Source organism: Mesorhizobium sp. WSM4845, assembly GCF_055811455.1.
The window spans coordinates 1-55,931 of record NZ_JBVVQA010000030.1; the positions used below are offsets into that span (position 1 = coordinate 1).

54 protein-coding genes, 1 tRNA gene and 3 pseudogenes are annotated in these 55,931 nt (G+C 64.1%); 27 read left to right on the forward strand and 31 right to left on the reverse strand.

The genetic code is table 11. From position 1 onward, the window contains the following. From AC0L2C_RS26750 to AC0L2C_RS26770, 5 genes are all read left to right on the forward strand, one after another. A partial coding sequence (locus AC0L2C_RS26750) for a cobaltochelatase subunit CobN (RefSeq protein ID WP_473524836.1) occupies positions 1–2,091 on the forward strand: 2,091 nt, incomplete at its 5' end. Next, complete coding sequence (cobG, locus tag AC0L2C_RS26755; protein ID WP_128246472.1) at positions 2,088–3,587, forward strand: precorrin-3B synthase; 1,500 nt, start codon at positions 2,088–2,090, stop codon at positions 3,585–3,587. The genes AC0L2C_RS26750 and cobG, both read left to right, overlap by 4 nt. A gap of 2 nt (positions 3,588–3,589) precedes the next feature. Next, positions 3,590–4,225, forward strand: coding sequence for a precorrin-8X methylmutase (locus tag AC0L2C_RS26760; protein ID WP_023798844.1), 636 nt, complete (start codon positions 3,590–3,592; stop codon positions 4,223–4,225). Further along, positions 4,222–4,980 carry a precorrin-2 C(20)-methyltransferase gene (locus AC0L2C_RS26765; RefSeq protein WP_023798843.1) on the forward strand — a complete coding sequence of 253 codons (759 nt, stop codon included), beginning with the start codon at positions 4,222–4,224 and terminating at the stop codon, positions 4,978–4,980. The genes AC0L2C_RS26760 and AC0L2C_RS26765 overlap by 4 nt, the downstream gene beginning before the upstream one ends. Beyond that, the gene (locus AC0L2C_RS26770) at positions 4,977–5,741 is read left to right on the forward strand and encodes a precorrin-3B C(17)-methyltransferase (RefSeq protein ID WP_023798842.1); all 765 of its coding nucleotides are present in this window, start codon (positions 4,977–4,979) and stop codon (positions 5,739–5,741) included. The genes AC0L2C_RS26765 and AC0L2C_RS26770 overlap by 4 nt, the downstream gene beginning before the upstream one ends. On the opposite strand, the gene AC0L2C_RS26775 is transcribed toward AC0L2C_RS26770, so the two are convergent. Then, a complete protein-coding gene (locus AC0L2C_RS26775) occupies positions 5,705–6,469 on the reverse strand; it encodes a cobalt-precorrin-6A reductase (RefSeq protein WP_473524837.1) in 765 nt (254 codons plus the stop codon). The two genes, AC0L2C_RS26770 and AC0L2C_RS26775, sit on opposite strands and share 37 nt — an antisense overlap. Before the next feature lie 154 nt (positions 6,470–6,623). Between AC0L2C_RS26775 and AC0L2C_RS26780 the strand changes: the two genes are divergently transcribed. From AC0L2C_RS26780 to AC0L2C_RS26815, 8 genes are all read left to right on the forward strand, one after another. Further along, on the forward strand, positions 6,624–7,853 hold the full coding sequence (locus tag AC0L2C_RS26780) for a bifunctional cobalt-precorrin-7 (C(5))-methyltransferase/cobalt-precorrin-6B (C(15))-methyltransferase (RefSeq protein WP_023798840.1): 1,230 nt from the start codon (positions 6,624–6,626) through the stop codon (positions 7,851–7,853). Then, positions 7,850–8,236 (forward strand): cobalamin biosynthesis protein, encoded by a 387-nt coding sequence (locus tag AC0L2C_RS26785; RefSeq protein WP_023798839.1) that lies wholly within the window; start codon positions 7,850–7,852, stop codon positions 8,234–8,236. The genes AC0L2C_RS26780 and AC0L2C_RS26785 overlap by 4 nt, the downstream gene beginning before the upstream one ends. Next, the gene (cobM, locus tag AC0L2C_RS26790) at positions 8,233–8,997 is read left to right on the forward strand and encodes a precorrin-4 C(11)-methyltransferase (protein WP_023798838.1); all 765 of its coding nucleotides are present in this window, start codon (positions 8,233–8,235) and stop codon (positions 8,995–8,997) included. The genes AC0L2C_RS26785 and cobM overlap by 4 nt, the downstream gene beginning before the upstream one ends. After that, positions 8,994–9,812, forward strand: coding sequence for a uroporphyrinogen-III C-methyltransferase (gene cobA, locus AC0L2C_RS26795; protein WP_023798837.1), 819 nt, complete (start codon positions 8,994–8,996; stop codon positions 9,810–9,812). Before cobM ends, cobA begins: the two co-directional genes overlap by 4 nt. Further along, on the forward strand, positions 9,809–11,122 hold the full coding sequence (locus AC0L2C_RS26800; protein WP_473524838.1) for a cobyrinate a,c-diamide synthase: 1,314 nt from the start codon (positions 9,809–9,811) through the stop codon (positions 11,120–11,122). The genes cobA and AC0L2C_RS26800 overlap by 4 nt, the downstream gene beginning before the upstream one ends. Next, positions 11,119–11,880 carry an adenosylcobinamide-GDP ribazoletransferase gene (gene cobS, locus AC0L2C_RS26805; protein ID WP_023798835.1) on the forward strand — a complete coding sequence of 254 codons (762 nt, stop codon included), beginning with the start codon at positions 11,119–11,121 and terminating at the stop codon, positions 11,878–11,880. Before AC0L2C_RS26800 ends, cobS begins: the two co-directional genes overlap by 4 nt. A gap of 24 nt (positions 11,881–11,904) precedes the next feature. Continuing rightward, positions 11,905–12,915: a nicotinate-nucleotide--dimethylbenzimidazole phosphoribosyltransferase gene (gene cobT, locus AC0L2C_RS26810; RefSeq protein WP_023798834.1), complete on the forward strand. Its 1,011-nt coding sequence runs from the start codon at positions 11,905–11,907 to the stop codon at positions 12,913–12,915. Positions 12,916–13,020: 105 nt separating this feature from the next. Further along, a complete protein-coding gene (locus tag AC0L2C_RS26815) occupies positions 13,021–13,557 on the forward strand; it encodes an MgtC/SapB family protein (protein WP_023798833.1) in 537 nt (178 codons plus the stop codon). Between the two features lie 110 nt (positions 13,558–13,667). Here AC0L2C_RS26815 and AC0L2C_RS26820 read toward each other — a convergent pair. Further along, a tRNA-Lys gene (locus tag AC0L2C_RS26820) sits at positions 13,668–13,743 on the reverse strand. A gap of 105 nt (positions 13,744–13,848) precedes the next feature. Beyond that, complete coding sequence (locus AC0L2C_RS26825) at positions 13,849–14,760, reverse strand: PhzF family phenazine biosynthesis protein (protein ID WP_023798832.1); 912 nt, start codon at positions 14,758–14,760, stop codon at positions 13,849–13,851. A 126-nt stretch (positions 14,761–14,886) separates the two neighbouring features. Between AC0L2C_RS26825 and AC0L2C_RS26830 the strand changes: the two genes are divergently transcribed. The 4 genes from AC0L2C_RS26830 (at position 14,887) to AC0L2C_RS26845 (ending at position 18,468) form a co-directional block, all read left to right on the forward strand. Further along, the gene (locus AC0L2C_RS26830; RefSeq protein WP_128180444.1) at positions 14,887–16,179 is read left to right on the forward strand and encodes an efflux RND transporter periplasmic adaptor subunit; all 1,293 of its coding nucleotides are present in this window, start codon (positions 14,887–14,889) and stop codon (positions 16,177–16,179) included. 4 nt (positions 16,180–16,183) lie between these two features. After that, a complete protein-coding gene (locus AC0L2C_RS26835) occupies positions 16,184–16,888 on the forward strand; it encodes an ABC transporter ATP-binding protein (RefSeq protein ID WP_031254763.1) in 705 nt (234 codons plus the stop codon). Between the two features lie 2 nt (positions 16,889–16,890). After that, positions 16,891–18,108, forward strand: a complete 1,218-nt coding sequence (locus tag AC0L2C_RS26840) for an ABC transporter permease (protein ID WP_473524839.1) — start codon at positions 16,891–16,893, stop codon at positions 18,106–18,108. A 117-nt stretch (positions 18,109–18,225) separates the two neighbouring features. Beyond that, a complete protein-coding gene (locus tag AC0L2C_RS26845) occupies positions 18,226–18,468 on the forward strand; it encodes a hypothetical protein (RefSeq protein ID WP_023798829.1) in 243 nt (80 codons plus the stop codon). Between the two features lie 200 nt (positions 18,469–18,668). Here the strand turns inward: AC0L2C_RS26845 and AC0L2C_RS26850 are convergent, their stop codons facing one another. Both AC0L2C_RS26850 and AC0L2C_RS26855 read right to left on the reverse strand, forming a co-directional pair. Next, on the reverse strand, positions 18,669–19,385 hold the full coding sequence (locus tag AC0L2C_RS26850) for a hypothetical protein (protein ID WP_128246468.1): 717 nt from the start codon (positions 19,383–19,385) through the stop codon (positions 18,669–18,671). Between the two features lie 12 nt (positions 19,386–19,397). Next, a pseudogene (locus AC0L2C_RS26855) lies at positions 19,398–20,511 on the reverse strand (endonuclease/exonuclease/phosphatase family protein). 155 nt (positions 20,512–20,666) lie between these two features. Here AC0L2C_RS26855 and AC0L2C_RS26860 point away from each other — a divergent pair. Beyond that, positions 20,667–21,299, forward strand: coding sequence for a BA14K family protein (locus AC0L2C_RS26860; protein WP_287247353.1), 633 nt, complete (start codon positions 20,667–20,669; stop codon positions 21,297–21,299). 202 nt (positions 21,300–21,501) lie between these two features. Beyond that, positions 21,502–21,786, forward strand: coding sequence for a PilZ domain-containing protein (locus AC0L2C_RS26865; RefSeq protein WP_473524840.1), 285 nt, complete (start codon positions 21,502–21,504; stop codon positions 21,784–21,786). Between the two features lie 199 nt (positions 21,787–21,985). On the opposite strand, the gene ilvC is transcribed toward AC0L2C_RS26865, so the two are convergent. Together ilvC and AC0L2C_RS26875 are read right to left on the reverse strand one after the other, a co-directional pair. Further along, on the reverse strand, positions 21,986–23,005 hold the full coding sequence (gene ilvC / locus AC0L2C_RS26870) for a ketol-acid reductoisomerase (RefSeq protein ID WP_473524841.1): 1,020 nt from the start codon (positions 23,003–23,005) through the stop codon (positions 21,986–21,988). A 138-nt stretch (positions 23,006–23,143) separates the two neighbouring features. Next, the gene (locus tag AC0L2C_RS26875) at positions 23,144–23,797 is read right to left on the reverse strand and encodes a TetR/AcrR family transcriptional regulator (RefSeq protein WP_287066719.1); all 654 of its coding nucleotides are present in this window, start codon (positions 23,795–23,797) and stop codon (positions 23,144–23,146) included. Positions 23,798–23,974: 177 nt separating this feature from the next. Between AC0L2C_RS26875 and AC0L2C_RS26880 the strand changes: the two genes are divergently transcribed. After that, the gene (locus tag AC0L2C_RS26880; RefSeq protein WP_287066720.1) at positions 23,975–24,403 is read left to right on the forward strand and encodes an anthrone oxygenase family protein; all 429 of its coding nucleotides are present in this window, start codon (positions 23,975–23,977) and stop codon (positions 24,401–24,403) included. A gap of 36 nt (positions 24,404–24,439) precedes the next feature. Here the strand turns inward: AC0L2C_RS26880 and AC0L2C_RS26885 are convergent, their stop codons facing one another. After that, entirely contained in the window at positions 24,440–24,892 is a 453-nt protein-coding gene (locus AC0L2C_RS26885) for a MarR family winged helix-turn-helix transcriptional regulator (RefSeq protein ID WP_128246462.1), read from the reverse strand. Between the two features lie 98 nt (positions 24,893–24,990). On the opposite strand from AC0L2C_RS26885, the gene AC0L2C_RS26890 reads away from it, so the two are divergent. After that, positions 24,991–25,752, forward strand: a complete 762-nt coding sequence (locus AC0L2C_RS26890; protein WP_128246461.1) for a glutathione S-transferase family protein — start codon at positions 24,991–24,993, stop codon at positions 25,750–25,752. Here AC0L2C_RS26890 and AC0L2C_RS26895 read toward each other — a convergent pair. Beyond that, positions 25,715–26,953, reverse strand: coding sequence for an FAD-dependent oxidoreductase (locus AC0L2C_RS26895; protein ID WP_128246460.1), 1,239 nt, complete (start codon positions 26,951–26,953; stop codon positions 25,715–25,717). The two genes, AC0L2C_RS26890 and AC0L2C_RS26895, sit on opposite strands and share 38 nt — an antisense overlap. A gap of 81 nt (positions 26,954–27,034) precedes the next feature. Further along, positions 27,035–27,445 carry a winged helix-turn-helix transcriptional regulator gene (locus AC0L2C_RS26900; RefSeq protein ID WP_128180464.1) on the reverse strand — a complete coding sequence of 137 codons (411 nt, stop codon included), beginning with the start codon at positions 27,443–27,445 and terminating at the stop codon, positions 27,035–27,037. Between the two features lie 136 nt (positions 27,446–27,581). On the opposite strand from AC0L2C_RS26900, the gene AC0L2C_RS26905 reads away from it, so the two are divergent. Then, complete coding sequence (locus tag AC0L2C_RS26905; RefSeq protein WP_128246459.1) at positions 27,582–28,472, forward strand: SDR family oxidoreductase; 891 nt, start codon at positions 27,582–27,584, stop codon at positions 28,470–28,472. A gap of 220 nt (positions 28,473–28,692) precedes the next feature. Here AC0L2C_RS26905 and AC0L2C_RS26910 read toward each other — a convergent pair whose 3' ends face one another. Continuing rightward, complete coding sequence (locus AC0L2C_RS26910) at positions 28,693–30,606, reverse strand: potassium transporter Kup (protein WP_128180468.1); 1,914 nt, start codon at positions 30,604–30,606, stop codon at positions 28,693–28,695. 103 nt (positions 30,607–30,709) lie between these two features. Next, the gene (locus tag AC0L2C_RS26915; RefSeq protein WP_128246458.1) at positions 30,710–31,450 is read right to left on the reverse strand and encodes a pyridoxine 5'-phosphate synthase; all 741 of its coding nucleotides are present in this window, start codon (positions 31,448–31,450) and stop codon (positions 30,710–30,712) included. A gap of 112 nt (positions 31,451–31,562) precedes the next feature. Here AC0L2C_RS26915 and AC0L2C_RS26920 point away from each other — a divergent pair, with 112 nt between their 5' ends. After that, positions 31,563–31,967 carry a SpoIIAA family protein gene (locus AC0L2C_RS26920; RefSeq protein WP_128246457.1) on the forward strand — a complete coding sequence of 135 codons (405 nt, stop codon included), beginning with the start codon at positions 31,563–31,565 and terminating at the stop codon, positions 31,965–31,967. 58 nt (positions 31,968–32,025) lie between these two features. On the opposite strand, the gene AC0L2C_RS26925 is transcribed toward AC0L2C_RS26920, so the two are convergent. The 10 genes and pseudogenes from AC0L2C_RS26925 to AC0L2C_RS26970 all read right to left on the reverse strand — a co-directional run bounded on the left by AC0L2C_RS26925 (position 32,026) and on the right by AC0L2C_RS26970 (position 42,430). Then, a complete protein-coding gene (locus AC0L2C_RS26925) occupies positions 32,026–33,153 on the reverse strand; it encodes an ATP-dependent DNA helicase (protein ID WP_128246456.1) in 1,128 nt (375 codons plus the stop codon). A gap of 134 nt (positions 33,154–33,287) precedes the next feature. After that, positions 33,288–33,707, reverse strand: a complete 420-nt coding sequence (locus tag AC0L2C_RS26930; protein ID WP_473524842.1) for a nitrile hydratase accessory protein — start codon at positions 33,705–33,707, stop codon at positions 33,288–33,290. After that, complete coding sequence (gene nthB, locus AC0L2C_RS26935; RefSeq protein ID WP_287066722.1) at positions 33,694–34,353, reverse strand: nitrile hydratase subunit beta; 660 nt, start codon at positions 34,351–34,353, stop codon at positions 33,694–33,696. The genes AC0L2C_RS26930 and nthB overlap by 14 nt, the downstream gene beginning before the upstream one ends. After that, complete coding sequence (gene nthA, locus AC0L2C_RS26940; RefSeq protein ID WP_287066723.1) at positions 34,350–34,955, reverse strand: nitrile hydratase subunit alpha; 606 nt, start codon at positions 34,953–34,955, stop codon at positions 34,350–34,352. Before nthA ends, nthB begins: the two co-directional genes overlap by 4 nt. Before the next feature lie 65 nt (positions 34,956–35,020). Beyond that, positions 35,021–38,171: pseudogene (locus AC0L2C_RS26945) on the reverse strand (efflux RND transporter permease subunit). After that, positions 38,168–38,710: pseudogene (locus AC0L2C_RS26950) on the reverse strand (efflux RND transporter periplasmic adaptor subunit); the annotation flags it as partial. The pseudogenes AC0L2C_RS26945 and AC0L2C_RS26950, both read right to left, overlap by 4 nt. A gap of 205 nt (positions 38,711–38,915) precedes the next feature. Next, on the reverse strand, positions 38,916–39,512 hold the full coding sequence (locus AC0L2C_RS26955) for a LysE family translocator (RefSeq protein ID WP_473524843.1): 597 nt from the start codon (positions 39,510–39,512) through the stop codon (positions 38,916–38,918). A gap of 150 nt (positions 39,513–39,662) precedes the next feature. Beyond that, a complete protein-coding gene (gene ilvN / locus AC0L2C_RS26960; protein WP_091594244.1) occupies positions 39,663–40,238 on the reverse strand; it encodes an acetolactate synthase small subunit in 576 nt (191 codons plus the stop codon). 89 nt (positions 40,239–40,327) lie between these two features. Further along, complete coding sequence (locus AC0L2C_RS26965; protein WP_473524844.1) at positions 40,328–42,109, reverse strand: acetolactate synthase 3 large subunit; 1,782 nt, start codon at positions 42,107–42,109, stop codon at positions 40,328–40,330. 120 nt (positions 42,110–42,229) lie between these two features. Continuing rightward, entirely contained in the window at positions 42,230–42,430 is a 201-nt protein-coding gene (locus AC0L2C_RS26970) for a hypothetical protein (RefSeq protein ID WP_091594240.1), read from the reverse strand. A 137-nt stretch (positions 42,431–42,567) separates the two neighbouring features. On the opposite strand from AC0L2C_RS26970, the gene AC0L2C_RS26975 reads away from it, so the two are divergent. Together AC0L2C_RS26975 and AC0L2C_RS26980 are read left to right on the forward strand one after the other, a co-directional pair. After that, complete coding sequence (locus AC0L2C_RS26975) at positions 42,568–44,370, forward strand: NAD(P)-binding domain-containing protein (RefSeq protein ID WP_473524845.1); 1,803 nt, start codon at positions 42,568–42,570, stop codon at positions 44,368–44,370. A gap of 160 nt (positions 44,371–44,530) precedes the next feature. Further along, positions 44,531–46,369: an ATP-binding protein gene (locus tag AC0L2C_RS26980; RefSeq protein WP_473524871.1), complete on the forward strand. Its 1,839-nt coding sequence runs from the start codon at positions 44,531–44,533 to the stop codon at positions 46,367–46,369. Between the two features lie 216 nt (positions 46,370–46,585). On the opposite strand, the gene AC0L2C_RS26985 is transcribed toward AC0L2C_RS26980, so the two are convergent. Together AC0L2C_RS26985 and miaA are read right to left on the reverse strand one after the other, a co-directional pair. Further along, complete coding sequence (locus AC0L2C_RS26985; protein WP_473524846.1) at positions 46,586–47,377, reverse strand: GGDEF domain-containing protein; 792 nt, start codon at positions 47,375–47,377, stop codon at positions 46,586–46,588. 103 nt (positions 47,378–47,480) lie between these two features. Beyond that, on the reverse strand, positions 47,481–48,449 hold the full coding sequence (gene miaA, locus AC0L2C_RS26990) for a tRNA (adenosine(37)-N6)-dimethylallyltransferase MiaA (RefSeq protein WP_473524872.1): 969 nt from the start codon (positions 48,447–48,449) through the stop codon (positions 47,481–47,483). Between miaA and serB the strand changes: the two genes are divergently transcribed. Continuing rightward, positions 48,439–49,326 carry a phosphoserine phosphatase SerB gene (serB, locus tag AC0L2C_RS26995; protein ID WP_473524847.1) on the forward strand — a complete coding sequence of 296 codons (888 nt, stop codon included), beginning with the start codon at positions 48,439–48,441 and terminating at the stop codon, positions 49,324–49,326. The two genes, miaA and serB, sit on opposite strands and share 11 nt — an antisense overlap. Continuing rightward, positions 49,323–49,886, forward strand: coding sequence for a GNAT family N-acetyltransferase (locus tag AC0L2C_RS27000; protein WP_473524848.1), 564 nt, complete (start codon positions 49,323–49,325; stop codon positions 49,884–49,886). Before serB ends, AC0L2C_RS27000 begins: the two co-directional genes overlap by 4 nt. A 16-nt stretch (positions 49,887–49,902) precedes the next feature. On the opposite strand, the gene AC0L2C_RS27005 is transcribed toward AC0L2C_RS27000, so the two are convergent. The 7 genes from AC0L2C_RS27005 to AC0L2C_RS27035 form a co-directional block, all read right to left on the reverse strand. Further along, the gene (locus AC0L2C_RS27005; RefSeq protein ID WP_287180751.1) at positions 49,903–50,034 is read right to left on the reverse strand and encodes a hypothetical protein; all 132 of its coding nucleotides are present in this window, start codon (positions 50,032–50,034) and stop codon (positions 49,903–49,905) included. Positions 50,035–50,107: 73 nt separating this feature from the next. After that, complete coding sequence (locus AC0L2C_RS27010) at positions 50,108–51,622, reverse strand: DegQ family serine endoprotease (RefSeq protein ID WP_287056274.1); 1,515 nt, start codon at positions 51,620–51,622, stop codon at positions 50,108–50,110. 138 nt (positions 51,623–51,760) lie between these two features. Next, entirely contained in the window at positions 51,761–51,973 is a 213-nt protein-coding gene (locus AC0L2C_RS27015; RefSeq protein ID WP_287056277.1) for a DUF2065 domain-containing protein, read from the reverse strand. Positions 51,974–52,057: 84 nt separating this feature from the next. Continuing rightward, the gene (gene hflC, locus AC0L2C_RS27020; RefSeq protein WP_473520130.1) at positions 52,058–53,017 is read right to left on the reverse strand and encodes a protease modulator HflC; all 960 of its coding nucleotides are present in this window, start codon (positions 53,015–53,017) and stop codon (positions 52,058–52,060) included. After that, a complete protein-coding gene (gene hflK, locus AC0L2C_RS27025) occupies positions 53,017–54,126 on the reverse strand; it encodes an FtsH protease activity modulator HflK (protein WP_473524849.1) in 1,110 nt (369 codons plus the stop codon). The genes hflC and hflK overlap by 1 nt, the downstream gene beginning before the upstream one ends. 142 nt (positions 54,127–54,268) lie before the next feature. Then, complete coding sequence (locus AC0L2C_RS27030) at positions 54,269–54,787, reverse strand: dihydrofolate reductase (protein ID WP_128180506.1); 519 nt, start codon at positions 54,785–54,787, stop codon at positions 54,269–54,271. Then, positions 54,787–55,794 (reverse strand): DUF4424 domain-containing protein, encoded by a 1,008-nt coding sequence (locus AC0L2C_RS27035; protein WP_473524850.1) that lies wholly within the window; start codon positions 55,792–55,794, stop codon positions 54,787–54,789. Before AC0L2C_RS27035 ends, AC0L2C_RS27030 begins: the two co-directional genes overlap by 1 nt. Between the last annotated feature and the right edge of the window lie 137 nt (positions 55,795–55,931).

Genomic DNA, 55,931 nt, shown 5'->3' on the forward strand with positions numbered 1-55,931 from the left:
CCCCCCCCCCCCCCCCCCCCCCCCCCCCCCGCCCCCCCCCCCCCCCCCCCCCCCCCCCCCCCCCCCCCCCCCCCCCCGCGGGGGCCCCCCCCCCCCCCCCCCCCCCCCCCCCCCCCCCCCCCCCCCCCCACAGAGGGGGGTGTTCAAGCGCCCGCTTCTGCAAATTTCCCCTTCCGCGCCGCCACCTTCGGCAACATCACCGTTGCGCTCGCCCCTGACCGCGGGCGTTCAGTCGACCGTCGCGCCGACTATCACGACCTGACCTTGCCGCCGCGCCATGCGCTGATCGCCTTTGGCCTGTGGCTGCGCAAGGCGCTCGATGTCCATGCCCTCGTCCATGTCGGCGCCCATGGCACGCTGGAATGGCTGCCCGGCAAGACAGTGGCGCTCAGCGAAACCTGTTTTCCCGAGATCGTCACCGGGCCCCTGCCCGTCATCTATCCCTTCATCGTCTCCAACCCGGGAGAGGCAGCGCAGGCCAAGCGGCGCATTGCCGCCGTCACCCTCGGCCATCTGCCGCCGCCTCTGACCGGCGCCGGTCTGGACGAGAACCAGCACCAGCTTGAGCGGCTGGTCGACGAATATGCCCAGGCCGACGGGCTCGACCGCCGCCGCCGCGACCGCCTGGCGAGGCTGATTGTCGAAACCGCTGAAAAGACCGGGCTCGCCTCCGAGGCCGGCGTCGCCGGAACCGACGCGCCCGACGAAGCGCTGCGCCGCATCGACGCCTGGCTCTGCGACCTCAAGGACTTCGCCATCAAGGACGGGCTACACATCTACGGCCGCTCAGCCGAGGGCGAGGCCGATCAGCTGCGCCAGCAAAGTGCGGCGGCCGAGAAATCAGCATTGATCGCGGCCCTCGACGGCCGCCATGTCGCTGCCGGTCCTGCCGGCGCGCCGGCGCGTGGCCGGCGCGATGTCCTACCGACTGGCCGCAACCTGTTCACATCGGATCCACGCACCATGCCGACGCCGACATCCTTCGATCTCGGCAGGGCGGCGTCCGACGAGGTCTTGCGCACCTACATGCAATCGCATGGCGACTGGCCGCGCTCGCTGGTCATCGACCTCTGGGGCTCGGCCTCGCTGCGCACCGGCGGCGAAGAGATCGCGCAAGGCCTGGCGCTGATGGGTTGCCGGCCGCAATGGGACGGCGCCACCGGCCGCGTCACCGGCATCGAGGTGCTGCCGCCGGCCACCCTTGGCCGCCCGCGCGTCGATGTCACCTGGCGCATTTCAGGCCTGTTCCGCGACATGTTCCCGACCCAGATCGCCCTGATCGATGCGGCCGCCGACGCCGTCGCCGCCCGCGACGAGGACGCGACGGAAAACCCGCTCGCCGCAAAAACCCGCGCCGATGGCAAGGTCAGCCCGCGCATTTTCGGCACCTCGCCCGGTACCTACGGCGCCGGTGTCGAGGCGTTGCTGTCGAGCGGCGACTGGGCCAAGCGCGAAGAAATCGGTCGCGCCTATCTCGACGCCACCTCGCATGCCTATGGCGGCGCCGGGGGCGAAGCGATTTCAGCGCCCGGCGCCTTCGAGGATCGTATCGCCGAGGCCGACCTTCTCGTCCATACCGGAGACGACCCCGGCCGCGACATTTTGGAAGGCTCTGCCGATGTCGCCTTCATCGGTGGTTTTTCGGCGGCGCTTGCAGCGCTTGGCAAGAACGCCGACGTCATCGTCCTCGACACCACGGATCCGCAAAAGCCGAAGCCGCGCTCGCTTGGAGAAGCCGTATCTCGGGTGGTTCGCGCCCGCGCCGTCAACCCGCGCTTCATTGCCGGCCAGATGCGGCACGGGCCGCGCGGCGCTTCGGAATTCGCCGAGACCGTCGACCGTCTCGTCGGTTTCGCCGAGACCACCCATGCCATACCGGGCACGCTGATCGAGGCCGTGCACGACGCCTATCTCGGCGATCCCGAGGTGCGCGCCTTCATCCTGCGCGAAAACTCGGCGGCCGCGAAAATCATCGCCGAGCGTTTTTTGTCGGCGCGGCGGCGCGGTCTCTGGCATCCGCTGCGCAATTCCATCGATGACGATCTCGCCGCACTGATCGCCGAAGCCCGCGCGCTGGGGGTGGCCGCATGAACGCCTTCTCCCGTCGCGGCGCCTGCCCCGCTTTGTCCGCGCCGATGCAGACCGGCGACGGGCTGTTGGTGCGGCTCAACCCGGTCGCTGGAGGACTCTCGCCGAAATCCTTGATCGGACTCGGTGAATCCGCCTTGCGGCATGGCAACGGCATCATGGAAGTGACTGCGCGCGGCAGCCTGCAGATCCGCGGCCTGACATCGGCCAGCGCCCGGCTGCTGGCAATGGAGGTCGACGCGCTCGGCATCGCCGTGCGCACCGGGGTGCCGGTCGAGACCGGACCGCTGGCGGGCCTGGATCCGCAGGAGACCGCCGACCCGCGCCCGCTGGCGGAGCGGATTCGGGCGGCGATTGCTGAAGCCGGGCTGGCACAGCGCCTTGGCCCGAAGGTTTCGGTGATCGTCGACGGCGGTGGACAGTTGGCTATGGATGTGGTGACAGCCGATGTGCGGCTGGCAGCGGTGCGGATGGACGCGGCAATTCAGTGGAAGATGTCCATTGCCGGAGACGGTCAGAGTGCGAAGCCGCTCGTTATCGTCGAGGAAGATGCTGCCCGTGATATCGCCATAGCGATCCTAAGGATGGTCGCCGAAAAAGGCCGCGAAGCCCACGCGCGGGATTTGACGGCTAGGCAGCTGACATCTCTCGCAAGCTGGCATTCCTTCGCGCCCCCCTCTGTCCTGCCGGACATCTCACCCACGAGGGGGGAGATTGCGCCCTGGTCTCCGCTTCCGCCAATCGCTACGGGTGCTAAGGGGGAGCCGGCGGCGAAGCTGCCGATCTCCCCCCAAGTGGGGGAGATGACAAGTGGTGGCAAAGAGGGCAGGACAGAGGGGGGCACCGTGGAGCGCCTTCCTGTGCCGGCTCGCTTCCCCATTGGAATTTTCGATCTGACAGATGGCATCGCCCTCGGCATCGGCCTGCCCTTCGGCAGCATGCCGGCGCAAAAACTCATCGGCCTCACGCAACACGCCCTCACCCTTGGCGCGGCCGAAATCCGCCTGGCGCCACGACGCGCGCTGCTTTTCATCGGCCTCTCCCCGACCGCCTGCCACGCGCTCCAGCAGGCCGCCGCCACCCTCGGCTTCGTTATTGACGCTGCCGACCCGCGCACAAAAATCGCCGCTTGCCCCGGTGCGCCGGCCTGCGCCTCCGGCCGGATCGCGACGCGCGACATCGCCGAGACCATCGCCGCAGAAAACCGCGACCTTCTCGATGCCTCCGTCACCCTCCATATTTCCGGCTGCGCCAAGGGCTGTGCCCATCCCGGCCGGGCGGCGCTGACACTGGTCGGCGGCGAAAACGGGGCCGGACTTGTCGTGGACGGGACGGCGAAGGCCCTTCCCGCCGGATACAGGCCAGGCTATGACGCCGCGCGCGGCGTTGGCCGCATTGCCGCAGCGATCCGCGAAGAACGATTTCGAGGTGAGACCACCGCCGCCTGCCTGACAAGGCTTGGCGCGGCCGGTGTCACCGAACTCTACCGACAGGATTGAACATGCCCGCCCCCTACGACTACATCCATGACGGCACGGCGATCTATGAGCGCTCCTTCGCCATCATTCGCGCCGAGGCCGACCTGTCGCGGTTTTCCGATGCCGAAGCCGATGTTGCCATCCGCATGATCCATGCCTGCGGCCAGGTCGAGGCCGCGCAGAACTTTGTTTTTTCGCAAGCTTTTGTTGCCGCCGCCCGCGCGGCACTGGCGGCCGGCGCGCCGATCTTCTGCGACGCCGAGATGGTCTCGCACGGCATCACCCGCGCCCGGTTGCCGACCGGCAACGAGGTGATCTGCACGCTGCGCGACCCGCGGACGTCCGACATAGCGAAAAGGATCGGCAACACCCGTTCGGCCGCAGCCATTGACCTGTGGGGCGAGCGCATAGCCGGTTCGGTCGTCGCCATCGGCAACGCGCCGACCGCACTTTTCTACCTGCTGGAGAGACTGCGCGACGGTGCGCCGAAACCGGCTGTCATCATCGGCATGCCAGTCGGTTTCGTCGGTGCTGCCGAATCGAAGGACGCGCTAGCCGAGAATTCCTACGGCGTTCCTTACGCCATCGTGCGCGGCAGGCTGGGCGGCAGCGCCATGACCGCCGCCGCGCTCAACGCATTGGCGAGGCCGGGCCTGTGAACGCGATTGTAAAAGGCAGGCTTGTCGGCGTCGGCACCGGTCCCGGCGACCCCGAGCTGCTGACGCTCAAGGCCGTGCGCGCGCTGGCCGAGGCCGACGTGGTGGCGCATTTCGCCAAGCGCGGCAACAACAGCAACGCGCGCGCCATCGTCGGCGCGCATTTTCGTCCTGATTTGATCGAGTTGCCGCTGCTCTATCCCGTCACCACCGAAATCGACAAGGATCACAGCGATTATCGGTCGCAGATAGCGGATTTCTACGAGGAGTCGGCCGAAAAGGTCGCCGAGCATCTCAGCGCCGGCAGGATGGTCGCGGTGCTCTCGGAAGGCGACCCGCTGTTCTACGGCTCCTACATGCACCTGCATGTCAGGCTGGCGCACCGCTTTCCAACAGAGGTCATTCCCGGCGTCACTGCCATGTCCGGCTGCTGGTCGGCCACCGGAACGCCGATCGTCCAGGGCGACGATGTATTGACCGTGCTGCCGGGCACGATGAGCGAATTCGAGCTGACCCGCCGCCTCGCCGACACCGATGCTGCCGTCATCATGAAGGTTGGCCGCAACCTGCCCAAGATCAGGCGCGCGCTGGAGGCGACCGACAAGCTGGCGCGTGCCGTCTATGTCGAGCGCGGCACCATGCCGGGCGGCGTTTCGATGCGGCTGGCCGACAAGCAGGACCACAACGCGCCCTACTTCGCCATCGTGCTGGTCGCCGGCTGGTCAGGCCGGGCCGCCGCATTGGGAGCCGAAACATGAGCGGCCGCCTGACCGTTATCGGCCTTGGGCCCGGCAATGCCGACCAGGTGACGCCGGAAGCGAGCCGCGCCGTCGCCGAGGCAAGATTCTTCTTCGGCTACAAACCGTATCTCGACCGGCTCGACCTGCGCCCGGACCAGACCCGCGTCGCCTCCGACAATCGCGAGGAGCTGTCCCGCGCCAAGGACGCGCTGGCAATGGCTGCGCAGGGCCACAATGTCGCCGTTGTCTCGGGCGGCGACCCCGGCGTCTTTGCCATGGCGGCAGCCGTCTGCGAGGCGATCGAGGCCGGCCCGGCCGAATGGCGTGCCGTTGACGTTTCGATGCTGCCCGGCATCACCGCAATGCTCGCGGTCGCGGCCCGCATCGGCGCGCCGCTCGGCCATGATTTCTGCGCCATCTCGTTGTCAGACAATCTAAAACCATGGGATCTCATCGAATTGCGGCTGCTGGCTGCGGCCGGCGCCGGCTTCGTCATCGCGCTCTACAATCCGATCAGCAAGGCGCGCCCCTGGCAGCTTGGCCGCGCCTTCGAATGCCTGACTGCGATCCTGCCGGGCACCACACCGGTCGTCTTCGGCCGTGCCGCCGGCCGTCCCGACGAGCGCATCGAGATTTTTCTGCTGGCGGACGCCGACGCGGAAAAGGCCGACATGGCGACCTGCATCATCATCGGCTCGCCGGAAACCAGGATCATCAAGCGCGGCGAAAGACCGGCGCTGGTCTACACGCCGCGTTCGGCGGCGGGCCCAAGAAAATGATCGACCATCGCGGCAAGGGCTTCGACGGTTTCAGCCGACGCAACGTCCGGCAGCGTCGGCCTGCGGATCATGACCACCTCGACGCCGAGCGCCCGCGCTGCGGCGATCTTGCCGTAGGTCGCCTCGCCGCCGCTGTTCTTGGACACGACGATATCGATGCGGTGTTCCAGAAGCAGTGCGCGTTCGTCGGCTTCCCGGAACGGCCCGCGCGCCAGGAGATAGGTCGCGTCGGGCACAGCGAGCCTTGGCTCGACCGGATCGACGCTGCGGATGAGATAATGATGCTGGGGCGCCGCCGCGAAGGCGGCGACCTCCTGCCGGCCAAGCGCCAGGAAAACGCGGCGTGGCGCAGCGGCCAGGGCCGTCACCGCGCTGCCAACGCTGTCGACCAGCGTCCAGCGGTCGCCTTCGGCAGGCTCCCAGCCCGGGCGCCTGAGCGCAACGATCGGCACGCCGGCCTCTCGCGCCGCTGCCGCGGCATTGGCCGAGATCTGCGCCGCATAGGTATGCGTGGCGTCGACCAGCAGCTCGATGCGGGTCTCGCGGAGGTAGGCAGCCAGCCCGTCGGCGCCGCCGAAACCGCCTACCCTCGTCGGCACGCCTTGCGCGACAGGATTTTCAGTGCGGCCGGCCAGCGACAATGTGATCGCAAGATCGGCACGCGCGGCCAGCTTTCCCGCCAGTTGCCGGGCTTCGGTGGTTCCGCCGAGGATCAGAATGCGCTTCATTGGCACCACGTCAGGCCACGCCGAGCTGCCCCTCACCCTTACCCTCTCCCCGTGAAGGACGGGGAGAGGGGGACGCCAGCGTTGCGGCCAGTTCCCTTCTCCCCGTCACCATACGGGGAGAAGGTGCCGGCAGGCGGATGAGGGGCGGCGCGGCATGTCAAACAATAAACAGCCAACACCAAAATGGCTCACAATCGTCGGCATCGGCGAGGACGGTGTAGCGGGTCTCGGTGACGAGGCCAAGCGGCTGATCGCCGAGGCCGAATTCGTCTTCGGCGGCACGCGCCACCTTGCGCTCGTCGTGTCGCTCGCCAAAGGCGAAGCCCGTGCCTGGCCGACCCCTTTCGATGCCGAGATGCGCGACGTGCTGGCGCTTTCCGGCAGGCGAGTCTGCGTGCTGGCGTCGGGCGATCCGTTCTTCCATGGCGTCGGCGTCACTCTTGCTCGCAAAATTCCTTCCCAGGAGATGCAGGTGATTCCTGCGCCTTCGGCCATGTCGCTGGCCGCCGCCCGCCTCGGCTGGGCGCTGCAGGATATCGAGACCATTTCGCTGCACGGCCGCTCGCTCGACCTGATCCGGCCGTTGCTGCATCCGGGCACCCGCATCCTTGCGCTGACCTCGGACGGCGATGCACCAGCAACGATTGCGCGCCTGCTGGCCGAACTCGGCTTCGGCGTCTCGCAGATGACGGCACTTGAGGCGCTGGGCGGCCCAAACGAAAGGCTGCGCTCGGTGCGCGCAGACGCCTTCGATCTGGAAAAGATCAATCCGCTCAACGTTCTGGCGGTCGAAGTTGACTCAACATCGGGAGCACGCATCCTGCCGCTGACATCGGGCCTTGCCGATCACTTGTTCGAGCATGACGGCCAGATCACCAAGCGCGAGGTGCGCGCCATCACCCTGTCGGCCCTCGCCCCCAGGCGCGGCGAGTTGCTGTGGGACATCGGCGCCGGCTCCGGCTCGATCGGCATCGAATGGATGCTCGCCCATCCGACGATGCGCGCTACTGCCATCGAGGCCGATCCAACCCGCGCCGCCCGCATCCGCCGCAACGGTTCCGCCTGCGGCGTGCCCGGACTTGCCGTGATAGAGGGTTCGGCGCCGCAGGCGCTCGCCGGATTGGAGACGCCGGACGCGATCTTCATCGGCGGTGGCGGCAGCGATACCGGCGTGCTGGAAACGGCCCTCGAGGCCCTGCGTGCTGGCGGCCGGCTGGTCGCCAATGCGGTGACGCTGGAGATGGAGGCGCTGCTGCTCGCCCGTCACGCGTCGCTCGGCGGCGATCTCACCCGCATCGCACTATCCCGCGCTTCGCCGGTTGGCTCGATGCAGGCCTGGCGGCCGGCCATGCCGGTCAGCCAATGGAGCTGGGTCAAGCCATGATGGTCGCGGGCATCGGCAGTCGCAAGGGCGTCAGCGCAAGGGATGTGCTTGCCGCCATAGAAACCGTTCTGGAAGCACATGGGCTGGCGATGACGGCGCTTTCGGCGCTCGCCACCGCTTCTCAGAAGCAGGACGAGCAGGCAATCTTCTCTGCGGGCCGCGAACTCGCTCTTCCAGTGATCGTTGTCGAGGACGCTGCGCTCGAGGCCGCGTCGCCGCGCGCAATCAGCCGTTCCGACCTGTCGCAGGCGCGTGCCGGCACGCCGTCGGTTTCCGAAGCCTCGGCGCTTGCTGCCGCGGGCAAAGGCGCAAAACTGCTCGGGCCGCGCACCGTGCTTGGCCCGGTCACCTGCGCCATCGCCATCAGCGGAGACGCCGCATGACCGTCCACTTCATCGGCGCCGGTCCCGGCGCGGCCGACCTCATCACCTTGCGCGGCAGCCGGCTGCTGGCAAGCTGCCCGGTCTGCCTCTATGCCGGCTCGATCGTCGCCCCGGAACTGTTGCAGCACTGCGCGCCCGGCACGAAGCTGATCGACACCGCGCCGATGTCGCTCGACGAGATCGAAGCGGAGTACCTGGCGGCCCACCAGGCCGGCCACGATGTCTCCCGCCTGCATTCCGGCGACCTGTCGGTGTGGAGCGCTGTCGCCGAGCAGATCCGCCGGCTGGAGAAGCACGGCATCGCCTATACGCTGACGCCGGGCGTGCCCTCCTTCGCGGCTGCCGCGGCAGCGCTTCGCCGCGAGCTGACCATTCCCGAAGTCGCGCAAAGCCTGGTGCTGACCCGCATCTCCGGCCGCGCGTCCAAAATGCCGCCTGGCGAAACCCTGGCCGGCTTCGGCCGCACCGGCGCGACGCTCGCCATTCATCTTGCCATCCACGTCATCGACCGCATCGTCGCCGAGCTGACGCCGTTCTATGGCGCCGATTGCCCGGTAGCGGTCGTCTTCCGTGCCTCCTGGCCGGACGAGCGCGTGCTGACCGGCACGCTGGCGACGATCGAGGCGCAACTGGCCGCCGATCCGATGGAGCGCACGGCAATCATCTTTGTCGGCCGCTCGCTGGCAGCGGAAAACTTTGGCGAGAGTTCACTTTACGACGCCCACTACCAGCGGCGTTTTCGCGGACGGGACGGATTGTGAACGACGGCACCGGAAACAACAGAGGAAACACCACGATCGAACAGGCTTTGGCCCGGCTCAACTTCAAGCCGCGCCAGCTTGAGCCCGGCCATGTCTGGCTGGCCGGCGCCGGCCCTGGCGATCCCGGCTGCCTGACGCTGGAAGTGCTGGCCGCACTTGGGCAGTGCGATGCCCTCGTCTACGACGCACTGGTCTCTCCCGATATCGTGGCAGTGGCGTCGGGCGCCGAGCTTTTTTACGCCGGCAAGCGTGGCGGCCAACCGTCGATGAAGCAGGACGACATCACCGCTTTGCTGGTGCGGCTGGCGCGAGAAGGCCGCCGCGTCGTCAGGCTGAAAGGCGGCGACCCCTATATTTTCGGCCGCGGCGGCGAAGAGGCGCTGGCGCTGGCGCGCCAAAACATCCCGTTCCGCGTGCTGTCCGGCCTGACCTCGGGCCTCAGCGCGCTTGCCGGAGCCGGCATCCCGGCCACCATGCGCGGCATCAACAAGGCGGTGATCCTGGCCACCGGCCACGCCGCCGGCACCGACGACGACCTCGACTGGAAAGCAATCGCCCGCACCGGCCAGCCGGTCGTCGTCTATATGGGCATGGCCAATCTGCCGTTGATATCAGCCTCGCTGCTTGGCGGCGGCCTGCCGCCTTCGACGCCTGCTGCAGTGATCGTCGCCGCGACGACGCCGCAGGAGCGCATCGTCGTCGCCACCCTCGCCACCATTGCCGAGGAGGCGGCCGCCGCCGGGTTGACCGCGCCGGCGCTGATCGTCGTCGGCGGCATCGTCGCGATGCGCGCGGCATTGGCGGGCGAGCCATGACCCGCGCGATCATCATCGGCGCGCCGCGCTCAGGCTCGGGCAAGACCAGCGTCACCATCGGTATCTTGCGCGCGCTTTCCCGGCGCGGCCTCAAGGTGCGCGGCGCCAAATCTGGCCCCGATTATATCGACCCAGGTTTCCACACCGCCGCGACAGGCCTTTCCGGCGTCAATCTCGACAGCTGGGCGATGCCGCCTGCTTTGCTCAACGCGCTGGCCGGCGACGCAACTGAAGATGCCGATTTCATCTTCCTGGAAAGCGCCATGGGCCTGTTCGACGGGATTCCGGCTGCTCCGGGCCGCACCGGCTCGGCGGCCGATCTCGCACGGCTCTACGGCCTGCCGGTGCTGCTGGTGCTCGACGTTTCCGGACAGTCGACCACGGCGGCAGCCGTCGCCAAGGGGTTTGCCAGCTATGACCCCGATGTGCGCATGGCCGGCGTCGTGCTCAACCGGCTGGGCAGCGAGCGCCACCGCCGTCTCTGCAGCGACGCGATCGAGGCGATCGGCCTGCGGGTGGTCGGCGCGATCCTGCGCGATCCCTCGCTCAACCTGCCGGAGCGGCATCTCGGCCTCGTCCAGGCCGGCGAATACGAGAATCTGATGGCGCTTCTCGACCGGCTGGCCGACATGGTCGAACGCTCGCTCGATCTCGACGCCATCAAGGCGCTGGCGGCGCCCTTCGCACCCGCTACCGGCAGTTACGGCGACGCGCTGCCACCGCCCGGCCAGCGCATCGCACTGGCAGAGGATGCCGCCTTCACCTTCCTCTATCCGCATGTCGCCGCGCATTGGCGCAAGGCAGGGGCTGAAATCATCCGCTTCTCGCCGCTTGCCGACGAAGCGCCCGGCGAAAATTGCGATGTCTGCTGGCTGCCCGGCGGCTATCCCGAGCTTCACGCCGGCCGGCTTGCGGCGGCTGCGAATTTCAGGGCCGGCATCGAGGCGTTTGCGGCAACACGGCCGGTGCATGGCGAGTGCGGCGGCTTCATGGTGCTCGGCAAAGCGCTGGAGGACGCATCGGGCGAGACGCACGCCATGCTCGGCCTGCTCGGTCACTCGACCAGCTTTGCCAAGCGAAAGATGAACCTCGGCTACCGCGAGGCGCGGCTGCGCGCCGATTGTCCGCTGGGAGACCGAGGCGCGCTGATCCGCGGCCACGAATTCCACTATGCGCAGATGATTGCCACCGGCAGTGACGAACCCTTGGCCGACCTCGCTGATGGCCAAGGCAATCCGCTCGGCACCTCCGGCTACCGCCGCGGCCATGTCAGCGGCACATTCTTCCATGCCATTGCGAGAGGCGAATGACACTCTCCACTCGGCAAATCCTCGATGACATCGCGCTCTGCGTCGTCTTCTTCACCCGGCTGCCGCTGCCGGTCGTCGATTTTCGGGACCGCAGCCTTGCTGCCGCGATCTGGGCAGCGCCGGTTGCCGGCCTCGCCGTCGCTCTGATCGGCGCCCTGGTCTACGCGGTCGGGACCTGGCTCGGTCTTGCCGCCGGCCCGGCAGCAGCCCTTGCCCTTGCCGCGACCTTGCTCGCCACCGGCTGCATGCATGAAGACGGGCTTTCGGATGTCGCCGACGGCTTTGGCGGCGGCAGGACACGCGAGAAAAAACTGGAGATCATGCGCGACAGCCGTATCGGCGCCTACGGCGCCTGCTCGCTCGCCCTGTCGCTGCTGATCCGCTGGAGCGTGCTTTCGGAATTCGCCGGCCCGGCCCAGATGTTCTGGGCTCTGATTGCCGCGCATGCCGCCTCGCGCGGCTTGTTCGGCGCTTTCATGCATCTTTTGCCGGCGGCGCGCAGCGACGGCCTCTCGGTCGATGCAGGCACCATGTCGGCCGAAACCGCCATTGCCGGCGCCGCGCTCGGCACCGTCGCGCTGCTGGCGCTAGGGTTCGGTGGCGCGGTCGCCGCGCTTATCCTGCTCGGCCTGTTGTTTGCCGCCTTCCGCGAGCTGTGCCGCAGCCAGATCGGCGGCCAGACCGGCGATACGGTCGGCGCGCTGCAGCAGTCTGGCGAGATCGCAATCCTGCTCGTCGCTTCCGTTTTCCTTTCCTGATTCTGTTTCGGAGATTTTTCCCCCATGCCTTTCAAATCGCTTGATGAATTGCGCGCGGCATGCCTCGATCTGCCTGCCGGCAGCGACGCCGCGGCAAATGCTGTCGCCCGCCGCCAGGACACGCTGACCAAGCCGCAAGGCAGCCTCGGCCGGTTGGAAACCATAGCGGCTTGGCTTGCCCGCTGGCAGGGCCGCGACATGCCGCAGCTCGATCGCGTAAAAGTCCTGGTTTTTGCCGGCAACCACGGTGTCACCGCACAGGGCGTGTCTGCCTTCCCGTCGGAAGTCACCGTGCAGATGGTGGCGAATTTCGCAGGCGGCGGCGCCGCCATCAACCAGCTTGCCCGCATCGCCGGTGCGGAGCTCGACGTCATTCCGCTCGACCTCGATTATCCGACCGGCGATTTCACGCAAGTGCCGGCAATGGACGGCGAAGCCTTCCTCGCCGCCGTCTCGGCCGGCTACGGCGCGGTGACCAAAGACCTCGACCTCGTCTGTTTCGGCGAAATGGGTATCGGCAACACCACGCCGGCGGCAGCCATTTCGGCCGCCTTGTTCGGCGGCGGCGCGGAAAAATGGACCGGGCGCGGCACCGGCGTCGACGATGCCGGCCTGGTGCGCAAGATCACTGCCATCGAAGCCGGCCTCAAGCGCCACGCCGAGGCCCTTGCCGATCCGCTGGGGATCGCGGCAGCCCTTGGCGGGCGTGAACTCGCCGCCATTTTCGGTGCGACGCTGGCCGCGCGCCATTCAGGCGTGCCGGTGCTGCTCGACGGCTTCGTCAGCACCGCCGCCGCCGCGCCCTTGGCAAGGTTGCACCCCGCCGGCCTCGCCCACACGCTTGCCGCCCATGTCTCGGCCGAATCCGGCCATCGCCGGCTGCTCGAGGCGCTCGGCCTGCCGCCGCTGCTCGACCTCGGCATGCGGCTCGGCGAAGGCTCCGGCGCCTGCCTCGCCGTCAACATCGTCCGCTCCGCGCTCGAATGCCATGCCCGCATGGCAAGCTTTGCCGAGGCCGGTGTTTCGGAGAAGTAATCTCGTCAAACTGATCAAGTCTTGACCGATTGCTCGATGGATCACGGCAGCATCGGGGAACCTGGCCGGCCCGAGCACGTTGTGGCCGGTCAGCCCGGGTTACGCATGCAACAGCTTTTCCAGGAATTCGGCCATCCGACCTACGTCCCGTTCCCCGTTATTGCGGCGAGGCTTCTCTTGGCGTCGATCTTCGGTGCGGCGATCGGCTTCGAACGCGAATGGCGAAATCGGCCTGCCGGGCTTCGCACCCATATCCTGGTCTGCGTGGCGGCGGCTACCTTCGGTATTCTGACGATTGAAATTATTCACGCGCCGATGTTTCAGCAGGATTCCGTAAGGGTCGATCCGATTCGCGTTGTCGAAGCGGTCACCGCCGGCGTCGCGTTCCTTGCTGCCGGAACGATTTTGTTTTCGAAGGGCGAGGTTCACGGGCTGACGACCGGGGCTGGCATGTGGCTCTCCGGGGCAATCGGCGTGGCCTGCGGGCTCGGTCTGTGGCAAGTGGCGGCACTCGGCACGCTTTTGGTGCTGGTCGCGGCAGGCCTTCTCTATAGTTTTGCCCACAAGTCCGGTATTGGCGAGAACGCCGGACCAGAAAAGCCCAAGTCGGAAGAAGACGTGCCCAAGCGGCCCAGAGGCTGAGGCTGCAACTGGAACCGAACGCGAATTGGAAACCAACCGTCAGATTTGGAACCGCATGTTCGCGACACTCTTTCAGGCAGCGAGAAAGCGAGTAATATCAACGGATTAAATGGTGGGTGCGACAGGGATCGAACCTGTGACCCGCTGATTAAGAGTCAGCTGCTCTACCAACTGAGCTACGCACCCACTCGCCGGTAAAACCAGCGTCGGCGGGCATATAGCCGCCGCCATCCGCCATGTCCAGCCCTGCCGGATTCATTTCCCGACAAATCGCTGAAGTGCCGCACATCGTCAGACGAACAGCTTGCCTTCCGCCACCTTGACGGCATGGCCGCCGATGCGGGCGGCGGCCAGTTTGCCGCCTTCGACATTCAGTTCGAGGCGGATGCGCGAAGGCCGCCCCATCTCCAGCCCTTGTTCGATCCAACGCTGGGAAACACCCTCTCTCGGACCGTCGAAATGCATGATCGCGCCGGCGAAGGCGGCGGCCGCCGAACCGGTCGCCGGATCTTCATAGGATGGATTGCCCGGCACGATCATGCGGACATGGAAGGCGCTGTCGTGGTTCACCGTCTCGCGGCAATAGACATACGGGCTGGCGAGGGCCCAATCGCTCTTGCGGGGCGCCAGTTCCGACCACGCCTGGTTGTCCAGCCTTATCCGGGCCGCCGCCTCCAGATCGGCGACCGGAATGGTCACGTAGGGCACGCCGGCCGACCAGAACGAGACGCGGTGGTTTTCGAAGCCGACTTCGTGCGGCCCCAGGCCAAGTGCCGCCCCGATCGCTTCCGGGTCGGCGGACAATTCCAACCGCTCCGGCAGCTTGGCCAGGTCGAACTCGGCAAAGATGGCGCCATCGTGCTTGCTGACGGCGCAGCGCACCGGGCCGATGTTTTCCTCCAGCACGAAGATGCCGGCAGTGTCGCCATCGCCAGCCATTTCGGCAAGCGCAATCGCAGCGCCCACCGTCGGATGGCCGGCGAACGGCATCTCATGGTCGGGCGTGAAGATGCGGATGCGGGCGCGGTGCTTGGGATTGTCGGGCGGCAGCACGAAAACGGTTTCCGACAGGTTGAACTCGCCCGCGATAGCCTGCATCGCGGCAGTGTCCAGTCCCTTGCTGTCAAGCACGACGGCCAGCGGATTGCCGCCCAGCCGCTCGGTGGTGAACACGTCGTAAAGTAAGTAATTCCGGGTCAGCATTGTAGAAAGCCTTCTGCCTCAATCCCAACAGGGGCCCAAACATGGGCGAAATTTAATTTGATATTTGAACCATTCGGCCTGATCAGTGCACCGGTTGGGACATCACTGGTATTATAGGGGTCCGGCGTGGACCAGATTGTCAATCTGCCAAAGACGGAATCCACTTCCGACATAAAGACGGCACTCGGGCTCGACCGCCTGGGTCTGAAGAAGAAACGGCGTCGCGGCTGGCTTTATGGCCTGCTTGTGCTGGTCGTCGTCGCCGCAAGCCTGGCGGGGTACCAATGGTATGCCGCGTCTCCCGCCAAGATCGACTATACCACTGTGCCGGCCGCTGTCGCCGACCTCACGGTCGAAGTATCGGCGACCGGCACGCTGCAGCCGCTCACCCAGGTCGACATTTCGAGCGAGCTGTCCGGCGTCGTCCGCTCGGTCGCGGTCAACGAGAACCAGCAGGTGAAGAAGGGCGATGTGCTGGCGGCGCTCGATACGGCCAAGCTGGAGGTGCAGATCGAGCGCGCCGAGGCTTCCGCCAAGGCGGCGGCTGCCAATGTCGAGACCGCCACCGTTACCCTCACCGAAAACGAAAGGGCGGTTGCGCGCGCGGCGGCGCTCACCAAGCGCGGCATGGCGACTGACCAGTCGCTTGAAGCGGCGACAGCGACGCGCGACCGCTCAAAGGCAGCGCTCGACAGCGCCAAAGCCAATCTGGCCATCGCCAATGCCGATCTCAAGGCGCAGCAGACGGACTTCGCCAAAAGCACCATCTATGCGCCCATCGACGGCATCGTTCTGACGCGCTCGGTCGATCCCGGCCAGACGGTTGCCTCCTCGCTGCAAGCGCCGGTGCTGTTCGTCATCGCCGCCGACCTGAGGAACATGGAGTTGAAGGCAGCGGTCGACGAGGCCGACATCGGCGCGGTCAAGCCCGGCCAGCATGCCCGCTTCACCGTCGACGCCTTTCCCGAGCGGCCGTTCGATGCCGAGATCCGCGACATCTCCTATGCTTCGGTCACCACCGACGGCGTCGTCACCTACGACGCGCGGTTCGAGGTCGACAACAACGAGCTTCTGTTGCGGCCCGGCATGACTGCCACCGTTTCGGTCGTCACCAGAGAGGCCAAGGGCGTGCTCACCGTGCCGTCGACAGCTTTCCGTTACCGTCCGGCGGCATCTGCTGCCCGAGCGTGGAGCCTGAGCGACCTGTTCACGGGCCGCATGGGCCGTCCACGCGGCAACCGCCAGCGCCAGGCGACGGCGCAGCCCACCGACGGCTCGCGCACGCTCTACGTCCTGGAGAATGGCCGGCCTCGGCCGGTCAACGTCAAAGTCGGCTCCACCGATGGCGAACTGACCGAGATCACCTCCGGTCTCGCAGAAGGTGCGCAAGTCATCACCGCAGCGCAGCAGCGGAGCTGAAATTATGTCAGGCTCGCTGCTCATCACCTTCGACAAGGTCTGGAAGAGCTATGGCCAGGGCGAGGCCACGGTCCATGCGCTGGCTGGCGTCGATCTTGCCATCCGCAGCGGCGAATCCGTCGCCATCATGGGTCCGTCCGGCTCGGGCAAATCGACGGCGATGAACATCATCGGCTGCCTCGACACGCCGACGGCCGGAACCTACAGCTTCATGGGCATCGATGCTGGCCGCCTCGACCGCAACCGCCGCGCCATGCTGCGCAATCTCTATGTCGGCTTCGTCTTCCAGGGCTACAATCTCCTGCCGCGCACCACCGCGGTGGAGAATGTCGAACTGCCGCTGATCTATCGCGGCGTCGCCGCCCGCGAGCGTCACGACCTCGCGATGAAGGCGCTGGCCGAGGTCGGCCTTGTCGGCCGCGAGCACCACACGCCGGCCGAGCTCTCCGGCGGCCAGCAGCAGCGCGTGGCGATCGCGCGCGCCATCGTCACCAGGCCGACCCTGCTCGTCGCCGACGAACCGACCGGCAATCTCGACACCGCACGCACGCACGAGATCATGGAGCTGCTGACGCGGCTGAACACCGAGCTTGGCCTGACCATCGCCATGGTCACCCACGAGGCCGATGTCGCTGCTTATGCCGAGCGCACAATTCGCTTCCTCGACGGCCACGTCGCCTCCGATGCCATGAACCTTGAGGTGGTGTAACCATGATCTGGGAAACCGTCCGCCTCTCGCTGCTTTCAGTGCGCCGCAACGTGCTGCGCTCGTTTCTGACGCTGCTCGGCATCGTCATCGGCGTTGCCGCCGTCATCGCCATGCTCACCATCGGCTCGGGCACCACTGAAAAGGTAAAGGCCGACATTTCCAAGCTCGGCAGCAATTTGCTCGTTGTCCGCCCCGGCCGCCCGGCCGGGCCCGGCGGACCGGGAGGGCTCGACCAGGCCACACGTCCGCTCGGCAGCAAGGAACTTGCCGCGCTTGTCGCACATTTGAGCGGCGCCCGCGCCATCTCGCCCGCCTCGCAAAAGCAGGTCCGCGTCATCATCGGCACCGAAAGCCTGACGTCGGGTGTCACCGGCACCGACAGCGCCTATCTCGATGCGCGCGACTGGAAGCTGATCTCGGGCCGACCGTTCAGCGATTCGGAAATCCGCTCGGGCACCGGCGTCTGCCTGATCGGCGAAACCGTGCGCCAGCAGTTCTTCGGCGCCGGCGACCCCGAAGGCGAGATCATTCGCGTCAACCGCACCTCGTGCAAGATCATCGGCCTGCTCGAGCCGAAGGGCTATACCGGCTTCGGCCAGGATCAGGACAATGTCGTGCTGATGCCGCTCGCCGCCTACCAGCGCCGCATCGCCGGCAACCGCGACATCGACTCGATCTACGTCGCCGCCGACGACAGGACGCCGACCACCGAACTGCTGCCGCGGGTCGAGGACATCTTGCGCGATGCACGCCGCATCCCGCCGGACCGCGAAGACGACTTCTCGATACGCGACATGACCCAGATTGCCGACGCCATGGCGAGCGCCACCACTACGATGACCGGCATGCTGGGAGCGGTCGCCGGCGTCAGCCTGTTGGTCGGCGGCATCGGCATCATGAACATCATGCTGGTGTCGGTCACCGAGCGCACCCGCGAGATCGGCATAAGGCTGGCCATCGGCGCGCATGAAAAGCACATCCTCATCCAGTTCCTCGTCGAGGCGACCGTGCTGTCGCTGCTCGGCGGCATCATCGGCATCCTGATCGGCCTGGCGTTGGCCGGCGTCGCCTCGCTGACGCTGGCCATCCCGTTTGCGCCAAGCCCGGCGGTGATCCTGCTCGCCGTCGGCTTCTCGGCGCTGATCGGCATGGTATTCGGTTTCTTCCCGGCGCTGCGCGGCGCGCGGCTCGATCCGATCGACGCGCTGAGGCATGAATAGCGCGGCGCAGCGTGCGTCGCCTTCAGATGTCCCCAAAATATTGACGCGGCCGCCCTGCCCCTGTCGCGGAACAGCCCGCGGTGCTAGCAATCGCCTTGAGGATAGGGGGATAGTGGGATGAGCAAGAAAGAGCGAGTGGCTTTGGTGACGGTGATCATCGAGGCCGCATTGGCGGGGCTTTGGTGGTACTTGGCCAGCTATGGCATGGCCAACCCCGATCATGTCACCGCCGACTTCCAGCAGGTTGTCGGTCAGACGATGGGAACGGCGATGGGTGCGGTGCTGGGTATCGGCGTCATGCTGTTTTTCGTCGCCGCCCGCTACGACCGCAAAACCATCGAAAACAAGATGCGTCATTAGAGCGACGTGCGTCCACTTGGACGCACAAAGTACGCTCTAACACTTCGAAACAGCGACGTGCGTCCACTTGGACGCACAAGTACGCTCTAACACTTCGAAACAGCGACGTGCGTCCACTTGGACGCACAAAGTACGCCCTAACACTTTGAATCTGCGCATCGTGCTTTCCGAAAATCGATTCCGATTTTCGGCCCGATGCGTTAGTCCTTGTCGGCAAAATGCCACTCGATCAGTGGCTTCATGTGCGGCATCAGCCCGTCCGGCAGGTCATCGGCACTGCGGATGATGACAGGCCCGTCGATCTCCGGCTCTGCCTCGGTGGCGACAAAGGCGCTGATGCGCTGCGCGATCTCGTCGGCGGATGCCGCTTCGCGATAGCGGCGAAAGATCACCGTGCCGGTTGCCGTCGACAGGGCATAGTAGCGCCTGCCGCGCGCCGCGCCGGCAAGGTCGAGGCCGGTTTCTTCCTGCACCTCGCGGATCATGTTGAAGTCGACATCGACAAGGCCGTCGCGGAAATCGGTTGGCTCGAACGAGCCGGCGGCGAAGTAGACGCGACCGGCATTGACGGTGTGCGACGCCATGCGGATCGCCACCAGCGCATTGTCGCCGGCGACCAGCATGGCATGGGCATAGGCGTGCTCGGCCCCCGCCACCTGGCGATTGCCGCGCCAAAGCATGAAGGTCGAGTAGCGCACCGCATGGCAGCGACCGACGAGGCTGTTGTCGCGATAGCGGAGCGCCGAAAGCAGCACCACGGTGCCGTCGAACAACGCCGGGTTGGCTGCGGTCTCGCGCCGCCAATTCTCGGCGATCGCTTGCGCATTATCGCGTTCGAACGGATGCGGGCCGGGGTCGAGCCTGACGTCGACGGCGTCGACCGGCAGGATGATGTTGCGTGGCAGGTCGAAGCTCAACGAAAACGATCCTCAGGCTATTTCCAGGGTGATCGCCACCGGACAATGATCCGACGCCTTCGGCCGGTCCCAGCCGGCACGCGGAAAGCGGTCCACCTCCTGGCCCGCCGGAAAGGATCGTGCGCCAGGGCTGGCCGTTGCGGATGATGTCGGGAACGGCGGTCGCATTCTTGGCTGCCAGTGCCTTCGACAACAGGATGTAGTCGAGCTGGCACAAATGCCGCTCTTGCGGTCCGCGCGTATGGTATAAGGTCCAACGGTCCATTTCCGGGCGCCGCTCGACCGCATTCTCGCAAAAGCCGCCGGCGGTGAGCACGTTGAGGCAGGACTGGCTCTCATCGATCACCTCGAAGCGGTAGCCGTCAAAGGCGTCGCCGGAGATCTTCACGCGCTGCCGATAGTCATTCATGTCGCCGCAGATCGCCCAGCTTTTATCGGCGGCATGGTCCCCACCGAAACGCTCCTCGATGATCCGGCGCACCGCTTGCGCCTCGGCGATGCGCAGCGGCATTGTCGCCTGGCGCCCGTCGAGACCGTTGCGGGGCGAGCCCATCGACTTGAAGTGCACCAGATAGAGCGTCAGCGGCACGCCACCGACGGTCAGGTCGATTTCCAGGCAGTCGCGCCGGAAGATGCGCTGGTTGGCCTGATGCCCAAGCGCTGCCAGTTCCGGCGTGTGCAGGCCGAATTGTTCGAACGTGACATAGGCGTGGCTTGTCATGCGCACGAATTCGACCGGCTGGCCCTGCGCGGTCTCGTTGCGCATCATCACGGCGACATCGATGCCGCGCGAATCATTGCCGGCTGTGGTGTATTTCTGGCGGTAGCCATGCCCGACCATCTTGAACAGATAGCCGTATTCGAAAGCCTTCAGCGCCTCGATATTGTCGACCTCCTGCATGCAGATGATGTCGGCGCGGGTGGCTGCGATGGCCAGTGCCGTCAGCTGGCGCGTGTCGTCGGATAGCGCGATCGCCCGCGCCTGTTCCAGCATTTTGTATTCGGCCTCGCTCTGGATATCGAAGAGCGCCAGCGTGCGATCTTCATGGAGCTGGTTGCGGTATCCGGAAAAATCGAACCTGTTCATCAGGTTTTCGACATTGAAGGTGGCGAGGCGCAGGGACATGGCGGTGACCTTTGCCCACAAGCGCAGCCGAAAACAAGGGGGCTGGGCGATGCCCATTCATGGTTGATGGAACGTTTCCGTTCATCTTCCGTTCAGACGCAAAGGTCCATGATTAAGGGTTAGTCTGAGTGGGGCCTGAATTTTCGGAGAGTGAAATGAAACCGCTCTTTTTGACTACCATTCGATCGGGCATGTTGACCTTGGGTCTTGTTTCCGGCCTCTCGGCGCCTTCCATGGCCGGGCCCATTCAGCCTGACGTCCCGCTCCCAACTGCTGCCGCGGCACGCGAAATCGTGCCGGTGCGCGAGAGCTGGGCTGGCGGCAATAATAACGTCTGGATGCGTGGCCGTAATTTCTCCCGGAACTGGAACCGTGGCAATTGGAACCGTGGCAATTGGAACCGTGGCAACTGGAACGGTGGGCGGCACTGGCGCCGCAACTGGAACGGTGGGCGGCACTGGCGCCATAATCGTGGCCGGTACTACGGTGGCGGCCATTACGGCCGGTACTACGGTGGCGGCTATTACGGCCGTTACTACGACGACGACGACAACGGCGCCGCCGCGCTTCTCGGTTTGGGCCTTGGGTTCGGCCTTGGCAGCCTGTACCAGGGCTACTACAACCAGGGCTACTACAACCAGGGTTACTACAACCGGGGCTACTACAACAACGGTTCGAGCGCCCATGTCCGCTGGTGCTACAATCGATACCGGTCGTATCGCACCTGGGACAACACGTTCCAACCCTATAACGGCCCGCGCCGGCAATGCTGGTCGCCCTATAGGTGATCGACTGATGCATTCCAGACGGCGCCGCCCCTCGCGGCGCCGTTTCCGTCTGGCGCAGCCTTCTTCTGAACTGTTCTTTGTCCGGCCAGGGCACCGCGAAATCGTTTTGCCGCCGACGATAACACTATGTTTATCAGGCAGGCCTAGTTATCTTGCCGATCGCACCACATGAAATGCGACGATCGCCGGGGATTGGCGCGCGATGGCTGAAGACGAAAACAGGGACAAACACAGGCAGCGCGTCCTCAAGGGCGCGACGATCCTGACCGGCATGACCAATTCCGAGGTCACGTGCACGGTCCGCAACATGCATGATGGCGGCGCCGAACTGAAGGTCTCGATCGACGCTCGCGTGCCCGACGAGTTCCTGCTCTATGTGCCGACCGACGGCATCGCCTACAAGGCAGTGGTCCGCTGGCGCCGCGAGGACCGCATCGGCGTGATGTTCACCGGCACCGAGCCAAAGCCCCACTGGCACTACGGCTAGATCCCCTGAACCGCGCCCTCCAACCAGCCAACCACACCGCCTTCATGTAAAAAGCCGGCGGAGCGCTCCGCCGGCTTTCCTGTGCTAAATTGCGGATTCGATCAGTTCTTGGCCTTGTCGACCAATTTGTTCTTCGAAATCTCCGCGCGCCCGCAGGGCGAAGCCCGAGGACGCGCAAGGAAACCAACGGGGATTTCGGTCAGTTCTTGGCCTTGTCGACCAGCTTGTTCTTCGAAATCCACGGCATCATCGCGCGCAGCTTGGCGCCGACTTCCTCGATCTGATGGCTGTCGTTGTTGCGGCGGATGCCCTTGAAGCGCGACATGCCGGCGCGATACTCCTGCATCCATTCCGAGGTAAACTTGCCGGTCTGGATATCCTTCAGCACGCGCTTCATTTCGGCCTTGGTCTCGGCGGTGATGATGCGCGGGCCCGAAACATATTCGCCCCATTCGGCGGTGTTCGAGATCGAGTAGTTCATGTTGGCGATGCCGCCTTCATAGATCAGGTCGACGATCAGCTTGACCTCGTGCAGGCACTCGAAATAGGCCATTTCCGGTGCGTAGCCGGCTTCCACCAGCGTCTCGAAGCCAGCGCGGATAAGCTCGACCAGACCGCCGCACAGCACCACCTGCTCGCCAAACAGGTCGGTCTCGCATTCCTCGCGGAAATTGGTCTCGATAATGCCCGAACGGCCGCCGCCGACGCCGCAGGCATAGGACAGAGCAAGATCAAGTGCATTGCCCGAAGCGTCCTGGTTGACCGCGACCAGGCACGGCACGCCGCCGCCCTTCTGGTATTCGCCGCGCACCGTGTGGCCGGGTCCCTTCGGCGCGATCATGACGACATCGACCGAGGCCTTCGGCTCGATCAGGCCAAAGTGCACGTTGAGGCCGTGGGCGAAGGCGATCGCCGCGCCATCGCGGATGTTCGGCGCGATTTCGGATTTGTAGATGTCGGCCTGCAGCTCGTCCGGCGTCGCCATCATCATCAGGTCGGCCCATTTGGCGGCGTCCGCCACGGTCATCACCTTGAGCCCGTCGGCCTCGACCTTCTGGGCGGTCGCCGATCCGACCTTGAGGCCGATGGCGATTTCCCCAACGCCGGAATCCTTGAGATTGAGCGCATGCGCCCGGCCCTGGCTGCCATAGCCGATGATGGCGACCTTCTTGCCCTTGATCAGGTTGAGATCGGCGTCGCGATCGTAATAGACACGCATTTTTCTTCCTTCCCGTTTTTGAATTCAGAGCATGATGCCGAAAAGTGTGAAGCGGTTTTCGGACGACATCATGCTCTATCTCTTTGATTTAGAGCCGGATTCAGATTTCAGGTCGACTTGACCTGAAATCATCCGGCTCTAGGGGCCTTGCGGCCCGGTTTTTGCTCCGTGAAGAGCGAGAAACTGCTGCGTCGCCCGGACGGCATCGCCGCCAATCGCCGCATCAGTCAATTTTAGCCGGTCGCCGAGCAGCAGGCGGATCTGCACGTCGCGGGCGACCAGCCCGAAAAAGGTGCGGAATGCCGCTTCGGCATCCGAGAACTCGAGAAGCCCGGCCTGCCGACCGGCCTCCAGTACCGGCTTCAGGCGCCGGGCCAGCGCGAAACGCCCGTTCTCCAGCACGATGGCGCCAAGATCTTCGTTGCCGGAGCCGGCACGGCCAATGGCGACGCGGTTCAGCGCGATCGATGTGTCGCTCGAAATCACCTTGAGCCAGTCCGAAGCGAAACGTGCGAGGCTCACCGTCAGCGAAGCAAGGGTAAGCCCCTTGCCGTCGACCGGCACCACCCGCACCTTGGAGGCCTGCCATTGAACAATTGCCGTCAACAGCCCGTCGCGATCGCCGAACCATTTGTAGAGCGTTTCCTTGGAACAGCTTGCCCGCCGCGCCACGGCGGTCATGGTCAACTGATCGCCCTCCTCGACCAGCAGGCGAAGTGCGGCGTCGAGCACGGCTTTCTGCCGCTCGGTCAGCGCTTCGCTGGTGTCGATGTCGACGCTTGCCTGCAACAAACTCTTTTCCTGCTCGATAAAGGCGGCGGCCAGTGCCGTACCGTACGTTACGGTTCGGCGCGTCTATGACGTATTGTCGGACCCGGTGCAAGTCCTATCTCCGCTTTTTGACACTTCCAGACCGGAACGGCCACCGCTCGAACGGCCACCGCTCGAACGGATGTCGCGGGGAGAAAAATGCTCGTCGGCCTGCTTGCCTTGACTGTTGCCGCCGCTTTCGCGGGCGCCGCCATCTATATCAGCGTTGCCGAGCAACCGGCGCGGCTTCGCCTCGAGGACCGTGCACTGCTGCAGGAATGGCAGCCTTCCTACAAGCGCGCCGCCGCCATGCAGGCGTCGATCGCCATCGTCGCCTGTGTTCTTGGTGTCATTGCCTGGTGGCAGACCGGCAGTCTTGGCTATCTCATCGGGGCGGTGCTGATCATCCTGCCATGGCCATGGACGCTGGTCGCAATGATGCCGACAAACCGGTTGCTGGCGGCGATGGACGCGGCCGCCGCCAATCCGCAGGCCCGGGCGTTGATCGTCAAATGGGGCAATCTGCATCTGGTTCGCGTCATGCTTGGCGTGCTGGCGGCACTGGCATTCCTCTGGGGCAGTGCCTGACGGCTGCAAGCGACCTTCAGCGCCAGCCGGACCACATCACCCCGGCATCGCCGGATGACGCAGCCGCCCGAGCAGAGCCGACAAGGTTTCCAGATCATCATTGGAGAGCCTGGCGCCGACCAGTTCGGCGATCGATCGCCCGTAGACGGCCCACATCCGGCGGCGCATCTCGCGCCCCTTGCCGGTGATGCGGACAGTCTGTCCGCGACCGTCATCGGCAACCCTGAGCTTCTCGACCAGCCCGTCCGCTTCGAGGCGCGCCAGCAGCCGCGAGACGTTGTACTGCGCAAACAGCGTGCGCTCGATCAGCTGGAACGGCCGCAAGCCGCCCTCGCAGGCTTCGGCAAGCTCATGCAGCACGTCGTACCAGGCAAGCGGCGGCAAGCCGGCGTCCTTCAGCGCGTCTTCGGCTCTTTCCAGCAGCTGGCGCGAAACGCGCATCAGGCGCGCCCAGGCTTTGATGGCCGCCGGCGAAGGATTCTCCGTCATGATGCAGCATAGGCGATAGATGCAATTGCATCAAGCTTGCCAATGGATGCAAATGCATCTATATAGATGCAACTGCATTTATATCGGATGGCCCTGTCATGAAGCATGAAACCTCGGAGATCGCCGACATCCCGGAGACGGGCGGCCTAGTGACCGACAAACTCGTTCTCGTCAGCCACCACCTTTGTCCCTATGTGCAGCGCGCGGCGATCTCGCTCGCCGAAAAGGACGTGTCGTTCGAACGCCTCACCATCGATCTCGCCAAAAAACCGGCCTGGTTCAAGGCGATATCGCCGCTCGGCAAGGTACCGCTGCTGCGCGTGCCGCAGAATGGCGAGGAAACCGTGATCTTCGAATCGGCGGTCATCCTCGAATTTCTCGAGGAAACGCTGGCCAACCCACTGCATCCTGCCGACCCGCTGGCCCGCGCCCGGCATCGCGCCTGGATCGAGTTCGGCTCGGCCATCCTCAACGCCATTGGTCGGTTCTATTCCGCACCGACCGAGGCCGCCTTTCTTGCCGAAAGCGAAGCTCTGTCGGCAATGTTCGATCGTCTCGAATCGGAACTGGCGGCTGGCCGGACTGGGCCATGGTTTGCCGGCGAGCGCTTTTCACTGGTCGATGCAGTCTATGGCCCAGTCTTCCGCTATTTCGACGCCTTCGATCGGATCGGCGCATTCGGCATCCTGAGCGGAAAGCCGCGTGTTGGGGCCTGGCGAAAGCGATTGCACGAGCGCAAGTCGGTGATGGACGCCGTCGCCCCGGATTACCCACAGCGCCTTCATGCATTCCTGCAAGCGAAGGGTTCGCACCTTTCGAAACTCATCCGCCGCAGCGAAGCGGCCACTGCGCTTCCTTGATACCGATCCGCCTGAACGGATCGATCATGGTTCCAGCCACCATCGAGGCAAGGATGTTTGGCGCCGGCGGGATTTTTGCCACCGACGCCACTAGCCTGTCGCGGACGAACGGCATCACGGTCGAATCCGACTGGTAGAACGGCGTCAGCATCAGCGACAGCGCCTGAAAGACCCGGACATGCCATCGCCGCGCCCGGACATAGACCTCCAGCGCAGTATCGACACGATCCGTTCCTATGAGCGCATAGTTGAGCGCCGCCGCGTCGAGCAGCGCCATGTTCGCCCCTTGCCCGAGCTGCGGGCTGGTCGAATGTGCCGCATCGCCGATGATCGCCCATCGCCGTCCGGCCGGCACCTTGAGCGTGTGATGGCCGTAGCGCGCCAGCGAAAGCTGATCGAAACTGTCGAGCTGGCGCGTGAACGCCTCGCATTCGGGCCACAGCCGAACCAGCCTCGCCTTCCACGCGTCGAGGCCTGTCGCCCTGACCTGCTCTGCGTCCGCCGGCTTCAGGCTCCAGAAGAATGCCGCCATCTTCTCGGCGCCCGGTTCCGGCCTGCCGATCGGCAGCACGCCGATCATCACGCTCGCTCTGTCGTAGCGCTGCAGCAGCGCGTGCTCGTCGAAACCGTCGCCGCGCCAGCCGAGCGACGCCCAGAACGCGCCATAGGCGAGCGGCCGCAGTTCACCCGGATTCTGCACACGCTGCCGCAATCTGGAGCGCGAACCGCTGGCATCGACGACCAGATCGAACGGCCCTATCCTTCGCCCGTTGCCGCAGATCAGCGTTGCCCGTTCGCCGGTTTCCAGCGTCTCGAGCTCGACGCCGGTTTCGATGGTGATCGCCTCGCGCCGGACGGCACCAAAAAGCACGCCGAACAGGGCCGCCCGGTGCACCGCCAGCCCGAAACGACTGCGGCGCTGCGCATCATAGCGGACGTCGAGCACGGTGCGGCCGGTTTTCGCGTCGGCGCCATGCAGGCGGTCGATGCGGCTGCCCAGCGCGAGGATGTCGTCGAGCAGGCCAAGATCGGCAAGCACCGTCAGCCCGGTCGGCTGCAGGATCAGCCCGGACCCGACCGGCTTTGGCTCGTCGAAGCGCTCGAAGATGGTGATCCGATGCCCGGCACGCTTCAGATAGAGCGCCGCAGCCAGCCCGGCCGGGCCAGCGCCGGCAATCGCGATGTCCAGAGATTTGCCCATTGCCGCCGAATCGTCTCGCCCAGGCCGGACAATCCTTCAGCGCTATCGGCAAATCAAGCCGTCGCTCCTGGTATCGATGAGTCAGGTCTCGGCGGCGTCGAAAGCGTTCCGCGCAGCGCGCACCGCGCCATGATTGAGCTCGGCCCATTGGAGCAGCTGATGCAGGGGCCCGAACATCGAGCGTCCGAGATCGGTCAGACTGTATTCGACGCTCGGCGGCTTGGTCGGGAAGACCTCGCGATGGACATAACCGTCGCGCTGCAAATCGTGCAGCGTCTGGGTGAGCATGCGCTGTGAAATGTCGGGCACCAGCCGCCGCAATTCGCCGAACCGGTACGGCTTTTCGGCCAGCGCCATCATCAGCAGCGAACTCCATTTGTTGCTGATGCCCTGGATCACATCGCGCACCGGACAGTCGGCAATGCTGCCCCCGCCGCTACACGCTTTGTAAATCTCGAGCTTCGACTTCAGACTGACGACTTTGCTGTCCATCGCTGGTTCCCTGCGCCTGCCTACCTCCCGCAAAACTGCCTTCTTTACGGGGCTCGGTCAATTCCTATTTTAGTGCTGGTCTCTTTTTGAGACTTATATAAGCACCCGCCGCTCCGGCGCAACGACAGGATTTCCCATGACCGATACCCTTCTCGTCACCGGCGCCTCCGGCCAGCTTGGCCGCGGCGTCGTCGATCATCTGCTGGACACCCTCAAGGTTCCGCCCGCACGCATCATCGCCGCAAGCCGCAGTCCGGAAAACCTCGCCGAGCTGGCAGCGCGCGGCGTCATCATCAGGCAAGCCGATTTCGATGACACGGCATCGCTTGTCGAAGCATTCAAGGGCGCCGACAGGATCCTGATCGTCTCGACCGGCGAGCTCGACCTTGGGGGCAAGCGCCTCAAGCAGCACGAAAATGCCGTCGCAGCCGCGCGGCAGGCCGGCGTTTCGCATCTGCTCTACACCTCGATGCCCAATCCTGAGCCGGGATCGCCGGTGCTGTTTGCGGGCGATCACTACGGGACCGAGCAGGCGATCAAGGCGAGCGGCATCGCCTACACGATTTTCCGCAACGGCTGGTATCAGGAGAACCTGTTCATGTCGCTGCCGCACGCCATTGCCTCGGGGCACTGGTATACATCCGCAGCTGACGGCCGCATCGCCCATGGCGCCCGCGACGACATGGCCGCGGCGATCGCTGCCGGCCTTGCCTCGGGCGCCACCGAAAGCACGACATACACGCTGACCGGTCCGCAGGCCCATACCGTCGCCGAGATCGCAGCCCTGGTGACCGACGTCACCGGCAAGCCGATCGAGGTCGTCCAGCTTTCGGACGAGGCGTTGACCGAGGGCCTGAAGGCTGCCGGCGTTCCCGAGGGCTTTGCCCCAATCGTCACGTCCTTCGACACCAACACGCGCACCGGCCGCATCGACATGGTGACCGACGCGATCGAGACGCTTTCAGGCAGGAAGCCGCAATCGCTGAAGCAGTTTCTTGAAGCGAACAAGGCAGCGCTGGCCGGCTGAGCCAGAATAGAGTGCCGGACTTCCGAAGCCGGCGGGACAGCGCCCCCCTCTGTCCTGCCGGACATCTCCCCCACACGGGGGGAGATTGGCCGTCACCGAGGTTTTCGCCAATCTTCAGCGTCGCAGGAAGGCTGTAAGGCCGAAGCTGCCGATCTCCCCCCTTGTGGGGGAGATGTCCGGCAGGACAGAGGGGGGCGCGAAGGATCGCGACGAAGCGGCTCTAAATCGCCACCTGCGTTCCGATCTCGACCACACGTCCGGTCGGGATCTGGAAATACTCGGTCGCATCGGCTGCCGTGCGCGCCAAGCCGATGAACAGCTTGTCCTGCCACACCGGCATGCCGGAATTGGGTGACGCCTTGAGCGAGCGCCGCGACAGGAAGAAGGACGTCGTCATGATGTCGAACTTCCAGCCCTGCTTGCGGCAGATCGCCAGCGCACGCGGAATGTTGGGCTGTTCCATGTAGCCGAAGGTCAGTGTCACACGCATGAACAGATCGTTGATGGTTTCCATCTTGACCCGGTCACTGTCGGGCACGACCGGCTGCTGCGCCGTCACCACCGAGAGGATGACGTTCTGTTCGTGCAGCACCTTGTAGTGCTTCAGGCTGTGCATCAGCGCGGTCGGCGCGCTGACCGGATCGCTGGTCAGGAACACCGCCGTGCCGGACACCAGCTGCGGCTTCTTCTTCAACAGATTGGCGGCAAGGAAATCGAGCGGAATCTCGTTCCTGCGCGTCTTGTCGAACAGATAGCGACTGCCGCGTATCCAGGTCCCCATGATCAGCCCCATGATGCAGGCCACGGCGATCGAAACCCATCCGCCTTCCATGAATTTCACGATATTCGCCAGGAAGAAGCCGGTGTCTATCGTGCCAAACAGCAGCGCCAGCGCCGCAGCCAGCGCGGTCTGCCATTTCCATTGCCACCGCATCACCACGAACAGCAAAATCGTCGTCATCAGCATCTCGCCTGTCACCGAAATCCCATAGGCGGAAGCCAGCGAACTCGAGCTGCCAAAGCCGACGACCAGCAGCATCACGCCGAGCGCGAGAAGGAGGTTCACGCGCGGCATGTAAATTTGGCCGAGCTGCATCTCGGAAGTATGCTGAACTTCGATTCTGGGCAGAAGATTGAGCTGCACCGCTTGCCGGGTCAGCGAAAACGCCCCGGAGATGACGGCTTGACTGGCGATCACAGTCGCTGCTGTTGCGAGCCCGACCATCGGTATCAGTGCCCAATCCGGCAGCATCTGGAAGAACGGATTGTCGGGCACGCCCCCATGAGCAAGAACGAATGCGCCTTGCCCAAAATAGCTGAGCAGCAGGCAGGGAAAGACGATCCAGAACCAGGCCAGCACGATTGGGCGGCGACCGAAGTGCCCGAGATCGACGTAAAGCGCTTCGGCACCGGTAACCGCCAGAAAAACCGCGCCGACGGTGAGAAATGCGCCCGCTTTGGCCTCGGCAAGGTAGGCCACCGCATAATAGGGATTGATTGCCAGAAGGACCGAGACATCGTCGAGGATGTGCACCAATCCGGCAATGCCGATCGCCAGAAACCAGAGCGCCGTCACCGGCCCGAAAACGGAGGCCACCCTGCCGGTCCCGAAGCGCTGCACGGCAAACAGGACGGCAAGAATCACCAATGTAATGGGAACCACATATGGATCGAACGCCGGGGTCACGACGCTCAGCCCTTCCACCGCTGAAAGCACCGAAATGGCCGGCGTTATGATCGCGTCGCCGAAAAACAGTGCGGCTCCGCACAGACCGATGACAAGAATGATGCCGGAACCAGCCGGATAGGCTTTCCGGGCCAGCGCCATAAGCGACAGGGTACCGCCCTCACCCTTGTTATCCGCCCGAAGCACGAAGGCGACATACTTTATGGTCACGATAATCGTCAGTGCCCAGACGATCAGCGACAGAATGCCCAGAACGGCACTGCGCGGATCGGTGCCCGACGAAGCATGCAGTGCTTCGCGAAGCGCATAAATAGGGCTGGTGCCGATATCGCCATAGACCACGCCGAGAGCGCCCAGCATCAGGACCTTGGTGCTGTGCTTTTCGACCTCAGGATGGCTGGATTGTTCGACTGGTTCTGCCTCACTACCACTGTTGGTAAGGGCCATGGACGACACTCCGATAAGCGCGCGGTGCTCTACGCTTGCTGCGATGCAATATCAAGTGCCCCAACGTGATGGCTGCCATGTCCGCAAAGCGAGGCTTCCATCTCTACCACCCACAGGCCTTAAGAAATCTTTTGACCGTGCCGGCCATGCCATACTCCAACGCATCGGCTGTCAACCCGTGTCCGATCGACACTTCAGCCAATGCCGGGATGCGTTTTGCCAATGCCGGCAGGTTGTTCACCACCAGATCGTGGCCGGCATTGACCTGAAGCCCGGCGGCAAGCGCTGCATCCGCGGTTTTTCCCAATCTTTCCAGCTCACTCGCCGCTTTTGCCGAATCGGAATGAAAGCTGCCATACGGCCCCGTGTAGAGCTCGATCCGATCGGCGCCGGTGTCGCGCGCGGCGTTCATGCCTGACGGATCCGGGTCGGAAAACAACGACACGCGAAAGCCCCCCTTTTTCAGCCGTTTGACGATCGGTGTCAGGAACGCCGCCTCGGCGGCAAAGTTCCAGCCATGGTCGGAGGTGGCCTGGGCAGGGTCGTCGGGCACCAGCGTCACCTGCTCCGGCTGGTGCTTTTCCACAAGCGCCAGGAAATCCTCGTTCGGATAGCCCTCGATATTGAACTCTGCCTTGGGGAATTCGTCGTCGATCATCGCCCTGATCTCCGGCAGGTCGGAATGCCTGGTGTGCCGCTCGTCGGGCCGCGGATGCACGGTCAGGCCATGCGCGCCCGCGGCCAGAGCCAGGCGCCCGAGCCCGATGAGGCTCGGCCACGGCAGGTCGCGCCGGTTGCGCAGCATGGCGATGGCATTGAGATTGACGGAGAGTTTTGCAGGCATGGCTTCTCGGGTCCGGACATAATCGCGGCCATCTATACCGCCTTTGGCGGGAACAGACAGGGGGTTTTCGGTGTTCCAGAGGGACGTATAATATCCAGCAAGAGGAAGACCCGTGAATTATCTTGAAGACGTGCCGGCGGTTCGCCGCATCGACACCGACCGCGACGACCTGTTCGCCATCGACGTCGTCGGCCGTGTCACGGCGGCCGATGCGGAAAACTTGTTCGGATTGCTGGAGGCGGCCTACGCGCTGCATCCGAAAATAGACGTGCTGGTGCGCCTGATCGACCATGAAGGCGTCGATTGGGCCGATGTGTCGGACGAAACGCTTGAACAGGGCACGGCCCATGCCGTGGAGCATGTCGGCCGCTGCGCTGCGCTCGGCGAGCCGAACTGGGTACCCAGCGCACAGAGCGTGCTGCCTGCTTCCTCAGCCGTCGAACTCAGGCATTTCGAGGCAAAGGACGAAGCATCCGCCTGGGAATGGCTCGACGCCAGACCGCTGGCCCCACGCTGACGCAGGTCGACCCCGTGCCAGTCCCAGATTCCTGGTCCATGGGGGCTGCTCGACCGGCCTATCTGACAATCGTCAGCCGTTCCGCCGCCCGCGTGATTGCCGTGTAGAGCCAGCGCTGGCGGGTTTCCTTGAACGCCCAACTTTCGTCGAAAAGCACGATCTCGTTCCACTGCGAGCCTTGCGCCTTGTGCACGGTCAGCGCGTAGCCATAGTCGAAATCGTCGAAGCGTTTTTTCTGCTGCCAGGGAATGTCGGCGTCCGGGTCCTCGAACGCCGCTTTGAGCAGCTTGATCTTGGCGACGCCGCGGTCCGGATCGTCCTCCTCCGGGGAGACCAGCAGATTGATGCCGGGTTTCACCGTCTCGCGCGACGAGGTCATCACCTTCCACAGCGAGCCGTTGAGCAGTCCCTTGGCTGGGTCGTTGCGCAGGCAGACGAGCTTGTCGCCGGCCTGTGGATAGTCGGCATTGAACCCCTTCAGCTCGCGCAGCCGCTGATTGTAGCGACGCCGCGTCCTGTTGGTGCCGACCAGCACCTGGTCCGCCTTCAGCACCAGTTCCTGGGTGACGTCTTCCTTGCCGATCACCTGCGCCGCGCCATAGTCGCCGCGCATGAACTCGCGGCCCTCGCGCACGTCGAGCGCCAGCCGGATAATCGGGTTGTCGCGCGCCTGCCGGTGGATCTCGGTGAGCAGAATATCCGGTTCATGCTCGGTGAAGAAGCCGCCGCCCGAGATCGGCGGCAGCTGGCCGGGATCGCCGAGAACCAGGATCGGCGTGCCGAAACTCAAGAGGTCGCGGCCAAGCTGCTCGTCTACCATCGAACATTCGTCGATGACGACGAGCTTGGCCCGCGAGATCGGGCTTTGCCGGTTGAGCGAAAAGGTCGGCGACATCGAAGTCTTGCCGGTCACCTCGTCCGCCACCGATTCCTCGCCCTTCGGCCGGTAGATCAGCGAATGGATGGTGCGGGCATTGACCGCGCCCTTGGAACGCAGCACCTGCGCCGCCTTGCCGGTGAAGGCGGCGAACTGCACCTGGCCGTCGACATGCTCGGCGAAATAGCGCGCCAGCGTCGTCTTGCCGGTGCCGGCATAGCCGAACAGCCGGAACAGCTGCGGCTTTCCGGTCTTGAGCCAGGTCGCGACCGCCTTCAGCGCATCGTCCTGTTGAGGAGAGAATTCCATCAGCGCGAGAGACCGGATTCGCGAGGGAAAGACAAGGCGCAACGATCATCGGCGGCGGGCCGCACCGCCTGCAATGACGCAATTTATCAGGCAGAGATCAGAACGTAAAGAGAACGAGCACGGTTCGAGACGGTCTAGCCGGCCGGGCCACGACCCTCGGTCGGGCCGCCACGACCTTCGGTCGGGCCGCCACGACCTTCGGTCGGGCTGGGATCGTTCTCGAGCAGGATCGGCTTGCCGTGCGGCGTTGCAAGCGCGGCGCGTTCCCAGGCGGCAGCGAGCGGATCGACGTCGCCCTTGCCGGCAACGCCTTTTGCCGACAGCAAATTTTCCAGCGCCGCCAGCCAGTGCTCGTAATAATCGTGGTCATCGCTTGCGGCACCAGGCTGCTTGACCTCGGCGGACAAGGCGTCCGCCCATTCGCTCCAGGAGAACAGGCCGCTGTCGTGCAGCGCGACCGTCATGGCGAAGGCTTCCGCCTGCCACGGCTCGGCGAATACCGGCGCATCCGCCGGCAGCGTGGCGGTGGCTGACTTCGCCTCACGCCGGCTCAAGATAGCTCTCCCAGGCATCGATCGACACGGTCAGCGTCGGATCGGCGCCCTCGCCCCAGATCTCGGCGCCGTCAAAAACCACCGCATAGACCCATTGCGGGTTTTCGCCTTGGCCATGTGCATTGGTGTCAGGGAAGACAAAACCAGCGCGCACCGCCTCGACGGCGCCTTGCTTGCCGCGTGCGTAGCGTGGCAACCTTGTGTGGCCGGTCGGATGGAAATTTTTCGTGCGCACCATATCGCCTGCCTTGAACCGGGCCGGCGCGGCGATCGGCCGGTCGCATGGGCCGCCCTTGGCCAACACTGCCGGCACGTTTTCGGCCTTCAGCACCCGCTTTGGCGTCGCGGCAGGGTCGACCGCCTTGCCCGCGGCCAGATCGCGGTCGCTGACGAAGCCGTGCCGCTTCAGCAAGGTTTCGAGCGCCTTGATCCAGATCTCATAATAGCTGGAGCCATAATAGTCGGCGGGATGCAGCAATTCCCGCGCATGCCGGCTCTCGTCGATGGTCCAGGCGCCCATGGCGCCCGCGCACAAGGTCACGCCAAGCGCCCGCCTTTCCCAGGCGGCATGGAAACAGGGCTCGTCCTTTTCGGGCGCGACCGGCCCGAACCCCATCTGCCCGCCGAGATCATGCGGCCCGTTCATGCCGGCTCCCGCGCCAGGCCGGTGCCGATCATCGCGTCGCGCGTCACCAGATCCGCGAGCCGCTCCTCGCTCCAGCCGTCGGTGCCCTTCGGCCGCATCGGCACGACCAGGTAACGCAGCTCGGCGGTCGAATCCCACACCCGGATCTTTGTCGTTGCCGGCAAGGTCAGCCCGAATTCCTCGAGCACGCCGCGCGGATCGATGACCGCGCGCGAACGATAGGGCGGCGCCTTGTACCAGACCGGCGGCAGGCCGAGCACCGACCACGGGTAGCAGGAGCACAGCGTGCAGACGACGAGGTTGTGCGTGTCCGCCGTGTTGAACACGGCCTGCATGTGCTCGCCCTGCCGGCCAGTGTAGCCGAGCGAGCCGATCGCCGCCGTCGCGTCGCGTTTCAGCAAAACGGCAAAGTCCGGCTCGACCCACGCCTTCGCCACCACCTTGGCGCCGTTGCGCGGACCGATCTTTGTCTCATAGGTGTCGACGATCACGTCGATCGCGGCCGGATCGATCAGCCCTTTCTGGGTGAGGATCGTCTCCAGTGCGCGCACCCGGGCGGCAAAAGGATCAAGCTCGTTGTCGTGATTATGATCGTGGGACATGGCCGTAAATTACGGCTGCAAGCGTTCCACCGCAAGCGCCGCGGTTTGGGCCAGCCCGTCGGCTTCTATTCGGCCGCCGCCTTGTGCGGCTCGCCCTGCAACGCTTCTCCGTTCTCGAACAGCGACGGCTGGTCGACGGCCTCGACAGGTGGCCGCTCGTGCCGGCGCTTCGGCCACAGCCCGACAAGCCAGCCCGAAAAATGCTCCATGTAGACATAGATGACCGGCGTGACGAACAGCGTCAGCGCTCGCGAAGCGACGAGGCCGCCGACCACCGCCACGCCGAGCGGCGCTGGCGCCGGTGCCGAGCGCGATCGGGATCGTGCCCATCAGTGCCGCCAGCGTCGTCATCATGATCGGCCGGAAGCGCATCAGGCAGGCCTTGTGAATGGACTCGAGCGGCGACATCCCCTCGCGCCTGAGTTCGAGCGCGACGTCGATCATCATGATGCCGTTCTTCTTGACGATGCCGATCAGCATCAGGATACCGATGACCGCGATCACCGACAGGTCCATCCCCGCCAGCCGCAGTGCAACAAGCGCGCCGAGCACCGCCGACGGCAGTCCGGTCAGGATAGTGAGCGGATGGATAAAGCTCTCGTAGAGGATGCCGAGGACGATGTAGATGGTCAGGATCGCGCCGGCGATCAGCAGGCCCTGGTTGGCAAGCGAATCCTGAAACGTTTTCGCCGTGCCCGAAAAAGTGGTCGAGATCGTCGCCGGCATGCCGATCTTTTCCTTCAGCGCATCGATGCGGCTCACGCTGTCGCCGAGCGCGACGCCCTGAGGCAGGTTGTAGGAAATGGTCACTGCCGGAAGCTGGCCGAGCTGATTGACGGTCAGGGCCCCGGCGGTCCGATCGACGCGGGCAAAGGCGCCGAGCGGCACCAGGCTGCCGCTGGCCGTCCTCACCTTGATCGCCAGCATCCTTTCTGGCGACCACTCGATCCTCGGGTCGAGTTCCATGATCACCTCGTAGCTGTCAGCCGAACCGAAGATGGTCGAGACCTGCTCGGTGCCGAAACCGCCATAGAGGCTGGAGCGCAACGTATCGGTATCGACGCCGAGCGTCGCCGCCTTGTCGAGGTCGACCACCAGCGACGCCTGCAGGGCGTTGTTCTGCAAGTCATTGGTGACGTCGGTGAAGGCGCTACGGTCGGCGGCCATCGCGTCGGTGAGCTTCTGCGCCCAGCTGTCCGCCGCGCCGATGTCGAGGCCCTGCACGACGAGTTGATAGGCGCTGGCCGAAGCGCGCGCGCCGAGCCGCAGGTTCTGCACCGGCTGCATGAAGGTTTCGATGCCGGCGACATTGGCCAGCTGCCGCCGCAGATCCGAAAGCACCTTGTCGATGACAGGGCGCTGGTCCTTGTCCTTCAACTGCACAAACAGCCGGCCCTGGTTGAGTGCGTTGTCTCCGCTGCCTACCGACCACCCGACATGCGAGACATAGGGTGAATGGGTAAAGACATCGGCCACTTGCCCCTGCAGCTTCACCATGGCGTCGAACGAGATGTCCTGGCGCGCGGTGGTCGTCACCGAAATCTGGCCGATATCCTCCTGCGGAAAGAAGCCCTTCGGCGAGGTCTGGATCAGCCAGGCCGACAGTGCGGCCGTCCCAATGAAGACGAGAAGAACCAGGAACCTGTGCCGCAGGCAAACTGTCAGCAGCCAGTCATAACCCCGCATGAAGAAATTGTGCCTGTGACCTTCGCCCTGCGCTGCTTCGCGCTCAGCCCTCGAAACCGACAAGAGCCGCGAGCACAGCATCGGCGTCAGCGTCAGCGACACGAACATCGAGGCCAGGATGGCGACCGTCACCACCACCGCGAATTCGTTGAAGATGCGCCCGATCACGCCGCCCATCAAAAGCACGGGGATGAACACAGCGACCAGCGAGATCGAGATCGAAATAATGGTGAAGCCGATTTCGCGCGCCCCCTTGAGCGCCGCGTCGAAGGCCGAGAGTCCCTCCTCCTCCATGTGGCGAAAAATGTTCTCCAGCATGACGATCGCGTCGTCGACGACAAGGCCGACCGCCAGCGTCAGCCCCATCAGCGAGATGTTGTCGATGGAAAAGCCGAACAGGAACATGGCGCCGAGCGTGGCGATCAGCGAGATCGGCACCGCCACCGCCGGGATGATCGTCGCCGTTACCCGGCGCAGGAACAGGAAAATCACCATCACCACCAGCGCGATGGTGAGCAGCAGCGTGAACTGCACGTCGTCGACCGCCTCGCGGATCGACGTCGAGCGGTCGTTGAGCAACCGGATGCTGGCCGCCGCCGGCATCTGATCCTGGAAGGACGGCAGCATCGCCTTGACGCGGTCGACGACGTCGACGGTGTTGGCATCGGGCTGACGCTGCACCGCCATGATGATCGCGCGGGTGCCGTCGTACCAGCTTGCCGTCGTCGTGGTCTCGACGGAATCGATGACGCGGGTGACCTCGCCGAGCTGCACCGGACGGCCGTTCCTGGTGGCAACGATGATGTTGGAAAATCCCGCCGCGTTGTTCAGTTGGGTATTGGCGGTGATGGTCAGCTGCTGCTTGTCGTTCTGCAGCACGCCGAGCGGCGTGTTGCTGTTGGCCGAGGCGATCGCCGTCTGCAGCTGGTCGATCGAAATACCGCGTGCGGCGAGCGCCGTCGGATCGATCTGGACGCGCACCGCGTATTTCTGCTGGCCGAAGATCGAGACCTGCGCCACGCCTTCGATCGTCGACAGCGACGGCGAGATCACATTCTCGGCAAAGGCATCGAGATCTGTCAGCGGAACGGTGTCGCTGACCAGCGACATCAGCAGGATCGGCGCATCGGCCGGATTGACCTTGCGGTAGCTCGGCGGGCTAGTCATCTCGGGCGGCAGTTGCCGCTGCGTTCGCGCTATCGCCGCCTGCACGTCGGCGGCGGCCGCATCGATATCGCGGTTGAGCACGAACTGGATGGCGATCGAGGTCGAGCCGAGCGCGTTGGTGGTCGAGATCGAATCGATGCCGGCGATGGTGGTGAACTGCTTGATCAGCGGCGTTGCCACCGAGGTCGCCATGGTTTCCGGCGAGGCGCCGGGCAGCGAGGCCGAGACATTGACCACCGGAAATTCGGCGCTCGGCAGAGCGGCCACCGGCAGGAACTTGTAAGCGAACAGGCCGCCCAGCACGAGCGCAAACGACATGAGCAGGGTGGCGACAGGCCTGCGGATGCAGAATTCGGAGATCATGGCCGCGTCCCGCCCGCCTTGCCGGCCTCGGCAACCCTGGGAGACGCCTGATCACCGGCCTCGCCTTCGCGGACCGGCGCGCCGTCCTTCAGCTTTGCCTGGCCTTCGACGACGACATTTTCGCCGCTTTTCAGCCCCTCGCCGATGGCGCTGTTGTCGCCTTCGGTCAGTGCGACCTGCACGGGCCGCACCTCCAGCGTGTTGTCGGGCTTGATCACATAGACGAACGGCCCCTTCTGGCTTGGCTGGACCGCAACCGTGGGAACCGAGGTCATCTGCGGCATGATGCCGGCATTGAGCACGACATTGACATATTGGCCCGGCCACAGCGAAAGATCGGGGTTGGGCACGCTGGCCCGGGCTGCAATCGTGCCGGAGGCGGTGTCGACGCTGGAATCGACGAAATCGAGGGTCCCCTTGCCGATCGGTGTCGGGTCACCGTCCCTGGTCAGCGTGACTGCGCCTTGCCCTGGCGCCGCCAGCGCCTTGTGCAAAAGGGCAAGATCGCTTTCCGGAAGATTGAAGTTCACCCGCAGCGGGCGACCGCAAGCATCGCAAGCACGATCTTTCCACGCATCGTCAAAGACCTTCCCTCCGACACGCCGTGGTTCGGTGGTCATGTCTGGGTATAACTCGCAGCCTCGTGCCGCGGTTTCACCAAATAGATAGAGGGTGCCGAGGGCAAAAAAGGGCCAAAACCCGGGATTACGAAGATTTAATGTGCATTGCACAGTAAAACGGCAGCTACCGCAGCATCGGCCACAGTGTCGCTGCCAGCAGCACGCCCATTGCGATGTTGAACCATTTCAGCCGCACCGGGTCCGACAGAAAACCGCGCAGCGCCGTGCCGAAACCTGCCCACACCGAAACGCTCGGCAGGTTGACGACGGTGAAGGCTATTGAAACCAGCGCCACCGACAGAAACGGATGCTCCGGAACGGCATAGACGGCCATGGCGGTGACCGCCATCACCCACGCCTTGGGATTGACCCACTGGAACGCTGCCGCATCGATGAAGTGCATCGGTCGCGCCTTGGTCTCGCCCTTGCTGCTGAGCGAACGCGACATGGCGATCTTCCAGGCGAGATAGAGCAGATAAACGCCGCCAGCGATCTTCAATGCGGTGTGGAGAACCGGAAACGCAGTCAGCACCGCGCCAAGACCAAAGCCGACGGCAAGCAACAGCACGAGGAAGCCGATGCTGATGCCCAGCATGTGCGGAATGGTTTTGGCAAAACCGAAATTCACGCCGGAAGCCAGAAGCATGAAGTTGTTCGGACCCGGTGTGATCGAAGTCACGAAGGCATAGACCAGCAGGGCAAGGAACGCATCGAGGGTCATTGGCTTCTCCCAAGAAGGTCAGCAATATTGTCCTTTTACCTCAGACGCACAAAGGCCAGCTTACGGCGGCAGCCGGGCCAGAAGGTCAGGATCAAGCCGACAGAACAAATACAGGCGGTGCCAGAGCACTGGACCCAAAGCGCCGGATGATCACATCCCTTGCGGGCCGCGATTCATCGCCGCCACGCCGGTGCGGCAGATCTCGACCAGGCCGAGCGGCTTCATGATGGCGATGAACTGGTCGATCTTGGAGCCCTTGCCGGTGATCTCGAAAATGAAATGCTCGGTGTTGGCGTCGATGACGCTGGCGCGGAAGGCATCGGCCAGCCTCAGCGCCTCGACGCGGCCCTCGCCGGTGCCGGCCACTTTCACCAGCGCGAGTTCCCGCTCCAGCGGCCGTTCCTGGCCGAGCTCGTGCGAGCGCACGGTGAGGTCGACGACACGGTGCACCGGCACGATGCGCTCGAGTTGGTGCTTGATCTGCTCCAGCACATGCGGCGTGCCGCGCGTCACGATGGTGATGCGTGACAGATGCTTCTCGTGCTCGGTTTCGGAAACGGTCAGGCTCTCGATATTGTAGCCGCGTCCGGAAAACAGGCCGATGACCCGGGCAAGCACGCCCGGCTCATTGTCGACCAGCACGGAAAGCGTGTGGATTTCCGGTCTTTCCGTCTCCTTGGCGATGAAGTAGGCGGAACCGGTGGGTTGAAGGTGCTGTGCGTTCATGACATGAATCTCGTTTTCAAACTTTGAGCTGTTTTTCTGTTTCCGCACGGCTTCTTCCGACAGCCCTGCCTCGGCTCGGGCGTTAGGGGTTACACCAGTTCCCTGCCCTTGGCGTCGATGGCGTTGGCCACCGCCTCGTCGGTCGCCTCGTCCGGCAGCAGCATCTCGTTATGCGCCTTGCCCGACGGGATCATCGGGAAGCAGTTGGCAAGCGTGGCGACCCGGCAGTCGAAGATCACCGGCTTCTTCACCGAGATCATCTCCTTGATGGCGTCGTCCAGTTCGTCCGGCTTCTCGCAGCGGATGCCATGGCCGCCATAGGCTTCGGCGAGCTTGACGAAATCCGGCATCGCTTCGGTGTAAGAATGCGACAGCCGGTTGCCGTGCAGAAGCTGCTGCCACTGCCGCACCATGCCCATATACTGATTGTTGAGGATGAAGATCTTGATCGGCGCCTCGTGCTGCACCGCGGCGCTCATCTCCTGCATCGTCATCTGCACCGAGGCGTCGCCGGCAATGTCGATGACCAGCGCATCCGGGTGCGCAATCTGCACGCCGAGCGCCGCCGGCAGGCCGTAGCCCATCGTGCCGAGCCCGCCGGAGGTCATCCAGCGGTTCGGCTTCTCGAAATGATAGTGCTGCGCCGCCCACATCTGGTGCTGGCCGACCTCGGTGGTGATGTAGGTGTCCATATCCTTGGTCAGCGCATAGAGCCGTTGGACGGCATATTGCGGCATGATGACGTCGTGGTTCATCTTGTAGGCAAGCGAATCCCGTGCCCGCCATTTCGCGATCTGCTCCCACCACGGGTGCAGCGCCTTCTTGTCGGCCCTGGCGGTGGCCCGCCACAGCCGCACCAGATCCTCCAGAACCCGGCCGACATCGCCGATAATGGGCACATCGGTGTGGACGTTCTTGTTGATCGACGACGGATCGATGTCGATATGGATCTTTTTCGAATTCGGCGAGAACGCGCTGAGCCGGCCGGTGATGCGGTCGTCGAAGCGCGCGCCGATGCAGACCATGACGTCGCAATCATGCATCGCCATGTTTGCTTCATAGGTGCCGTGCATGCCGAGCATGCCCATCCAGTTCTTGCCCGAAGCCGGATAGGCGCCAAGGCCCATCAGCGTCGAGGTTATCGGGAAGCCGGTCAGGTCGACCAGTTCGCGCAGCAAATGGCTGGCTTCCGGGCCGGAATTGATGACACCGCCGCCGGTATAGAGGATCGGCCTTTTCGCGTTGGCCATCAGCTCGACCGCCGCCTTAATCTTGTCCAGGTCGCCCTGGACCTTGGGCTGATAGCTCGTGCGCGGCGCCGTCTGCGGCGGCACATAGGCGCCCTTGGCGAACTGCACGTCCTTCGGGATATCGACGACGACCGGACCGGGGCGTCCTGTCGTCGCGACGTGAAAGGCCTCATGGATGATCGCCGCGAGCTCGTTGACATCCTTCACCAGCCAATTGTGCTTGGTGCAGGGCCGCGTGATGCCGATCGTGTCGCACTCCTGGAACGCATCCGAGCCGATCAGCGAGGTCGGCACCTGACCGGTCAGGCAGACCAGCGGGATCGAATCCATCAGCGCATCCTGCAGCGGCGTGACCGCGTTGGTGGCGCCCGGCCCCGATGTCACCAGCATGACGCCGGCCTTGCCGGTCGACCGCGCATAGCCCTCCGCCGCATGACCGGCACCCTGCTCGTGACGGACGAGGATGTGCTCGACCTCATCCTGTTGGAAGATTTCATCATAGATCGGGAGAACTGCGCCGCCCGGATAGCCGAAGACATGCTTGACGCCGTTGTCCTTCAGCGCCTGCACCACCATTTCGGCTCCGGTCATTTCGCGCCGTTCGTTCTGTCCACTGCTCATCGGTCTGGTCCCGTATTGTCCGCCATCGGGCGATTGCTGGTCGTTTAGTCGTGTTTCGGGCAATAAAAAAGGCCCCCGAGGGAGCCTGTGTCTTGCGCATGGGGGGTTTTCGCCCGGCGGTTACACCGCCTTGCCCACACGCTTTCCTACTACGAGAATGAGTGCCGTTTTCATGGTGGCGGACAATAGAATTGGTTTTGCGCCGCTGTCAACGGCGAATATGAAAGACGCCAGACGGTTCGGGCCAGGCAGCCCGGTTGCACCCATCGCCTCGAACCACCGTTCCGCATGATCGCCGGCAGGATCAGTGTCCGCGATCATCCAGATAAGCCATTGAAACCGCGCCAAACTATTTGACGACGTGACGCGGCACGCCGTTTGCCGCGATACTCCGGTCGACCGGCCTGGAGGGGCCGGCAAGCCGCGATGACGACCAGCACTTCACGGGAGGAAGTTTGATGCTCGACAAGACCCCAGCCAAGAAACTATCCGACGTGCTCGACCAATTCAGCGCAGCGCTCGCGGCCGGCGACATCGACGGAGCGGTCGGGTGCTTTCAGGAAGACTGCTACTGGCGCGACCTGGTGACCTTCACCTGGAACATCAAGACCATGGAAGGTCGCGACCAGGTGCGCGAAATGCTGATGAGCCAGTTGGCGAAGATAAAGCCATCGAACTGGGCGCTTGCGAAAGGCGAAGACGCCACGGAGAGCGACGGGCTGCTCGAAGGCTGGATCAGTTTCGAAACGGAGGTTGCGCGCGGCTTCGGCCATATCAGGCTGAGGAACGGCAAGATCTGGACGCTGCTCACCACCATGGTCGAGTTGAAGGGCCATGAGGAACACGCCGGCTTCGCCCGGCCGATGGGTGCCAAGCACGGTCACGGCAAGAACCGGCCGACCTGGAAGGAGGAGCGCGAGAAGGAAGCGACCGAACTCGGCTTTGTCAATCAGCCCGACACGCTGATCATCGGCGGCGGCCAGGGCGGCATCGCGCTCGGTGCCCGGCTGCGGCAGCTCGGCGTGCCGACCATCATCGTCGAGAAGAACGAGCGTGCGGGCGATTCATGGCGCAAGCGTTACAAGTCGCTCTGCCTGCACGATCCGGTCTGGTACGACCATCTGCCCTATATCGACTTTCCTCGGAACTGGCCGGTCTTCTCGCCCAAGGACAAGATCGGCGACTGGCTAGAAATGTACACCAAGGTCATGGAGCTGAACTATTGGTCCTCCACTGAGGCCAAGAGCGCCACCTATGACGATCAGAAGAAGGAATGGACGGTCGTCGTCCATCGCGACGGCAAGGACATCAAGCTGAAGCCGAAGCAGCTGGTGCTGGCCACCGGCATGTCGGGCCGACCCAACATCCCGCAGTTCAAAGGCATGGAGAATTTCAAGGGCGATCAGCACCATTCCTCGAAACATCCCGGTCCAGACAGCTACGCTGGCAAGAAAGTCGTCGTCATCGGGTCGAACAATTCCGCGCATGATATCTGCGCCGCACTCTGGGAAGCCGGCGTCGACGTCACCATGGTGCAGCGATCGACCACGCACATCGTCAGATCCGACACGCTGATGGATATCGGGCTCGGAGCCCTCTATTCGGAGCAGGCCGTGCAAAACGGCATGACCACGGCCAAGGCCGATCTCATCTTCGCCTCGCTGCCCTACAAGATCCTGCACGACTTCCAGATCCCGCTCTACGAGAAGATGAAGGAGCGTGATGCCGCCTTCTACGAGGGCCTGGAAAGAGCTGGCTTCATGCTCGACTGGGGCGACGACGGTTCGGGCCTGTTCATGAAATATCTCAGGCGCGGTTCCGGCTACTATATCGATATCGGCGCCTCCCAGCTGATCATCGACGGCGCCATCAAGCTGAAGAGCGGCGTCGACGTGACCGAGATCAAGGAACATTCGGTCCTGCTCAGCGACGGCACTGAGCTGCCTGCCAATGTCATCGTCTATGCCACCGGCTACGGTTCGATGAACGGCTGGGCGGCGGAGCTGATCTCGAAAGAGGTCGCCGACAAAGTCGGGAAATGCTGGGGGCTCGGCTCGAACACCACCAAGGATCCCGGTCCCTGGGAGGGCGAGCAGCGCAACATGTGGAAGCCGACACAACAGGAAGCGCTCTGGTTCCATGGCGGCAATCTGCACCAGTCACGCCACTATTCGCAGTTCCTGTCGCTGCAATTGAAAGCACGGCACGAAGGCATCGCGACGCCGGTCTACGGCCTGCAGCAGGTCCATCACACGGGATAGAAATTCAGGGCTGTCGCCGGGACTGGCCGCCGGTCGGTTCAATTTTCGCGACTGGCTTAATCGTCCCTACACCATCCGACCTCACCCCCCCTTAACCGCGTCGGCGTAAGATCGATCGCGCTGGGGAAAGTGGAAAAGGGAAATGGGGAACAGCCTGTCCGTGTTCGTCGACCGCGACGCCTCCGTTGGAGAGCCGACATTGCAGGAGCGACGCAAGGCGGAGCAGAGCGACAAGCGCGTTCTGGGCAATGTCGTCCAGTGCGACGGCGCGCGCGCCACCATCAGCGCCCATGCCGCCGATATCGTAGGCACTGTCACCGGCCATTGGAGCGTCGGCAAGATGATCTCCATCAACCTTGGCAACACGCGAACCGTCGGGCTGGTCTACGCGGTCGGCAAGTCGGATCGCGCCTGGCACGATGAGGGCCAGAACCCGATCGAGGTCAGTATCGAGCTCATCGGCGAGGTGCGCGACGGCGCCGAGCCCGGCGCCAAACCGGTTTTCGACCGCGGTATCACCACCTATCCGCATATCGGCGCCATTGCCCACCGCATCCGCAGCCGCGACCTGCAGGCGGTCTATGACCTGGCCGGGCGTCACTCGATCACCATCGGCACGCTGTCACAGGATGAGGCGATCGACGCCAACATCGCTATCGACGACACGCTGGCGCGCCATTTCGCCATTGTCGGCACCACCGGCGTCGGCAAATCCACCGCCGTCTCGCTGCTTTTGCGCAAGTCGATCGCCGCTCGACCCGACCTGCGCGTTCTCATCCTCGATCCGCACAACGAGTTCGCCGCGTCCTTGCCAGAGCACTGCGTCAGAGTCGATTCGGCGACGCTGGACCTGCCCTTCTGGATGTTCAAGCTCGAGGAGTTTGCCGAAGTGCTGTTTCGCGGTCGAGAGATCGTGCCGGAAGAGGTGGACGCCTTGCGCGATCTTATTCCCGCGGCCAAAAACCTTTATCGCAACCCGAATTCGGGCACGTATCTCAGGCGCGGCAGCGATGCGCTGACCGCGGACACGCCGGTGCCCTATCGCATTGTCGATCTCATCAAGCAGATCGACGAGCGCATGGGACTGCTGGAAAGCAAGAACGACCGCCCCACCCTCAAATCGCTGAAGACGCGCATCGAATCGGCAGCCTCCGATCCGCGCTACCGCTTCATGTTCAACTCGCGGCTGATCGAGGACACCATCCACGAGACGATCGGCAACATCTTCCGCGTGCCGCATCACGGGCGCCCGGTGACCTGCTTCGAGATGGCAGGCATGCCTTCGGAAGTGGTCAATTCCGTCTGCTCGGTGCTGGCGCGTCTGGCCTTCGACCTGGCGCTGTGGAGCGAAGGCCGGCTGCGGCTGCTTTTGCTGTGCGAGGAAGCGCACCGCTACATGCCGGCCGATCCGCGCCTTGGTTTCGCGCCGACCCGGCACGCGCTGTCGCGCATCGCCAAGGAAGGCCGCAAGTATGGTTGTTATCTCGGCATCGTCACCCAGCGCCCGGGTGAACTCGACCCCACCATCCTGTCGCAGTGCTCGACCTTTTTTGCGATGCGGCTCGCCAACGAGCAGGACCAGGCGATCATCCGCTCGGCGATCGCCGATTCCTCGGCCTCGACACTGGCGTTCCTGTCTTCGATGGGCCAGCGCGAAGCCATCGCCTTTGGTGAAGGCGTGGCGACGACCATGCGAATGAAATTCGAAAAACTGTCCGATGGCCTGATCCCGGGCACAGCCAAACGCGAGGAAGCCTTGCCGTCCGAGCTTGGCCATGACGTCGATCTGGTGGCGATCGTCGAAAGGCTTCGCAACGTTCCAAAACCGCAGCAGGCGATGGCCTTCGCCGAAGTCGTCGATTCGAGCCAGCAGGCCGGCGATCCCGACTACCGCAAGCCGCCCGCCCCGACTGTCGCACGCGCCCAGCCGGACGACGATTTCGACATGCGTTATGGCCTGAAACCCGCAACCTTCGGCCTGCGCTCGCAGAACGATTGAGCCGGGCGGCTTTAGCCTGTGAGGCTAAGGCGCTTCCAAAGTTAAAACTATGTCACCCTAGGAAACCAGGGCAAATCCCGGAAGGGAATTCATCAGGCCGGATCGAATGACGTGGCTTTCGAGAACCCGGCGCGGAGTGGACATTTGAGTCCATGAGCACCGGAAGTCGAGAAAGCTGCGTCAGTCGGCCGGCCTCATGAATTCTTCTCCGGGATTTCAGGCGCAGACGCGGTTGCGGCCTTGCCTCTTGGCCTCATACAGTTGGCGGTCGGCGCGGCGATAGAACTCTTCGGCGGTTTCCTTGCGATCCCAGACGGCGAGACCGACGCTGGTGGTGATCTTCAGCCGGACATTGCCCGATAGTATCGACATGTTGGCGATCGCCTTGCGGATGCGCTCGGCGAACCTGGACAGAAGTTCGGCATCCATGTTGGGGGTGACAACTGCGAACTCCTCACCACCCAGGCGTGCTACCACGTCGTGATAACGCGTCATGTCCTTGAGACAATTGGCGACCGCCCGCAACACCTGGTCGCCGACGTCATGACCGTGGGTGTCGTTGACCTGCTTGAAATGGTCGAGATCAAGGATCATCAGCCCGACCGGCTTGTCGATGCGACGGAATTCCTCGAGATATTCCTTCAGTGCATCGTCGAAATAACGCCGGTTCTGCATGCCGGTCAGGCCGTCGGTCAGCGCCGCATGCTCCAGCGTTTCCGAACGGGCGCTGAGCGAAACCGTCATGGCGCGCAGCTTGCCTTCTTCCGTCGCCTGCTTGCGGATCAGCGGGTAGATGAAGAAAATCCCGAAGAACAGGGCAGTCGCCAAAAGGACGCCGGTCCCAAACAACAGCTTGTTGAGATAAGTGGTCTTCTCAATCGCGGCAGGCGTAGTGATCTCCGCCGCGAGCGCCTGCAGAAGCCCATAGGCGTGAAGCGTCACCAGGCCGGCGGCCAGGATCACGAAGATGAAGACGAAAAAGGCTGATTCCGCCTTGTGAAAACGCATCTGCTCCCCGTTGCAAAACCCCAAAGACGTTATGGCATCGACGGCCTTACGGAGGGTTAATTAGGACAACTTCAACGGGAGGTCTTCCCTTAAAGTCAACTTTTCAGGTTGCACTCGAAAAGGTGTCCAAGATCGTGGATTCCACACGATCACCAGGGCGCAATCTCAGCCATTCCGGACCCAACTGATGCCTGAACCAGGTCGCCTGGCGCTTGGCATACTGTCGCGTCGCGATCTTCGCGCGCTCGATCGCTTCGGGAAAACTCAGCTCGCCGGCCATTGCGGCCTGGAGTTCGCGAACGCCGATCGCTTTCATCGCCGGCAAGTCGGGATCGAGACCAAGATCGGTGATCTGCCTGACCTCGTCGAGGGCGCCCTTCTCCATCATGCGGTCGAACCGCGCCTCGGTCCGCTCCACCAGCTCCGCTCGGTCCGGCTCGATCACAAGGAAGCGCGTGCTGGCCCTGTCGATCAGTGGACGGCCGCGCGCCGCCTGCCATTCCAGGATGGAACGGCCCGATGCCTCGAGCACCTCCAGCGCCCGCACAATGCGCTGGCCGTCGGTCGGCTTCAGCATCATGCCGGCTGCAGAATCCCTGCGCAGCAGGATGCGGTGCAGCTTGGCGGCGCCCTGCTCCTGGAGTTCGTAGCGCCAGCGATCACGGATCGACTGCGGAATGTCGGGCATTTCCGAAATGCCTTCCGCAAGCGCGCGGAAGTAGAGCCCGGTACCGCCGACGAAAATCACCGGCCGTTCGAAGAGCGTACCGTTGTCGATGAGCTTCATCACGTCGCGCAGCCAGGCGCCGGTGGAATAGGCGGTGGAGGGATGGACATGCCCGTAGAGGAAATGCGGGACGCGAGCGAGTTCGGCAGCAGTCGGCCGCGCCGTCAGCACGTCGAGCACCGAATAGACTTGCATCGAATCGGTGTTGACGATGACGCCGCCGTTGCGCTCGGCGAGGTCGAGCGCAAGGGCGGACTTGCCGCTGGCGGTCGGCCCGGCTATCAGGATCGCGTTCTTAACGCGGCCCTCGCCCGCCTGCCCGCCGGAATTTTTTATGCCGCTGATCGCCACGCTTGTATCCCATCCCGCCGGTCGCGCATTGTCGCCGGCGCTTGCGAATATGGCGTCGCGGTCGGTCGGCGCAAGCACTGTTCGCTGGCTGGCCGAAGGCATCGCCTGTGAATTCGCCCTGCCCGAGACGGCCGAAGCCGCTGAAACGACCGCCAGCCTGCGCGCCGTGCTTGCACCCGAACCGGTTGACGTGATCGTTCAGCGGCCCGAGGCAAGGCGGAAGAAAATCCTTATCGCCGATATGGATTCGACCGTTATCGACCAGGAGTGCATCGACGAGCTCGCCGACGAGATCGGCGTCAAGGATTACGTCGCCGCCATCACGGCGCGATCGATGAATGGCGAGATCGCTTTCGAGCCGGCCTTGCGCGAGCGGGTGGCGCTGCTGAAAGGCCTCGACACTGCCGTGGTCGACCGCATCATCGCCAATCGCCTGACGCTGGCTTCCGGTGGCCGCGCGCTTGTCCAAACCATGCGGGCCAACGGCGCGTGGACTGCACTCGTGTCGGGTGGCTTCAATGTCTTCACCGCACGCATCGGCGCCATGCTCGGCTTTCAGGAGAACCGCGCCAACGGGCTGATCGAGCAGGATGGCCGCTTTACCGGGCTGGTCGCCGAGCCGATCCTGGGGCGTGCCGCCAAGGCCGATGCGCTGCTCGAGATTTCGGCGCGCCTCGGGCTGACGACCGCCGACGCCATTGCTGTCGGCGATGGCGCCAACGACCTCGACATGATCCGCCTTGCCGGCACCGGTGTGGCGCTTCATGCCAAGCAGGTCGTGGCGGCGGAGGCAAAATTCCGCATCGACCATGGCGACCTGACCGCGCTTCTCTATCTGCAGGGCTACCGGCGGGAGGAGTTTGTGGAGTGACGCCGATCCGCACCGAACGCCTGATCCTGCGCAACTGGGAGGATCGCGACCGCGACCTCTTCTACCGCATCAACTCCGACGAGCGCGTCATGGAGTTCTTTCCGTTTCGCCGCGACCGCGCGCAGGCCGACGCCAAGATGGACGAGTTCCGCGCCTGGATTGCCGAGGATGGCTACGGTTTCGCTGCCGCCGAGATAATTGAAACGCGCCAATGCATCGGCTTCGTCGGCCTCCTCGACACCGATCATTTGCCGTTCCTGCCGGCCGGCACCATCGAGATCGGCTGGCGGCTGGCGCCGGAATTCTGGGGCCATGGCTATGTCACCGAGGCAGCCGAAGCCTGGCTCGCCTATGGCTTCGAAACGCTTGGCCTCGAGGAAATCGTATCCTTCGCCGTGAAGGACAACAGCCGGTCCACCGCCGTCATGGAACGCCTGGGCATGACCGCCGACCCGGCCAGCGATTTCGACCACCCCGGCATCCCGGACAGCCACGCCATGCTCAAGCGGCATGTGTTCTACAGACTGACAGCCACGGATTGGCGAGCAAATCGGCGCTGATCAGCGCCGGCCCTGATCAGCGCTTTTCAAACGGAAGCTCGTCGCCAGGTTGCGGCGGTTTGACGCCGACGCGATCGAGCACTTTCGCGAAATCATCGCCCGATGCATTACCAGCCCGTCGACGCAGGAAATCGGCCGCTGTCTTCATGGCTCCAACCTTTGGCGCCACCGCCGCCGCGATCCACTGGTTCAGCGACACACCATCAGCACGCCTCCGGGACTCAGTCCATCCGGATCGTCACAAACCGCAATTCGCCGCTCTTCGACGCCAGCATCAGCAGCGCATTCTTGCGTCCCTGCTCCTTCAGCGCAGCAATCCGGTCCATGACATCCTTGGGCGTGGCGACCGATTCCTGCGCGATCTCGGTGATCACCTCGCCGGCCTGGATGCCGCGTTCGGCAGCGGCTGAATCCTTGGCGACTTCAGTGATAACGACGCCGGAGACTTCGGCGGCAATGCCGAATTTCGTCCGCGTCTCGTCGTTGAGGTCGCCAACGGTCATGCCGAGCACGGACGCCGTCGGGACGGCAGGCGCCTCGTCGCCAGTGTCCTTGTCGGTATTGCCGTTCTCGCCGCTGGCAAGCTTTTCGCCATCTTCGAGCCGGCCAAGCGTCACCTTCACGGTCTGCTCGACGCCCTTGCGCACGATGACCACGTCGACAGCCTTGCCGACCGTGCTCTCGGCGACGACGCGCGGCAGGTCGCGCATTTCATTGACGTCCCTGCCGTCGAACTTGATGATGACGTCGCCCGCCAGGATAGTGCCGTTGTCGACAGGCCCGCCCTTGATGACGCCGGCGACCAGTGCGCCCTTGGCGGTCGCCATGCCGAGGCTCTCGGCAATGTCGTCCGTCACAGGCTGGATGCGCACACCGAGCCAGCCGCGCCGCGTCTCGCCGAACTGGCGGAGCTGGTCGACGACGCCCAACGCCAGCTGCGAGGGAATGGAAAAGCCGATGCCGATCGAGCCGCCGGACGGCGAGATGATCGCCGTGTTGATGCCGATCACCTCACCGGCGCTGTTGAACAGCGGCCCGCCGGAATTGCCGCGGTTGATCGCGGCATCGGTCTGGATGAAATCGTCATAGGGGCCGGAATTGATGTCGCGATTGCGGGCCGAGACGATGCCGACCGTCACGGTGCCGCCGAGGCCGAACGGATTGCCGATCGCCATCACCCAGTCACCGACGCGCATCTTGCTGGAATCGCCGAATTTCACCGCCGTCAGCTTGTGCCCTTTCGGATCGACCTTCAGCACCGCCACGTCGGTCTTGGTGTCGGTGCCGACCAGCGTCGCCTTCAGCGTCACGCCGTCGGAGAAATTCACCTCGATGTCGTCGGCATCGGCGATCACGTGGTTATTCGTCACCACGATGCCTTGCTCGGCGTCGACCACGAAGCCTGAGCCCAGCGACTGCACCTTTTGCGAGGGGTTGCCCTGTTCGCCGGGACGGTTCTTGAAGAAATCGTCGAAGAAGTCCTGGAAGGGCGAGCCCTCTGGAAGCTGCGGCATCGGCACCGCGCCTGGGCCTTCCGTGCCCTTCACCCTCTGCGAGGTCGATATATTGACCACGGCGCCGAGCAGGCCCTGCGCGAGATCGGCGACCGAAGCCGGGCCGTCGTCGGCGGCCGCGGGCGTCACCAGCGACGGGACAGTAGCGACGCCGATAAGAAGTGCTGCAGCACCCGCGGTCAACGTCCGCCTCGCCGCGCGCAAAAAGCTGTTGGATGTCATCGAGAAGTCTCCCGGTGTCTCTGAGAAGAAAAGCGCTCGCCGAAAACGCTGCGTCGAGCCATGTTGGCAAGAAATACGGCACGTTTGCGGCTATGGCTATCGGCGGAGGATAAATCCTCCGTTATCCCGAAATCATCGTCATCCACCACGCACCAGCCAGACGAGCCCGACACCAACGGCGATTGCAATCAGCCCGGCGACCCGCAGCGTATTTTCCGGCATCGACAGAACCTCGCCGGCAAGTTTCTTGGCGAGACCGGGAAAGCCGCCATAGACCAGGCCCTCGACACTACAGCGCCGCGCGTCTTTTTGGACGCGCAAAGGACGCTGTAGCACTTTGATTTGGCGCATGATCCTTTCCGAAAATCGATTCCGATTTTCGGGGTCATGCGCGAGAACCAGGCCTATTGCCGCCAGAAAGTCCTGCACCGGCCGTTACTGGCCGGTGCCTGGCTGCGCTGTCGGTGCAGCGGGTGCACGGGGCACCGCTGCTGCACCAGGCGCTGCCGGCGTGTCCGCGCCGGCGGGATTGCGGAAGAAACGGAAGAAGTCCGAATTCGGCGACAGCACCATCGTCGTCCCGGTACTGTTCAGCGCCGTGCCGTAGGCATTCATCGACCGGTAAAAGTCGAAGAAGGCTGGATCGCGCTGGTAGGCGTTCGCGAAGGTGGCGCTGCGTTGAGCTTCACCTTCACCGCGCAGGATTTCAGACTCTCTCCGTGCCTCGGCGACGATCTCCACCACTTCGCGGTCGGCGCGCGCCCTGATGCGCTGCGCCGCCTCGTTGCCGCGCGCCCGCAGCCGCTCGGCTTCCGCCAGACGCTCAGCCTTCATGCGGTCATATGTCTGTTGCGAGACTTCCGCCGTCAAATCGGTCCGGCGAATGCGGACATCCTCGATCTGCAGGCCGAGCGACGTGGCGTCGGGCCTCAGCTGATCGCGCACTTCGCGCATCATCACGGCTCGCTCTTCCGAGAGCGCCGCCTCGAAGTCGCGCAGACCGTAGACACGGCGCAAGGCGGCGTCGAGACGCGTCCTCAAGCGTGCCTCGGCCAGTTCGATCTGGCCGGACACCGCGGAGCGAAACACGCGCGGATCCGAGATCCGATAGGCGATGAAGGCGTCGACCTCATAAAACTTGCCGCCCGAAACCTGGACGCGGATGTTGTCGAGGTCGAAGCGCAGCACCCTGTTTTCGATCAACTGCACGCTGTCGGCATCGAAGAAGGCGAACGGCGCCTTGAAATAGATGCCCGGCTGGCTCTTGACGTCGACGATCTCGCCGAACCTGAGCACCAGTGCCTGCTGGCGCGCATTGACAACGAAGACCGACGAATAGAGCAGGAACAGGACGACCGCGGCGATGACGGCGATGATGGGAAGACGGTTGGCCATCACTGGTTTCCTCCCAGCACCGGCGCCGGCGCCGGCACCTTCTGCTGCAATGCCGGCAGCGGCAGATAGGGAACGACCCCTGGTCCGCTGCCTTGCTCGATAATGACCTTGCTGGAATCCTTCAGAACCCTCTCCATCGTTTCCAGATAAAGCCGCTGGCGCGTCACATCCGGCGCCTTGGCGTATTCGTCATAGACCGAGATGAAGCGCTGCGCCTCGCCTTCGGCCTCCTGCACGACCCGGTTCTTGTAGCCGGCCGCCTCCTCGCGGATCTGTGCGGCCTCGCCGCGCGCCTGGCCGAGCTTCTGGTTGGAATACTGGTTGGCCTGCTCGACGAACTTGTCCTCGTCCTGTTCGGCGCGCTGCACCTCGTCAAAGGCGTCGGCCACTTCGCGCGGCGGTGCGGCATCCTCGATCGAAATCGCGTTGACGTTCAGGCCGGCCTTGTAGCCGTCCAGCGTCGTCTGGATGATTTCGCGCACGGACGCTGCAATGCCCTCGCGATCGTCGCGGAAGATGTCCTGCGCCGGCCGCCGGCCGACCGCTTCGCGCATGGCGCTTTCGGCGACCTGGCGCAGCATGCCGTCGGGATCGGACACGTCGAACAGATAGGCCCTCGGATCGGAGACCTGATAGGCCACCGAGAACTGGACGTTGACGATGTTCTGGTCGCCCGAAAGCATCAGCCCTGAACCGTTGCCGGAGGCCGTGCCGCCGCCGATGTTGACGAGTTGTTCGGCAATCACGGCCGTCTCGACCGTCTCGATGGGCCACCAATGGAAATGCAGGCCGGGCTGGGAGAACTCTGCCTTTGGCACGCCGAATCTGAGTTCGACCGCAACCTCGTCGGGCTGCACGGTATAGACCGCCTTGAACGCCCACAGCGCTATAAGCGCTGCCGCGATCAATCCGAACACGGCTGGGCTGGCGCCAGCGCCACCCGGCAAAGCACGCCGCAACCTGTCCTGGCCGCGCCGGATGATGTCTTCGAGATCGGGAGGCGAGCCCTGCGGACCGCTAGGCCCCTTTGGTCCCTGCCCCCAGGGTCCTGGATTGTTGCCGCCGCCCCATGGGCCGCCGCCTCCGCCGCTTTTGTCATTCCAGGGCATGAATGTCCTTTCGCTCCCTCATGCGCCGGCCTGACGACGCAAAATCCGGTGTTGTTCTTCTATAGGGATGCGACGGCGCGCTTTCAACGCGATCGGTCGTCGTCACCGCCCGTTTTGGACCGTCGCGACCCTTTACCGTCTCTCAATGCACGTCGCGGCGTCGCTCGTAAACCGAATAGCGTGTCGCATGACTATCCTTTTCACCGGCTGGAACGTCCTGCGAGCGGCCGATGCGCCACAAATCCGGGTCGATCGGCGGGAAATGCGCGTCGCCGTCGACCGCGGCAAGGACATGGGTGACATGCAGGCGGTCGGCCAGCGGCAGCGCCTGGGCATAGATCTCGCCGCCGCCGATGACGCAGATTTCGTCGGCGCCGGCCATGCAGCGCCCGCGCACCTTGGCCAGGCGGATCGCCTCGTCGAGCGAATGCACGACTTCGACGCCCTCGGCGCGCCAGGCGTTGTCGCGGGTCACCACGATATTGAGCCTGCCAGGCAGAGGCCGGCCGATGCCTTCATAGGTCTTGCGACCCATGACGATAGGTTTGCCCATCGTGTCGGCCTTGAACCGCTTGAGATCGCTGGAAAGCCGCCACGGCAAACCGCCATCGCGCCCGATCACACCGTTTTCGGCGATGGCGACATAGATCGCGACGTCCATCAGCCGCCGCTCCCGCCCGAAGGTGCCAGCAGCAATATGTCGATGTCGTGCTCAGGGTAGAAATTCTCTGCCGTCATCTCGAAACGCGTCGGCCCGACTTTCCTGACGTTTTCGCCACAGAACGAGACCAGGTTCTTCGGATCGCCCTTGTCGACGGTCAGCTTGAACTTGCCGATCGAGCCAGTCGCCCAGTTGCCGCCAGTGGTCAGGACATAGGCGATGCGGTTTTCGAAATATCTCGGCGTGCCGTCGGGAGTGCCCTTCGCCGCCTTGCGAATCGCATTCTCGAACGTGCCGTCCATGCAGTAACGGGTCTTGTAGGCGGCGTATTGGCCCTGGAACTGGCCGTCATAGAAGAAGCTGACCGAGGAGGTGCCGCCGACGCTGGGCTTGTAGCGATGGGCGACGCGAACTGCCTTGTTGGCTGGAAAGGTCGAGCGCCACCAATAGGTCGAGCGCAATTGCCAGAACGGCACATAGACGGTTTTCATGCCCGAACCGTCGTCGGCGGTATCCTCGATGATGAGGCCGCGGTCGACCCAGTCGTCGGCAACCGCTTGCGGCAGCTTCGCCAATGCCGCCCTGGCCGCATCGCCGAACGGGTAGAACGGCACGTTCTGCGACTTGAGATCGGCACTGATGTCGATGCCGAGCGCAAACGCCTTCTGCTCGAGCTGCGGCTTTGCCGCCACGCCGTCTATTGTCACCTCGAAGCCGAGGAAATTATCGCTCTGGCCGTCGGGAATTGCCGGCATCTCGTTCGGATCGCCTTCGATGTCAGGCATCGGAAAGGCGACGATCGCATCGACATCCTTGTCGGTGTTGTTGCGGAAGACATAGTCGACCGTCACCTTTTCCGGCGAGATGTAGAGGTCCTCGCTTTCCATGGCGACCGCGTCGCTGCGCGACAGGATCAGGCCGCCCGTCCCCAATTCGGCGATCGAATCATTGGCGAACACGGGCGTGGCCGAAAGCGCCAGCGCGGCGGTCAGGACATAACGGAACATGGAAGCTCCCTGGGCGAAATGCCGCTACGACTCTATCGCATCGGCTCGAAAATCGGAATCGATTTTCGGTAAGCACGATGCGAGGATTCAGGTGCTAGAGCGTACTTTGTGCGTCCAAGTGGACGCACGTCGCTCTA

Bases quoted from the DNA above. Each gene is read 5' to 3' on its own strand.
- cobG (WP_128246472.1), top strand. From the start codon at position 2,088: ATGAACGCCTTCTCCCGTCGCGGCGCCTGCCCCGCTTTGTCCGCGCCG.
- AC0L2C_RS26760 (WP_023798844.1), top strand. From the start codon at position 3,590: ATGCCCGCCCCCTACGACTACATCCATGACGGCACGGCGATCTATGAG.
- AC0L2C_RS26770 (WP_023798842.1), top strand. From the start codon at position 4,977: ATGAGCGGCCGCCTGACCGTTATCGGCCTTGGGCCCGGCAATGCCGAC.
- AC0L2C_RS26775 (WP_473524837.1), bottom strand. From the start codon at position 6,469: ATGAAGCGCATTCTGATCCTCGGCGGAACCACCGAAGCCCGGCAACTG.
- AC0L2C_RS26780 (WP_023798840.1), top strand. From the start codon at position 6,624: ATGTCAAACAATAAACAGCCAACACCAAAATGGCTCACAATCGTCGGC.
- AC0L2C_RS26785 (WP_023798839.1), top strand. From the start codon at position 7,850: ATGATGGTCGCGGGCATCGGCAGTCGCAAGGGCGTCAGCGCAAGGGAT.
- cobM (WP_023798838.1), top strand. From the start codon at position 8,233: ATGACCGTCCACTTCATCGGCGCCGGTCCCGGCGCGGCCGACCTCATC.
- AC0L2C_RS26800 (WP_473524838.1), top strand. From the start codon at position 9,809: ATGACCCGCGCGATCATCATCGGCGCGCCGCGCTCAGGCTCGGGCAAG.
- cobS (WP_023798835.1), top strand. From the start codon at position 11,119: ATGACACTCTCCACTCGGCAAATCCTCGATGACATCGCGCTCTGCGTC.
- cobT (WP_023798834.1), top strand. From the start codon at position 11,905: ATGCCTTTCAAATCGCTTGATGAATTGCGCGCGGCATGCCTCGATCTG.
- AC0L2C_RS26815 (WP_023798833.1), top strand. From the start codon at position 13,021: ATGCAACAGCTTTTCCAGGAATTCGGCCATCCGACCTACGTCCCGTTC.
- AC0L2C_RS26825 (WP_023798832.1), bottom strand. From the start codon at position 14,760: ATGCTGACCCGGAATTACTTACTTTACGACGTGTTCACCACCGAGCGG.
- AC0L2C_RS26835 (WP_031254763.1), top strand. From the start codon at position 16,184: ATGTCAGGCTCGCTGCTCATCACCTTCGACAAGGTCTGGAAGAGCTAT.
- AC0L2C_RS26840 (WP_473524839.1), top strand. From the start codon at position 16,891: ATGATCTGGGAAACCGTCCGCCTCTCGCTGCTTTCAGTGCGCCGCAAC.
- AC0L2C_RS26845 (WP_023798829.1), top strand. From the start codon at position 18,226: ATGAGCAAGAAAGAGCGAGTGGCTTTGGTGACGGTGATCATCGAGGCC.
- AC0L2C_RS26860 (WP_287247353.1), top strand. From the start codon at position 20,667: ATGAAACCGCTCTTTTTGACTACCATTCGATCGGGCATGTTGACCTTG.
- AC0L2C_RS26865 (WP_473524840.1), top strand. From the start codon at position 21,502: ATGGCTGAAGACGAAAACAGGGACAAACACAGGCAGCGCGTCCTCAAG.
- ilvC (WP_473524841.1), bottom strand. From the start codon at position 23,005: ATGCGTGTCTATTACGATCGCGACGCCGATCTCAACCTGATCAAGGGC.
- AC0L2C_RS26880 (WP_287066720.1), top strand. From the start codon at position 23,975: ATGCTCGTCGGCCTGCTTGCCTTGACTGTTGCCGCCGCTTTCGCGGGC.
- AC0L2C_RS26885 (WP_128246462.1), bottom strand. From the start codon at position 24,892: ATGACGGAGAATCCTTCGCCGGCGGCCATCAAAGCCTGGGCGCGCCTG.
- AC0L2C_RS26890 (WP_128246461.1), top strand. From the start codon at position 24,991: ATGAAGCATGAAACCTCGGAGATCGCCGACATCCCGGAGACGGGCGGC.
- AC0L2C_RS26895 (WP_128246460.1), bottom strand. From the start codon at position 26,953: ATGGGCAAATCTCTGGACATCGCGATTGCCGGCGCTGGCCCGGCCGGG.
- AC0L2C_RS26900 (WP_128180464.1), bottom strand. From the start codon at position 27,445: ATGGACAGCAAAGTCGTCAGTCTGAAGTCGAAGCTCGAGATTTACAAA.
- AC0L2C_RS26905 (WP_128246459.1), top strand. From the start codon at position 27,582: ATGACCGATACCCTTCTCGTCACCGGCGCCTCCGGCCAGCTTGGCCGC.
- AC0L2C_RS26910 (WP_128180468.1), bottom strand. From the start codon at position 30,606: ATGGCCCTTACCAACAGTGGTAGTGAGGCAGAACCAGTCGAACAATCC.
- AC0L2C_RS26915 (WP_128246458.1), bottom strand. From the start codon at position 31,450: ATGCCTGCAAAACTCTCCGTCAATCTCAATGCCATCGCCATGCTGCGC.
- AC0L2C_RS26925 (WP_128246456.1), bottom strand. From the start codon at position 33,153: ATGGAATTCTCTCCTCAACAGGACGATGCGCTGAAGGCGGTCGCGACC.
- nthB (WP_287066722.1), bottom strand. From the start codon at position 34,353: ATGAACGGGCCGCATGATCTCGGCGGGCAGATGGGGTTCGGGCCGGTC.
- nthA (WP_287066723.1), bottom strand. From the start codon at position 34,955: ATGTCCCACGATCATAATCACGACAACGAGCTTGATCCTTTTGCCGCC.
- AC0L2C_RS26955 (WP_473524843.1), bottom strand. From the start codon at position 39,512: ATGACCCTCGATGCGTTCCTTGCCCTGCTGGTCTATGCCTTCGTGACT.
- ilvN (WP_091594244.1), bottom strand. From the start codon at position 40,238: ATGAACGCACAGCACCTTCAACCCACCGGTTCCGCCTACTTCATCGCC.
- AC0L2C_RS26965 (WP_473524844.1), bottom strand. From the start codon at position 42,109: ATGAGCAGTGGACAGAACGAACGGCGCGAAATGACCGGAGCCGAAATG.
- AC0L2C_RS26970 (WP_091594240.1), bottom strand. From the start codon at position 42,430: ATGATCGCGGACACTGATCCTGCCGGCGATCATGCGGAACGGTGGTTC.
- AC0L2C_RS26975 (WP_473524845.1), top strand. From the start codon at position 42,568: ATGCTCGACAAGACCCCAGCCAAGAAACTATCCGACGTGCTCGACCAA.
- AC0L2C_RS26985 (WP_473524846.1), bottom strand. From the start codon at position 47,377: ATGCGTTTTCACAAGGCGGAATCAGCCTTTTTCGTCTTCATCTTCGTG.
- serB (WP_473524847.1), top strand. From the start codon at position 48,439: ATGCCGCTGATCGCCACGCTTGTATCCCATCCCGCCGGTCGCGCATTG.
- AC0L2C_RS27005 (WP_287180751.1), bottom strand. From the start codon at position 50,034: ATGAAGACAGCGGCCGATTTCCTGCGTCGACGGGCTGGTAATGCATCG.
- AC0L2C_RS27010 (WP_287056274.1), bottom strand. From the start codon at position 51,622: ATGACATCCAACAGCTTTTTGCGCGCGGCGAGGCGGACGTTGACCGCG.
- AC0L2C_RS27015 (WP_287056277.1), bottom strand. From the start codon at position 51,973: ATGCGCCAAATCAAAGTGCTACAGCGTCCTTTGCGCGTCCAAAAAGAC.
- hflC (WP_473520130.1), bottom strand. From the start codon at position 53,017: ATGGCCAACCGTCTTCCCATCATCGCCGTCATCGCCGCGGTCGTCCTG.
- hflK (WP_473524849.1), bottom strand. From the start codon at position 54,126: ATGCCCTGGAATGACAAAAGCGGCGGAGGCGGCGGCCCATGGGGCGGC.
- AC0L2C_RS27030 (WP_128180506.1), bottom strand. From the start codon at position 54,787: ATGGACGTCGCGATCTATGTCGCCATCGCCGAAAACGGTGTGATCGGG.
- AC0L2C_RS27035 (WP_473524850.1), bottom strand. From the start codon at position 55,794: ATGTTCCGTTATGTCCTGACCGCCGCGCTGGCGCTTTCGGCCACGCCC.